Origin of the sequence: Knoellia koreensis (assembly GCF_013041615.1) — a bacterium.
Lineage (GTDB): Bacteria > Actinomycetota > Actinomycetes > Actinomycetales > Dermatophilaceae > Pedococcus > Pedococcus koreensis.
In genome coordinates this window covers 1-56,666 of record NZ_JABEPQ010000003.1, presented here as the reverse complement: position 1 = coordinate 56,666, position 56,666 = coordinate 1, and the positions used below count along the sequence as shown (strand labels likewise).

At 67.5% G+C, this 56,666-nt stretch carries 52 protein-coding genes, 1 tRNA gene and 2 pseudogenes (1 of these 55 running past the window's edge); 42 read left to right on the top strand and 13 right to left on the bottom strand.

Annotated elements, in window-relative coordinates:
- The 7 genes from HJG52_RS13850 to HJG52_RS13820 form a co-directional block, all read left to right on the top strand.
- A protein-coding gene (locus tag HJG52_RS13850) for an ABC transporter ATP-binding protein (protein ID WP_346767748.1) crosses the window boundary here: on the top strand, window positions 1-752 show its 3' portion. The gene continues 10 nt to the left of window position 1, outside the view; 752 of the gene's 762 nt are visible here — the last part of the coding sequence; the start codon falls outside the window, past its left edge; it ends in the stop codon at window positions 750-752.
- Between the two features lie 5 nt (window positions 753-757).
- A complete protein-coding gene (locus tag HJG52_RS13845) occupies window positions 758-1,483 on the top strand; it encodes an ABC transporter ATP-binding protein (protein WP_171244219.1) in 726 nt (241 codons plus the stop codon).
- A gap of 94 nt (window positions 1,484-1,577) precedes the next feature.
- Entirely contained in the window at window positions 1,578-2,819 is a 1,242-nt protein-coding gene (locus tag HJG52_RS13840; protein WP_171244218.1) for an ABC transporter substrate-binding protein, read from the top strand.
- Window positions 2,820-2,829: 10 nt separating this feature from the next.
- Window positions 2,830-3,699, top strand: coding sequence for a branched-chain amino acid ABC transporter permease (locus HJG52_RS13835; RefSeq protein WP_171244546.1), 870 nt, complete (start codon window positions 2,830-2,832; stop codon window positions 3,697-3,699).
- Entirely contained in the window at window positions 3,696-4,724 is a 1,029-nt protein-coding gene (locus HJG52_RS13830) for a branched-chain amino acid ABC transporter permease (protein ID WP_171244217.1), read from the top strand. Before HJG52_RS13835 ends, HJG52_RS13830 begins: the two co-directional genes overlap by 4 nt.
- Window positions 4,725-5,255: 531 nt before the next feature.
- On the top strand, window positions 5,256-7,325 hold the full coding sequence (locus HJG52_RS13825) for an HNH endonuclease signature motif containing protein (RefSeq protein ID WP_171244216.1): 2,070 nt from the start codon (window positions 5,256-5,258) through the stop codon (window positions 7,323-7,325).
- A gap of 93 nt (window positions 7,326-7,418) precedes the next feature.
- The gene (locus HJG52_RS13820) at window positions 7,419-8,060 is read left to right on the top strand and encodes a GNAT family protein (RefSeq protein ID WP_171244215.1); all 642 of its coding nucleotides are present in this window, start codon (window positions 7,419-7,421) and stop codon (window positions 8,058-8,060) included.
- A 19-nt stretch (window positions 8,061-8,079) separates the two neighbouring features.
- On the opposite strand, the gene HJG52_RS13815 is transcribed toward HJG52_RS13820, so the two are convergent.
- Complete coding sequence (locus tag HJG52_RS13815) at window positions 8,080-8,838, bottom strand: TetR/AcrR family transcriptional regulator (protein ID WP_171244214.1); 759 nt, start codon at window positions 8,836-8,838, stop codon at window positions 8,080-8,082.
- Between the two features lie 100 nt (window positions 8,839-8,938).
- Between HJG52_RS13815 and HJG52_RS13810 the strand changes: the two genes are divergently transcribed.
- Together HJG52_RS13810 and HJG52_RS13805 are read left to right on the top strand one after the other, a co-directional pair.
- Entirely contained in the window at window positions 8,939-10,516 is a 1,578-nt protein-coding gene (locus tag HJG52_RS13810; protein WP_171244213.1) for an MFS transporter, read from the top strand.
- 18 nt (window positions 10,517-10,534) lie between these two features.
- Window positions 10,535-11,395, top strand: coding sequence for a MerR family transcriptional regulator (locus HJG52_RS13805; protein ID WP_171244212.1), 861 nt, complete (start codon window positions 10,535-10,537; stop codon window positions 11,393-11,395).
- A gap of 63 nt (window positions 11,396-11,458) precedes the next feature.
- On the opposite strand, the gene HJG52_RS13800 is transcribed toward HJG52_RS13805, so the two are convergent.
- Both HJG52_RS13800 and HJG52_RS13795 read right to left on the bottom strand, forming a co-directional pair.
- Window positions 11,459-11,794, bottom strand: a complete 336-nt coding sequence (locus HJG52_RS13800; protein WP_171244211.1) for a metalloregulator ArsR/SmtB family transcription factor — start codon at window positions 11,792-11,794, stop codon at window positions 11,459-11,461.
- Window positions 11,791-12,207: an SRPBCC domain-containing protein gene (locus HJG52_RS13795; RefSeq protein ID WP_171244210.1), complete on the bottom strand. Its 417-nt coding sequence runs from the start codon at window positions 12,205-12,207 to the stop codon at window positions 11,791-11,793. Before HJG52_RS13795 ends, HJG52_RS13800 begins: the two co-directional genes overlap by 4 nt.
- Window positions 12,208-12,304: 97 nt before the next feature.
- Between HJG52_RS13795 and HJG52_RS13790 the strand changes: the two genes are divergently transcribed.
- From HJG52_RS13790 to HJG52_RS13765, 6 genes are all read left to right on the top strand, one after another.
- Window positions 12,305-13,267: an LCP family protein gene (locus HJG52_RS13790; protein ID WP_171244209.1), complete on the top strand. Its 963-nt coding sequence runs from the start codon at window positions 12,305-12,307 to the stop codon at window positions 13,265-13,267.
- 118 nt (window positions 13,268-13,385) lie between these two features.
- The gene (locus tag HJG52_RS13785; RefSeq protein ID WP_171244208.1) at window positions 13,386-14,270 is read left to right on the top strand and encodes an LPXTG cell wall anchor domain-containing protein; all 885 of its coding nucleotides are present in this window, start codon (window positions 13,386-13,388) and stop codon (window positions 14,268-14,270) included.
- Between the two features lie 101 nt (window positions 14,271-14,371).
- Window positions 14,372-14,989, top strand: a complete 618-nt coding sequence (gene tmk, locus HJG52_RS13780) for a dTMP kinase (RefSeq protein ID WP_171244207.1) — start codon at window positions 14,372-14,374, stop codon at window positions 14,987-14,989.
- On the top strand, window positions 14,986-16,125 hold the full coding sequence (locus HJG52_RS13775) for a DNA polymerase III subunit delta' (RefSeq protein ID WP_171244206.1): 1,140 nt from the start codon (window positions 14,986-14,988) through the stop codon (window positions 16,123-16,125). The genes tmk and HJG52_RS13775 overlap by 4 nt, the downstream gene beginning before the upstream one ends.
- A 21-nt stretch (window positions 16,126-16,146) precedes the next feature.
- Complete coding sequence (locus tag HJG52_RS13770; RefSeq protein WP_171244205.1) at window positions 16,147-17,685, top strand: alpha/beta hydrolase; 1,539 nt, start codon at window positions 16,147-16,149, stop codon at window positions 17,683-17,685.
- Window positions 17,686-17,809: 124 nt separating this feature from the next.
- Window positions 17,810-17,883 (top strand) — tRNA-Thr (locus tag HJG52_RS13765).
- 145 nt (window positions 17,884-18,028) lie between these two features.
- Here the strand turns inward: HJG52_RS13765 and HJG52_RS13760 are convergent.
- The 3 genes from HJG52_RS13760 to HJG52_RS13750 form a co-directional block, all read right to left on the bottom strand.
- Window positions 18,029-19,318, bottom strand: a complete 1,290-nt coding sequence (locus HJG52_RS13760; protein ID WP_171244204.1) for a site-specific integrase — start codon at window positions 19,316-19,318, stop codon at window positions 18,029-18,031.
- Window positions 19,318-19,575: a helix-turn-helix domain-containing protein gene (locus HJG52_RS21345; RefSeq protein WP_171244203.1), complete on the bottom strand. Its 258-nt coding sequence runs from the start codon at window positions 19,573-19,575 to the stop codon at window positions 19,318-19,320. The genes HJG52_RS13760 and HJG52_RS21345 overlap by 1 nt, the downstream gene beginning before the upstream one ends.
- A 708-nt stretch (window positions 19,576-20,283) precedes the next feature.
- Window positions 20,284-20,868: a TetR/AcrR family transcriptional regulator gene (locus HJG52_RS13750; protein ID WP_346767747.1), complete on the bottom strand. Its 585-nt coding sequence runs from the start codon at window positions 20,866-20,868 to the stop codon at window positions 20,284-20,286.
- A 138-nt stretch (window positions 20,869-21,006) separates the two neighbouring features.
- Here HJG52_RS13750 and HJG52_RS13745 point away from each other — a divergent pair, with 138 nt between their 5' ends.
- From HJG52_RS13745 to HJG52_RS21705, 13 genes and pseudogenes are all read left to right on the top strand, one after another.
- Window positions 21,007-21,888 (top strand): CoA transferase, encoded by an 882-nt coding sequence (locus HJG52_RS13745; protein ID WP_346767746.1) that lies wholly within the window; start codon window positions 21,007-21,009, stop codon window positions 21,886-21,888.
- Window positions 21,889-21,914: 26 nt separating this feature from the next.
- Window positions 21,915-22,966, top strand: a pseudogene (locus tag HJG52_RS21905) (AMP-binding protein); the annotation flags it as partial.
- A 21-nt stretch (window positions 22,967-22,987) separates the two neighbouring features.
- A complete protein-coding gene (locus tag HJG52_RS21900; protein WP_430413354.1) occupies window positions 22,988-23,437 on the top strand; it encodes a class I adenylate-forming enzyme family protein in 450 nt (149 codons plus the stop codon).
- A 43-nt stretch (window positions 23,438-23,480) separates the two neighbouring features.
- Complete coding sequence (locus tag HJG52_RS13735; RefSeq protein WP_171244200.1) at window positions 23,481-24,245, top strand: enoyl-CoA hydratase/isomerase family protein; 765 nt, start codon at window positions 23,481-23,483, stop codon at window positions 24,243-24,245.
- A complete protein-coding gene (locus HJG52_RS13730; RefSeq protein ID WP_171244199.1) occupies window positions 24,242-25,417 on the top strand; it encodes a thiolase family protein in 1,176 nt (391 codons plus the stop codon). The genes HJG52_RS13735 and HJG52_RS13730 overlap by 4 nt, the downstream gene beginning before the upstream one ends.
- A gap of 13 nt (window positions 25,418-25,430) precedes the next feature.
- Window positions 25,431-26,174 carry an SDR family NAD(P)-dependent oxidoreductase gene (locus HJG52_RS13725; protein ID WP_171244198.1) on the top strand — a complete coding sequence of 248 codons (744 nt, stop codon included), beginning with the start codon at window positions 25,431-25,433 and terminating at the stop codon, window positions 26,172-26,174.
- Window positions 26,175-26,187: 13 nt separating this feature from the next.
- The gene (locus HJG52_RS13720; RefSeq protein WP_171244197.1) at window positions 26,188-27,882 is read left to right on the top strand and encodes a long-chain-fatty-acid--CoA ligase; all 1,695 of its coding nucleotides are present in this window, start codon (window positions 26,188-26,190) and stop codon (window positions 27,880-27,882) included.
- Complete coding sequence (locus tag HJG52_RS13715; RefSeq protein WP_171244196.1) at window positions 27,875-28,651, top strand: enoyl-CoA hydratase/isomerase family protein; 777 nt, start codon at window positions 27,875-27,877, stop codon at window positions 28,649-28,651. The genes HJG52_RS13720 and HJG52_RS13715 overlap by 8 nt, the downstream gene beginning before the upstream one ends.
- A gap of 11 nt (window positions 28,652-28,662) precedes the next feature.
- Entirely contained in the window at window positions 28,663-29,817 is a 1,155-nt protein-coding gene (locus HJG52_RS13710) for an acyl-CoA dehydrogenase family protein (RefSeq protein WP_171244195.1), read from the top strand.
- The gene (locus tag HJG52_RS13705; RefSeq protein WP_171244194.1) at window positions 29,814-30,302 is read left to right on the top strand and encodes a MaoC/PaaZ C-terminal domain-containing protein; all 489 of its coding nucleotides are present in this window, start codon (window positions 29,814-29,816) and stop codon (window positions 30,300-30,302) included. The genes HJG52_RS13710 and HJG52_RS13705 overlap by 4 nt, the downstream gene beginning before the upstream one ends.
- 172 nt (window positions 30,303-30,474) lie before the next feature.
- Window positions 30,475-30,969 carry a helix-turn-helix domain-containing protein gene (locus HJG52_RS21895; protein WP_430413350.1) on the top strand — a complete coding sequence of 165 codons (495 nt, stop codon included), beginning with the start codon at window positions 30,475-30,477 and terminating at the stop codon, window positions 30,967-30,969.
- A gap of 279 nt (window positions 30,970-31,248) precedes the next feature.
- Window positions 31,249-32,226, top strand: a complete 978-nt coding sequence (locus HJG52_RS13700) for an AAA family ATPase (RefSeq protein WP_171244193.1) — start codon at window positions 31,249-31,251, stop codon at window positions 32,224-32,226.
- A 221-nt stretch (window positions 32,227-32,447) separates the two neighbouring features.
- Window positions 32,448-34,742 carry a S8 family serine peptidase gene (locus HJG52_RS21705; RefSeq protein ID WP_206070830.1) on the top strand — a complete coding sequence of 765 codons (2,295 nt, stop codon included), beginning with the start codon at window positions 32,448-32,450 and terminating at the stop codon, window positions 34,740-34,742.
- Window positions 34,743-34,877: 135 nt separating this feature from the next.
- Here HJG52_RS21705 and HJG52_RS13690 read toward each other — a convergent pair whose 3' ends face one another.
- Together HJG52_RS13690 and mobF are read right to left on the bottom strand one after the other, a co-directional pair.
- Entirely contained in the window at window positions 34,878-35,234 is a 357-nt protein-coding gene (locus HJG52_RS13690) for a sulfate permease (protein WP_171244191.1), read from the bottom strand.
- Between the two features lie 152 nt (window positions 35,235-35,386).
- Window positions 35,387-38,923 (bottom strand): MobF family relaxase, encoded by a 3,537-nt coding sequence (mobF, locus tag HJG52_RS13685; RefSeq protein WP_171244545.1) that lies wholly within the window; start codon window positions 38,921-38,923, stop codon window positions 35,387-35,389.
- A gap of 293 nt (window positions 38,924-39,216) precedes the next feature.
- On the opposite strand from mobF, the pseudogene HJG52_RS20905 reads away from it, so the two are divergent.
- A pseudogene (locus HJG52_RS20905) lies at window positions 39,217-39,597 on the top strand (DNA cytosine methyltransferase); the annotation flags it as partial.
- 46 nt (window positions 39,598-39,643) lie between these two features.
- Window positions 39,644-40,084, top strand: coding sequence for a hypothetical protein (locus HJG52_RS20900; protein ID WP_240978113.1), 441 nt, complete (start codon window positions 39,644-39,646; stop codon window positions 40,082-40,084).
- Between the two features lie 353 nt (window positions 40,085-40,437).
- Here HJG52_RS20900 and HJG52_RS13675 read toward each other — a convergent pair whose 3' ends face one another.
- Window positions 40,438-41,673: an IS256 family transposase gene (locus HJG52_RS13675; RefSeq protein ID WP_046746337.1), complete on the bottom strand. Its 1,236-nt coding sequence runs from the start codon at window positions 41,671-41,673 to the stop codon at window positions 40,438-40,440.
- Window positions 41,674-42,009: 336 nt separating this feature from the next.
- On the opposite strand from HJG52_RS13675, the gene HJG52_RS21700 reads away from it, so the two are divergent.
- Window positions 42,010-42,570, top strand: coding sequence for a DUF6611 family protein (locus HJG52_RS21700; RefSeq protein WP_346767744.1), 561 nt, complete (start codon window positions 42,010-42,012; stop codon window positions 42,568-42,570).
- Window positions 42,571-42,642: 72 nt separating this feature from the next.
- Here HJG52_RS21700 and HJG52_RS13665 read toward each other — a convergent pair whose 3' ends face one another.
- From HJG52_RS13665 to HJG52_RS13655, 3 genes are read right to left on the bottom strand one after another with little or no spacing between them, the layout of a single operon-like run.
- The gene (locus HJG52_RS13665) at window positions 42,643-43,233 is read right to left on the bottom strand and encodes a hypothetical protein (RefSeq protein ID WP_171244189.1); all 591 of its coding nucleotides are present in this window, start codon (window positions 43,231-43,233) and stop codon (window positions 42,643-42,645) included.
- Window positions 43,209-43,724, bottom strand: a complete 516-nt coding sequence (locus HJG52_RS13660; RefSeq protein ID WP_171244188.1) for a hypothetical protein — start codon at window positions 43,722-43,724, stop codon at window positions 43,209-43,211. Before HJG52_RS13660 ends, HJG52_RS13665 begins: the two co-directional genes overlap by 25 nt.
- A 32-nt stretch (window positions 43,725-43,756) precedes the next feature.
- Entirely contained in the window at window positions 43,757-44,248 is a 492-nt protein-coding gene (locus tag HJG52_RS13655; RefSeq protein WP_206070828.1) for a hypothetical protein, read from the bottom strand.
- A gap of 299 nt (window positions 44,249-44,547) precedes the next feature.
- On the opposite strand from HJG52_RS13655, the gene HJG52_RS13650 reads away from it, so the two are divergent.
- From HJG52_RS13650 to HJG52_RS13600, 11 genes are all read left to right on the top strand, one after another.
- Entirely contained in the window at window positions 44,548-44,715 is a 168-nt protein-coding gene (locus tag HJG52_RS13650) for a hypothetical protein (protein WP_157811306.1), read from the top strand.
- Window positions 44,712-44,801, top strand: a complete 90-nt coding sequence (locus HJG52_RS21890) for a potassium-transporting ATPase subunit F (RefSeq protein ID WP_035731468.1) — start codon at window positions 44,712-44,714, stop codon at window positions 44,799-44,801. Before HJG52_RS13650 ends, HJG52_RS21890 begins: the two co-directional genes overlap by 4 nt.
- Window positions 44,801-46,474: a potassium-transporting ATPase subunit KdpA gene (gene kdpA, locus HJG52_RS13640; protein WP_171244187.1), complete on the top strand. Its 1,674-nt coding sequence runs from the start codon at window positions 44,801-44,803 to the stop codon at window positions 46,472-46,474. Before HJG52_RS21890 ends, kdpA begins: the two co-directional genes overlap by 1 nt.
- 3 nt (window positions 46,475-46,477) lie before the next feature.
- Window positions 46,478-48,625, top strand: coding sequence for a potassium-transporting ATPase subunit KdpB (gene kdpB / locus HJG52_RS13635; RefSeq protein ID WP_171244186.1), 2,148 nt, complete (start codon window positions 46,478-46,480; stop codon window positions 48,623-48,625).
- Window positions 48,626-48,647: 22 nt separating this feature from the next.
- The gene (gene kdpC, locus HJG52_RS13630) at window positions 48,648-49,262 is read left to right on the top strand and encodes a potassium-transporting ATPase subunit KdpC (RefSeq protein ID WP_100814275.1); all 615 of its coding nucleotides are present in this window, start codon (window positions 48,648-48,650) and stop codon (window positions 49,260-49,262) included.
- Between the two features lie 2 nt (window positions 49,263-49,264).
- Window positions 49,265-51,760, top strand: coding sequence for an ATP-binding protein (locus tag HJG52_RS13625; protein ID WP_171244185.1), 2,496 nt, complete (start codon window positions 49,265-49,267; stop codon window positions 51,758-51,760).
- Window positions 51,757-52,449, top strand: a complete 693-nt coding sequence (locus tag HJG52_RS13620; RefSeq protein ID WP_100814277.1) for a response regulator — start codon at window positions 51,757-51,759, stop codon at window positions 52,447-52,449. The genes HJG52_RS13625 and HJG52_RS13620 overlap by 4 nt, the downstream gene beginning before the upstream one ends.
- A 22-nt stretch (window positions 52,450-52,471) precedes the next feature.
- Window positions 52,472-52,867 (top strand): hypothetical protein, encoded by a 396-nt coding sequence (locus HJG52_RS13615; protein WP_026937592.1) that lies wholly within the window; start codon window positions 52,472-52,474, stop codon window positions 52,865-52,867.
- A 128-nt stretch (window positions 52,868-52,995) separates the two neighbouring features.
- Window positions 52,996-53,970: an AraC family transcriptional regulator gene (locus HJG52_RS13610; RefSeq protein ID WP_171244184.1), complete on the top strand. Its 975-nt coding sequence runs from the start codon at window positions 52,996-52,998 to the stop codon at window positions 53,968-53,970.
- A 227-nt stretch (window positions 53,971-54,197) separates the two neighbouring features.
- The gene (locus HJG52_RS13605) at window positions 54,198-55,280 is read left to right on the top strand and encodes an ArdC-like ssDNA-binding domain-containing protein (RefSeq protein WP_100814279.1); all 1,083 of its coding nucleotides are present in this window, start codon (window positions 54,198-54,200) and stop codon (window positions 55,278-55,280) included.
- On the top strand, window positions 55,280-56,194 hold the full coding sequence (locus HJG52_RS13600) for a bifunctional DNA primase/polymerase (RefSeq protein WP_171244183.1): 915 nt from the start codon (window positions 55,280-55,282) through the stop codon (window positions 56,192-56,194). Before HJG52_RS13605 ends, HJG52_RS13600 begins: the two co-directional genes overlap by 1 nt.
- A 40-nt stretch (window positions 56,195-56,234) precedes the next feature.
- Here the strand turns inward: HJG52_RS13600 and HJG52_RS13595 are convergent.
- Window positions 56,235-56,666 (bottom strand): integrase core domain-containing protein (locus HJG52_RS13595; protein ID WP_171244182.1); only part of this gene is annotated, 432 nt, incomplete at its 5' end.

The window sequence follows — 56,666 nt, the reverse complement described above, 5'->3', positions numbered from 1 at the left end:
CACGCGTGTCCCCGCTGCTGGAGACCAGCGCCCTCACCAAGGAGTTCCGCGGCTTCCGGGCCGTCAGTGAGGTCGACCTGGCCGTCGAGCAGGGCACGGTCCACGCGCTCGTCGGCCCGAACGGCGCCGGCAAGACCACCCTGTTCAACCTGCTCACCGGGTTTCTCACCCCCACGTCGGGCACGATCCGCTTCGACGGCCGCGACATCACCGGCCAGCAGCCCGAGCAGATCGCCCACCTGGGCGTCGCGCGCTCGTTCCAGATCACCAGCCTGTTCGACCAGATGAGCGTCGTCGACCACGTCGAGCTCGCGCTCGCCTCACCCACCGGACTCGGCTACCGGTTCTGGCGTTCGGCCGGGCAGATGCGTCGCTTCCGTGAGCGCGCGATGGCGCTGCTCGGTGAGGTCGGCCTGGCCGACCGAGCCGGTGCGTATGCCGGGTCGCTCGCCTACGGGCAGAAGCGCGCCCTCGAGCTGGCGCTGGCGTTGGCCCTCGACCCCAAGCTGCTGCTGCTCGACGAGCCCACGGCAGGCATGGGGCTCGAGGACGTCGACCGCACCATCGCCCTCGTCAAGAAGGTGTCCGCCGGACGCACCGTCGTCTTCGTCGACCACAACATGCACGTGGTCGGGTCGCTCGCCGACACCGTCACCGTGCTCCAGTCGGGCAAGGTCCTCGCGCAGGGCACCTACGACCAGGTGCGCACCGACGAGCGGGTCGTCACCGCCTACCTCGGACAGGCGGGATGATCACGATGACCGAGAAGCGCACTGCTGCAACGGGTTCCACGCTGGAGCTGTCCGGGCTGTCGGCCTGGTACGGCGAGGCCCGCGTCCTGTCCGACGTCGACCTGACCGTGGCCCCGGGCGAGGTCGTCACCCTCGTGGGCCGCAACGGCGCGGGCAAGACGACGCTGCTGCGTTCGGTCATGGGCCTGCACCGGCAGGTCCAGGGCAGCGTCTCGTGGGACGGCACCGACCTGGGCAAGGCGTCCCCCGATAAGCGGGCCCGCGCCGGCATCGGCTGGGTGCCCGACGACCGTGGCATCTACTCCACCCTCTCGGTCGCCGAGAACCTCCAGCTGCCACCGGTCACCGGGTCGGATGCGTGGAGTGTCGAGCAGGTCTACGAGCAGTTTCCGGTGCTGCACGAACGCCGGGACTTCCCCGGCACCAAGCTCTCCGGTGGAGAGCAGCAGATGCTGGCCATCGCCCGCGTCCTGCGCATGGGGTCACGGCTGCTGCTGCTCGACGAGCCGTCCGAGGGCCTCGCCCCCGTCATCGTGCAGCGCATCGGCGAGATCATCCGCCAGATCAAGGACCAGGGCGTGTCCGTGCTGCTCGTCGAGCAGAACGTGAAGTTCGCCTCCACCGTCGCCGACCGGCACTACCTCCTCGCCCAGGGGCGGGTGGTCGAGTCCCTCGACAACGACTCGTTCCAGGAACGCACCACCGAGCTGCTGGAGTACCTCGGCATGTAACGGACCAACGCCGACCGGGCGCCGACCGGCCGGCCGCACAGACCCAGCCACGCGGCATACCTGCCAAAGAACGCATCCCCAACCAGGAGTGGACATGCACCGAAACAAGTCCCTGGCCCTCGCGGCCTCTGCCGTCGCAGGCAGTCTCGTGCTCGCAGCGTGCGGGTCCGGCGGGCCCAGCTCCGGCGGCGGCAAGATCAGCGACGACAAGGTCGTCCTCGGCCTGCTCAACGACCAGTCGGGCGTCTACAAGGACCTGTCCGGCCCCAACTCCAAGGTCGCGATCCAGATGGCGGTCGACGACTACAAGGCCAAGTACGGCGACAAGGCCGTCGCCAAGAACATCGAGATCATCACCGCCGACCACCAGAACAAGCCGGACATCGCCAACACCAAGGCGCAGGAGATGTACGACCGCCAGAAGGCCGACATCATCCTCGACGTGCCGACCTCGTCGGCTGCGCTTGCCGTTGCGACACAAGCAAAAGCCAAGAAGAAGCTCTTCATCGACATCGGTGCCGGCACCACCGCTCTGACCGGCGCGCAGTGCAACAAGTACACGTTCCACTGGGCCTACGACACCGGCATGCTCGCGGCCGGCACCGGTGGCGCGCTCGTCGCTGACGGCGGGAAGAACTGGTCGATCGTCTACCCCGACTACGCATTCGGGCAGGACATGACCAAGTCGTTCAGCGCCGCCGTCGAGAAGGCCGGCGGCACGGTGCAGCAGAAGATCGCGACCCCGTTCCCCAACGACAACTTCGCGACGTTCATCACCAAGGCCGGCTCCACCAACCCCGACGTCGTCGGCATCATGGCGGCCGGTGGTGACCTCATCAACTTCGTCAAGCAGTACAACCAGGCCGGGATGGCCGACAAGGCACGGCTGGCCGTCGGCCTGATGTTCATCACCGACATCCACAGCCTCGGCGTCGAGGCGTTCAAGAACACCGTCTTCACCGACGCGTGGTACTGGAACTTCGACGACCAGAACCGCGCGTGGGCCGACAAGTTCAAGGAGAAGACGAACACCCGGCCGTCGTTCGCGCACGCCGGCAACTACTCGGCGGCGTTCAACTACCTCGAGGCCGTGCAGGCTGCCGGCACCGACGATGCGGACGCCGTCGTGAAGCAGCTGGAGGGCAAGAAGATCAACGACGTCTTCCTGCGCAACGGCGAGGTCCGCGCGGCCGACCACAACGTCACCCACGACGTCTACCAGGTCAAGGTCAAGAGCAAGGACCAGGTCAAGGAGGAGTGGGACTACGAAGAGGTCCTCAAGACCGTCCCGGCGAGCGAGGCGTACGCACCGCCGTCGCCTGACTGCAAGATGTGAGGGCTGAGCCCTGACCGCATTCATCCAGTACACGCTCCAGGGGCTGGCGGCCGGCGGGTTCTACGCCCTGGCCGCCCTCGGCCTCGCCGTGATCTTCGGCGTCCTCGGAGTGGTCAACTTCAGTCACGGCGCGTGCTACATGCTCGGCGCCATGATCGCCGCAATCCTGTTGCGGGACACCGGAATGACGTTCTGGGTGGCGCTCGTGGTGGTGCCTCTGGTCATGTTCCTCATCGGGGTGCTGATGGAGCGGTTGCTCGTGCAGTGGCTGCTCAAGCTCGACCCGCTGTACAACTTCCTGCTGACGTTCGGGCTGACGCTGTTCACCGTCGACCTGGTCAAGCGGCAGTATGGCGTGTCGTCGTTGGCCTACCCGGTGCCGGCCGGACTCGGCGGACGGGTGTCCCTCGGGTCGGTGGAGCTGTCCGTCTACCAGATCTTCGCGGCCGCGTTCTCCGTGCTGGTGTGTGTGGTGGTGTGGCTGGTGCTGACCAAGACGCGAGTCGGGATGATCGTCCGCGCCTCGACCGAGGACGCCGAGCGGTCACGGGCGTTGGGCATCAACGTCGCTCGCTGGGTGACACCGGTGTTCGGGTTCGGGATCGCCCTGGCCGGGTTGGCCGGTGTGCTGGCGGCGCCGACCCGGTCGGTCAACGCCGACATGGGGTCGTTCTTCGTCATCATCCTGTTCGCCATCGTCGTGATCGGCGGTCTCGGGTCGATCCTCGGTGCGGTCGTCGCCGGCTTCCTCGTGGGGCTGGTCGAGGCGTACGGGCAGGGTTATGTGGGGCAGTTCAGCCAGGTCCTCATCTTCGTCTTGATGGCGCTGGTGATCCTGTTCCGGCCCGCAGGTTTGTTCGGACGGGAGGAAGCGGCATGAGCGCCCAGCTGGAACAACGGGTCGACGTCGAGCTGCCCACCGAGCCGTCCGCCGTGGGTCGTCGTCCCGTCGTGCGGTGGGCGATGCTGGTCGTCGGGCTCATCGTGACCCTGGCGTTGCCGTGGTTCGTCTATCCCCCTGTCGCCATGGACATCGCCGCATGGGCGCTGTTCGCGATCTCGGTCGACCTGCTGCTGGGGTACACCGGGTTGCTGTCGTTCGGCCACGCCGCCTTCTGGGGGACGTCGGCGTACACGACCGGTCTCATCGCGATCAACTCCGGGCTGCCGTTCCCCGTCGCCATCCTCGGTGGCGCCGTGGTCGCCATGCTGCTCGCGGTGCCCATCGGTTATCTGTCCGTGCGTCGCACCGGCATCTACTTCGCAATGGTGACACTGGCATTCGCGCAGATGATCTACTTCATCGCCAACCAGTGGCGCAGCGTCACCGGTGGCGAGAACGGGCTCCAAGGGATCCCCAAGAACCTCGGTGGTCTCACCGACCTGGTCAACTCCGACTCGTTCTACTTCTACTACGCGGCCCTGCCGATCATCCTCATCGGTGTCTTCATCGCCTGGCGGACGGTGAACTCGCCATTCGGTCGGGTGCTGGTGGCGATCCGGGATAACCCGGCACGTGCTCGGGCGCTTGGCTATGACGTGGAGCGCTACAAGATCATGGCGTTCGTGCTGTCGGCCGGGCTCGCCGGGCTCGCCGGTGGGGTGTTCGCGGTGAGCCACGGGTTCGCGTCGTTGCAGGAGCTCATCTGGACCACGTCGGGCAAGGTCGTGCTCATCACCGTGCTCGGTGGCATCGGCACCCTGTGGGGGCCGGTACTCGGTGCGGCACTGGTCGTCTCGCTCGAGGACCAGCTCGCGTCGTCCGGGTTCAACGGCACCGGAATCATCACCGGCGCCATCTTCGTCGTCATCGTGCTCGCCTTCCGTCACGGCATCTGGGGCACCGCGCGCAACGGCATCAACGCGTGGCTGCGCAAGCGTCGGCAAGGGGCGCGCAGCGACTGAGGTCGGCGTCGACTTGCGCGTGGGTATCGTTGTGCCCCTTGGTATGCCGCGTGGGTGACTCCTGCTCGCGGCATCGGCTGGCCGGGCGTGGATTGCGGCTCACCTGAAGTCTCGGTGCGGTTTCAGGGGCTGGGACGTTGGGCCTGGCTGCCGGTGACTTGGGCGGCGCCGGCGTCTCTCAGCGGTGGTCGTTGGCCGACTGGGCATTGTTCGCGGGGTCGCCTTGGGCCTTGCTCCGGTCTCAGGCGCAGGTATGCCGCGTGGCCGGGTCTCGGCGCGGCGCACCTTGGGGTGTGGTTGGGCTGAAAAGGCGCTGGGAAGGACCGGCAGATCGTGCGCGCTGCTGTTGCTGGTCCGTGCCCCTTCTACTCGTGACGCGGCCGGCTTGGGTGCCGTGGCGTGCGTTCGTCGAAGGGCCTTGCGCGGCCTTCGGCGGCTGCCGGGCTTGTGAACGAATTCTCTTGGAAATACACAGGATTCGGTGTGGACAAGTTCTTGTCGCTGTCGGTGAATCCGAGTACAATCGAACACATGATCGATATCGTGGGGCTGTTGCGGACGGTGAGCGCTGACGCTGCCCGTCTGGCGGATGCCCCACGACGTGAGTCGATCGACGACTTCGTCCAGCTCGTCGGTGACACCCAGCGCCTGGTCAGCATGGTGCAGGCCGTGCAGACGGTGGCGATCGCGAACGTGTCCGCGATCGAGGACGTCGTCGACCCGGGCACCGGTGAGGTCGTCGAGCAGTTCCGCGGGTACGGCCACCACCGCATGGACGCCGCCGCCCTCGTCAGCGACGAGCTGGGCGTGACCGCCCGTGGTGCGGAGACCAGGGTCGGGGTCGCAGCCCAGCTGGCGGGGCGGTACCCGTGCGTGCTCGAAGCGATGGGTCAGGGACGGATCGACCCGTACCGGGCCAGCATCATCGAACACGAACTGGCCGATGCCCCCGACGACGCCGTTGAGGCGGTGCTGGCCAAGATCGAACCCCACCTCGGCAAGGAGACGGGTGGGCGGTTGCGGCAACGCGTGCGCCGCGTCCTGGGACAGGTCGCGGCCGAGTTCCTGCGGCAGAAAGCCGCCCAAGCGCGTAAGGAGCGGTCGCTGCAGCGCTGGCCCGGTGACGGGCCCGGGGTCGACACCTGGGTCGCGTCGTTGCCGGTGGAGCAGTCGCAGAAGGCGTGGTCCGCGATCGACACCCTCGCCCGCGAGTACGTGCGCGCCGGACACAACACGTGCATTGAGCAGGCGCGGGCGGACGCGATGCTCGCGTTCATCGACGGCAACACCCGCGCCGAGTACGTCATCCAAGTCGCCGTGCCCGAGTCCCGGCTCCATGGTGCGCTGGCAAACGTCACCGAACCGTCCGCGAGACAGCCGCAAGACCCGCCCAAGACCCGACAGGCTCGCTTGACCGGTACTTCCGGTGCCCACGCGAACGAGCGAGTCGGACACACGGATGCATCACCAGTTGCGACCGGCGCAGAGGACGCGGCGGTTGTCACGGCCGACCTCGACGCGTGGGTGCGGCAAGTGCTGCGGGACACCGGCATCGGCCAAGCCTGCACCGCAGCCAGGCCACCCACAGTCACAGGGCCCTCAGCCCTCACCGAACCCGACGACCGGACGCCCGGCGCTCGGATACCCGGCGCACAAGCCAATAGAGACAACACCATCGGCTTCGGCAACGACAACCGCAAGGGCAAAGGCAAAGGCCGCAAGAGGAAGAAGCTGCGTGCCGCCGATGCAACCCGCGCAACCACGACAAGAGATGGTCGACCGGTGGCGCTGCCGGCGCTGGCTCCTCGGCGGGTGCGGATCGACATCCTGCCCTGCGACGAGTCGACCGGCGCCTACACCTCCACCCCGGTCAGCAGCTGGACCATCACACCGACCAACACGCACAAGGTCAACGACTCGAGTGACACGAACGATGCCCGGGACACCGAAGCGGTCCTGGCCGATGCGGTGGTGCGGCGGTGCGCGGTGCCGGAACCGGTCGTGATCGGGTACCGACCCACCGAAGCCATGATCCGCACCGTCAAAGCCAGGGACGGGCACTGCCGGTTCCCCGGATGCACCGTCGCCGCCACGTTCTGCGACTTGGACCACATCACCCCCTGGCGTGAAGGCACCACCCTGACCCGGGTGAGCAACCTGATCTGCCTGTGCCGACGACACCACCGCACCAAACAACTCCGCCGCTGGTCCGTACGCATGCTCCCCGGCGCCGTCGTCGAATGGACCGACCCCACCGGCCGCACCCGAACCACCCACCCGGTCAACCACCTGGACCCCGACCCCGAACCCTGGCTCGACCCCACCGGCCGACCCCTCGCTGACGACACCGGCGCTGCAACAGACCGCCCGGTCGAGCTCCCCTCACTGCTCGACGAACACCTCGAGTACCTCACCGACCACCGCGAACGCTTCGGCCCCCAACACCGCAACATCTGCGACGAGTACGGCAAACCCATCGGCCAACTGATCACCCCCGGCAGCCTGTGGACCGTCGACCTCACCGACGAATACGCCACCCACCTCGCCAGCCACCGCCCCACCCGCCACCGGCCCAACGCCGACGACCCACCACCCTTCTAAGTCGCCCGCAGCCCCGCACTGCCACCGCCCACCGGGCTGGAAGTCTCCTCTCGCGGACGCAGATCGTCCGCTATCGGTCGTAGCGTGACCTCCATGAGCGCCAACGACGGGTACGAGATCAGGGCCCTCACCCCGGACACGTGGGAGCTGTTCGAGGGACTGGCTGGACGACACAACGGCATCTTCAGCGGCTGCTGGTGCACGTGGTTCCACCCCGACTGCGCCGAGCGCGGCCAGACCTCCGAAGGCAACCGCGCACTCAAGGAACAGTGGGTCCGCGACGGCATCGCCCACGCAGCACTCGTCATCGACTCGAGCACCGGCACGGACGAGGCCATTGCCTGGGCCGAGTACGGAACCCCCGAAGAGCTCCCCGGCATCCACCACCGAAAGCAGTACGAGGCCGAGGCCGACCTCATCCCCGACTACCGGATCACCTGCATCTTCGTCGACCGCCGATACCGCCGAAACGGCTTGGCCGAGGCCGCGGCCCAAGGCGCCATCGACCTCATCGCGCAGGCCGGTGGCGGAGTCGTCGAGAGCTACCCGCACGAAGTCGACCCCGGCAAGAAGATGTCGGCGTCCTTCCTCTACAACGGCACCCGCCGAATGTACGAACGCCTCGGCTTCGACTACATCCGTCCCAAAGGGCTGAAGAACTGCGTCATGCGCCGCACGGTGAAACCCGCCGCCAAGCGCACAAGCAAGAAGAGCGCGGGCGCAAAGGCCCGCTAACCGCGGGCCCCGCGAGCACTCAGCGCGAGGCAGCCTCGACCTGCACGGCAATGCCATCCAGGATCGTCCGGATGCCGAAGTCGAGCTCGGTGGCGAAGAAGTCGTCGTCGGGCGCTTCGTCGGCAAGGGCCTCCCCGGCGCCGGCGAGCAGCAGCGGGAACTCCTTCGGATCCGCCACCGAGTAGAGGTTCTCCGGGTAGGAGTCCGACCCGGCCAGCGTCTGCCCGCCCTCACCGAGGAACCCCAGCGTCAACGACTGCCGAATGTGCTGCTGGACAAAACCGTCGATCAGCAGCAGTGACGAAAAGCGTTGCTGGGCATCGAGTTTGGTCCCTGTGAAGGAACCCAGCCCCGCCTCCGTCCACCGCGCCGTGTTGGGGGTGGCCGGTGGCTCACCGAGAGGGACGGTGACGGTCCACGGGTGTTCAAGTCGCACCGCCGCGATCGCGCGTGCCCACCGCTCGAGCCGGGTGCGCCAGCTCCCGCGGGTCGTGAGCCCCGGGTCCGGTCGCCCGTATGCCGTGTCGAGCATGACCGCGTACAGCTCGTCCTTGGAGTCGACGTAGCGGTAGAGCGACATCGTGGTCAGCCCCAGCTCCGCGGCCACCGACTTCATCGACACCCCCGCGAGCCCGTCGCGGTCGGCGACCGCGACCGCAGCCGCGCCGATGTCCTGGATCGTCCGCCCCGGCTTGGGGCCACGGCGTCCACCCGTCTCGACGCCCCACATCAGCTGCAGGTAGCGCGGGAGCGGCACGGGAGGCGTGGTCGGGGCCATGTCGAGAACCCTACCCAATAACTGCTTGCCAGATACACATTTACGGTCTACCTTTCCGTGTATCGCATTCACAGTATGCGACATACACAGTGAGGCCACCATGACTGACACCACCATCAGCACCACCAACAGCTCACCTGCTCGAGCGGGTCGCCGACAGTGGATCGCCCTCGCGGTCCTGTGCCTCCCGCTCCTCATCGCGTCGATGGACGTCTCGGTCCTCTTCTTCGCGGTCCCGTTCATCGCCCGCGAGCTCGACCCGTCGGCGACCCAGATGCTCTGGATCTTCGACGTCTACGGCTTCGTGCTCGCCGGCCTGCTCCTCACGATGGGCGCGATCGGCGACCGGATCGGGCGGCGCCGACTCCTCCTGCTCGGAGCGGCGACCTTCTCCGCCGCGTCGCTCGCCGCGGCATACGCCTCCTCGGCCGTCGTGCTCATCGGTGCCCGCGCCCTGCTCGGTATCGGGGGAGCGACCCTCATGCCCTCGACCCTCGCCCTGGTGCGCAACCTCTTCCCGCACGAGGCGGACCGCACCAAGGCGGTTGCCGTCTGGAGTGCGGTCCTGACAGCGGGCGTCGGCCTGGGCCCAGTGCTCGGCGGCGTCCTGCTCGAGCACTTCTGGTGGGGCTCGGTCTTCCTCGTCAACGTGCCCGCCATGGTGCTGCTGCTCGTCCTCGGCCCCGTCCTGCTCCCGGAATCGCGAGCCACCGAGCGGCGCCCGCTCGACCTGCCCAGCGTCGTCCTCTCGCTCGGTGCAGTCCTGCCCTTCATCTATGCCGTGAAGTCCACCGCCGCCGACGGCTGGTCGGCCCGCGCGACCGTCCTCGGGATCGTCGGCATCGTCGTCGGCGCGCTGTTCGTCATCCGTCAGCGCCGCGCAGCACACCCCATGGTCGAGCCGACCCTGTTCCGCGACCGACGCGTCGGCGGGGCGGTGGCCGTGAACATCGCTGGCACCTTCGGCGTCATGGGCAACGCAGTCGTCCTCACCCAGTACCTCCAGAGCGTCCTCGGCATGAGCCCGCTCCGGGCCGCCCTGTGGGGGCTCGTGCCATCGGTTGCAGTCGGCTTGGCGGCGCCCACCGCGGCAGCACTGTCCGGCAAGGTCGGGCGCGCCAAGGTCATGGCGCTCGGATTCGCCCTGGCCGCAGCCGGATTCGCGGTTCTCGCGACCGTCTCGCGCGGCAGCTCCCTGTGGGTGGTCCTGGTCGGCGCGGGTGTCGTCGCCAGCGGCACCGTCGCGATCCTGACCCTGGTGACCGACTACGTCCTGGGCGTCGCGCCGGCGGAGCGCGCCGGCGCGGTGAGCGGCCTGTTCGAGACCACGAGCGAGTTCGGGGGAGCACTCGGCATCGCCATCCTCGGCAGCGTGCTCGCCGCCGGCTACCGCTCGCGGGTCGGTGACCTCCTGCCACCCGGGCTCAACCCGAGCGCAAGCGCCCAGGCCCACGACAGCCTGGCCGGAGCCCTCGTCGCCGCCACCCACCTGCCGGGCACCCTCGGCAACGCGGTCCTCGATGCCGGCCGGACGGCATACCTGTCCGGCATGCGCGTCACCGAGGTCCTCGCCGGCGTCGTCATGCTCGCCATGGCGCTCCTGACCGGCTGGCTCCTGCGCGGTGACGAGGTCGTCCACGATGACACCGCAAAGGAACTTGACCCTCACGCCGCGTGAGCCGTCACAGTGGTTGCCATGACCGCAAAGGCGCAGCAGCTGCTGCTCACCGTGGGACAGGTGGCCGACCAGCTCGACGTCACGGTGCGCACGTTGCACCACTACGACGAGATCGGGCTGGTCGTGCCGAGCGAACGCTCGGCCGCCGGCTACCGGCTCTACACCGAGGACGACCTGACGCGCCTGCAGCACGTCGTGGTCTACCGGCGGCTCGGGTTCGCCCTGGAGGAGATCCGTCTCCTGCTCGACCAGCCCGAGAACGTTGCACAGCACCTGCGCCGCCAACGCGCGGCGGTCATGCACCGGCTGGACGAGATGCGCGAGCTCGTCGACGCCATCGACCGAGCACTGGAGAAGGAGGGGTCAGGCATGAAGCTGACCAAGGAAGAGCAGAAGGAGCTGTTCGGCGAGAGCTACTCCGACGAGTACGCCGCCGAGGCCGAACAGCGTTGGGGCGACACGGATGCGTGGAAGCAGTCGCAGCAGCGCACCAGCCAGTACACCAAGGAGGACTGGGCCGCGGTCAAGGCCGAGACCGACGCGGTGAACGAGGCGTTCGTCGCGGCCAAACGGGCCGGTCTGCCGGCCGACTCGCCCGGGGCGATGGATGCCGCGGAGGCGCACCGTCGCCACATCCACGACCGGTTCTACTCGTTGGACCACGAGTTCCACCGCAACCTCGGCGACATGTACATCGCCGATCCGCGGTTCACGAAGTCCTACGACGACCAGGAGCCGGGGCTGGCGCAGTATGTCCGGGACGCGATCCACGCCAACGCGGACCGTCACGGCGGGGGAGGATCGCAGCGAAGCGAGGACCGGACCGACGATAGTGACGGGCCGCGAAGGAGCAGTCGCGCTGCGGCACAAGGAAACTGACGTCACCAAGGTGACCACGCGGCATACCAAGCCTCGGTATGCCGCGTGGTCACCTTTCGCGCGTCACGCGCCGTCCGCCTTCTCGGCCGCCGCCTTGACCAGCGCCAGCTGGCGTTCCCACTCGGCGCTGCGCGCCTCGAGCCATTGCGCCGACCGGCGCACCGTCTCGGGCCGCACGGCCCACGCGACCCGGCGACCGTCGCGGCGGGCGGTCACGAGCCCGACCTGTTCGAGCAGCCGCAGGTGCTTCTCGACCGCCTGCCGCGTGACACCGAGTGGCTCGGCGAGCGCGGCCGAGCTCGAGCCCTGGCCCCGCGCGAGCAGGTCCAGCAGGTCCTGACGGGTGCGGTCGCCCAGGGCCGCGAAGACCTCGACGACGTCGCCGTCGCGGCGGCTCACGACTCGGCCCGGGCCTTGGCCAGCCCGAGCTCCTGCTCCCAGCCGTGGGAGTTGTTGCGCAGGAAGTCGGCGAGCTTGTCCGCGGGCAGGTCGGCGAAGTCGGACTCGACCACCCGCAGGGTGACGCCGCCGTCATGGGGCTCGAGCCAGAACTCGGTGAGGGTCGCCGGGTCGTCGGATGACGTCGGGTGCCAGCGGTACGCGGCATACCTCGGCTCGTCCTGCTCGACCACCTCGATCTCGAAGGTGCCCGTCTCGTCGTCGTGGACGCGAACGGTGCCGTGGTCGGTGGGTTCGATGCGGTGCGGGCGCAGCTCCTCGCCCTTGTTCACCCACCAGCCCGGCTCGCTGATGATCGCCCACACGGCGGTCGGGGTGGCCTTGATGTCGACGCTGCGTTCGATGTTCTCCATGCAACCAGATGGTTGCAGAGTGCCCGCAAGAATGCAACCTTTCGGTTGCAGTGCGAAGACGCCACCTGCGCTCGCCACCTGCGCCACACTCTCACCCATGCCCCGCCGCCCGCGTGCCCAGCCGCGCGCCCACTCGCGCGCCCGACGCGCCACCCTCACCGCGCTCGGCGTGGTGGCGCTGGTCGTCGTGGCCGGGGCGGTGGACGCAGCGGTCGTGGTCGGGCGCATGCCTCAGGTCGCGGTCCGCACGCCTGGCTCCGACGGCGGGACGACGTGGCTGGTCCTCGGCTCCGACTCCCGCGACCGGCTCTCCACCTCCAGCAAGGACCTGTATGCCGACCGCGCCCAGAGCAAGGGGGAGCGCGCCGACCTGGTCCTGCTGCTGCGCAAGGACGGGCGCGGCCGCACCACCCTCTACTCCGTGCCGCGCGACCTCTATGTCGGCACCGAACGCAACCGCCCCCACCGGCTGGGCCTCGCCCTGCAGGACGGCCCGCAGGCGATGGTCGACTCCCTGTGCCAGGACCTCGGGATCGGGGTCGACCACGTGGTCGTCGCCGACATGGATGCCCTGGTGTCGGCGGTCGATGCGGTCGGCGGCGTCACGATCCGCATCGACCGCCCGCTGCGCGACGGCAGGGCCAGGCTGGACCTGCCGACGCCCGGGGAGCAGCGCCTCGACGGCCGCGAAGCCCTGGCGTGGGTCCGCTCGCGTCACCCCGAGCAGCTGGTCGACGGCCGGTGGGTACCGGACCCAGCGGCCGACCCCTCGCGCAGCGACCACGCCGAGCAGGTGCTCGGACAGGTGGCCGCCGCCCTCGACGACCCCGTGACGATCCAGCGGGTCGCATGGGACGCCGGCCCGAGGGTGCGGCGCGGCGACGACCTCGGCCCAGTGGGACTGGCCCGGTTCGGCCACGCCTTGTCCGACGCGGTCGGCGCCCGCCGCGCCGTCACCGTCCCCGCGCGCTACACGTCCACCGCGGTCCCGTTCGCCTTTCCCACCGACCAGACCCGCGCCACCCTCGAGCCGCTGACCAGCGACTCCTGCCGCGCGTAGTCCCTTCGGGCACAACCGCAGACCTCGTCCACAACCGTCGCGTGATTCGCCCCCGCGGAACCTTTTGTCCCCCTAGTCTTCGGCCTCGAAGGGTCCACCACACACTTGCGAGGTCTCCATGCCGTCATTCCGCCTGCGCCTCGGCGCCGCTGCTGCCGTCGTCGCGCTGGGAGGGATCCTGTTCACCGCGGGAGCTGCCCAGGCAGCCGACGGGGCCACGATCACCGTCGAGTCCGACCCGGCCGACGAGGGCGTGGTCTTCTCCGAGGACCCGCTCATGGCGTCGGGCACCTGCCCGGTCAGGGCCGACTCCTCCGCCACCGTCACGGTGAAGCAGGGCGGCGACGTGGTGGCCACGGACGCCGTTGACGTCGCGGCCGACGGCACCTGGTCGGCGGAGCTCGACATCTCCGACGCCGGGGACGGCGACGCCACCGTGACCGTCGACTGCTTCGCCTACGCCGACCAGCGCCCCACGGGCAGCGCGTCCACGGACATCTACGTCATCACCTTCGACAGCCCGATCATCGACGTGACGGTGTCGCCGTCGAAGGTGCGTCTGGGCGAGCAGCTCACCATCACCGGCCAGTGCCCCGCCGGCACCGAGGTCGCGGTCGTGGCCGCCGGCACCGAGGACGCTGACGAGCCGTTCCTGGCCGAGACCGTCACCCCGGCCGCCGATGGCACCGTCCGCTACACGGGCACCGTGCCGCGCACGGGGGTCGAGCCCGGCAAGGCCGCCGCCTTCGTCCTGTGTGGTGTCGGGAGCCTCGACGTCCTCGACGGCAGCAACACCGACGAGTTCCCGACCGCGTTCGGGTTCGCCGAGTTCACGGTCCTGCCTGCGGCCGTCGCCCCCGGCACCGCCACCGCGCCGCCGGCTTCCACCACGCCCGTCCTGGCCAACACCGGTTCCGACAACGGCCCGATGGCGGCCCTCGCGGCCGGCCTGCTCGTCCTCGGTGCGGCGGCCCACGTCGCCCGCCGCCGCGTCACCCGCTGACGCACGACCACACCAGCGCGGACGGTATGCCGCGTGGCCGGCCCGGCCACGCGGCATACCGCCCGCTGTGGGCTGTCACGGCGCTGGCCTAGGCTCGCGACGTGACCGACGGACTCTTCATCGCCTTCGAGGGCGGCGACGGTGCCGGCAAGTCCACCCAGGTGGGGCTGCTGCGCGACGCGCTCGAGAAGTCGGGCCGCACGGTCCTCCTCACGCGCCAGCCCGGCGGCACCCCGCTCGGCCAGCAGATCCGCGACCTCGTGCTCCACGGCGACCACGTCGCACCGCGCGCCGAGGCGCTGCTCTTCGCCGCCGACAAGGCCCACCACGTCGAGCAGGTGATCGGGCCGGCGCTCGCGGCCGGTGACGTCGTGATCACCGACAGATACACCGACTCCGCCGTCGCCTACCAGGGCGCCGGCCGCGACCTCGGCGCCCGCGAGATCCACGACCTCAACATGTGGGCCGTCGACGACCTCGTGCCCGACCTGACCGTCGTCGTCGACGTGACCGCGGCCGAGGGACGCCGGCGACGCGGTGCGGTCCACGACCGGCTCGAGGCCGAGCAGGACGACTTCCACGAGGCCATCCGCGCCCACTACCTCGCCATGGCGCAGGGCAGCCCGGAGCGCTACCTCGTCGTCGACGGCGCGCTGGCACCCGACCAGATCCACGACCGGGTGGTCGAGCGGCTGCGGGTGATGGGGGTGCTGTCGTGACGGTCTGGCGCGACGTCATCGGGCAGGAGCCCGCGGTCGCGACCCTGCAGCGGGCGGTGACCGTGCCCGGTGCGATGACGCACGCGTGGCTGTTCACCGGGCCGCCCGGGTCGGGCCGTTCGGTGGCGGCGCGGGCGTTCGCGGCGGCCCTCGAGTGCCCGCAGCACGGCTGTGGTGAGTGCCGTGAGTGCCGCACCGCCCTCGACGGCAGCCACGCCGACGTCGACGTCATCGCCACCGAGGGCCTGTCGATCAAGGTCGAGCAGGCGCGTGAGCTCGCGCAGATGTCGGCGCTGCGTCCCTCGGTCGGGCCGTGGCGGGTCATCATCGTCGAGGACGCCGACCGCCTCACCGAGCGCGCGGCCGACGCCCTGCTCAAGGCGATCGAGGAGCCCGTCGCCCGCACCGTCTGGGTGCTGTGCGCCCCGTCGGTCGAGGACGTCGTCATCACCTTGCGCTCGCGCTCGCGCCACGTGCGGCTGCGCACGCCCCCCGCGGAAGCCGTCGCCGAGCTGCTCCACCGGCGCGACGGCATCGAGATGCCGATGGCCATGTATGCCGCGCGGGCGGCACAGAGCCACGTCGGCCTCGCGCGTCGGCTGGCGCGGGACGAGGGGGCGCGGATCCGCCGGCGCGACGTGGTCGGGCTGGCGGGCCGCATCCACGGCGTCGGCGACGCCATCGGTGCCGCCGCCGACCTGGTGTCGATCGCCGACGAGGAGTCGTCGGCCGCGGCCACCGAGCGTGACGCCGCGGAGAAGACCAAGCTGATGGAGGTGCTCGGCGTCGACCCGTCGGCGCGCACCCAGCCACCGCACATCCGCAGCCAGCTCGCCGCGCTCGAGCGCGAGCAGAAGGCGCGCGCGACCCGGCACTCCCGTGACGTGCTCGACCGCTCGCTGGTCGACCTGCTGTCGATCTACCGAGATGCGCTGGTGCTGCACAGCGGGGCCAGCCTCGGCCTGGTCAACCAGGACAACCTGTCGGCGGTACAGGCGCTCGCCCGGTCGATGCGGCCCGAGCAGCTGCTCTCGGCGATGGACGCGATCGGCACCGCCCGCGAGCGGATCGGCCTCAACGTCGCGCCGCTGCTCGCGCTCGAGGCCATGGCGATATCGCTGCGCGTCCCTCACTGAACCGCCCTGTAGCGTCGAGCCATGCGCAAATCGTGGGCGGTGGTGGCGGGCGCGGTGGCGCTGGCCGTGGGGCTGTCGGGGTGCTCGGTGCTCGAGGGCGACCCCAACAAGGCGCCCGAGCCCAGCATCACGATCAAGCGCACACCGCCGCCGGGGTCGGAGGCGCTGGCGAAGTTCTACTCCCAGGAACTGTCGTGGAAGGGCTGCGGGGTCGGTCAGTGTGCCGATCTCACTGTGCCGCTTGACTACTCGAAGCCGGACGGCGAGACGGTCAAGATCTCGGTGCTGCGGATGCGGGCCACCAGGCCGAACGAGCGAGAGGGCTCGATCGTCGTCAACCCGGGTGGTCCGGGCGGGTCCGGTGTGGACTACGCGCGGGCCGCGGACTTCATCGTGGGCAAGCCGGTGCGGCAGCGGTTCGACATCGTCGGGTTCGACCCGCGCGGCGTGGGCCGGTCCGACCCGGTGGATTGCCTGTCGGACGCCGGCATGGACGAGTTCCTCGGCAGCGAGCAGACGCCCGACGACGCCGCGGAGGCGCAGGGCTTCCTCGCCGAGGGCAAGAAGCTCGGCGACGGCTGCGTGCAGCTCAGCGGCGACCTGGCAGCCAACATCTCGACCATCGACGCGGCCAAGGACATGGACATCCTGCGCTCGGCCCTCGGCGACGCGAAGCTCAACTACCTCGGCAAGTCCTACGGCACCTACCTCGGTGCGATCTACGCCGACCTGTTCCCGAAGCTCGTCGGGCGGTTCGTCCTCGACGGTGTGCTGCCGCCGGACACCACGCCCGAGGAGAACGCGCTCGGCCAGGCCGAGGGGTTCGAGCGGGCCACGCGCGCCTGGGCCGCCGACTGCGTCGACGGCGGCAACTGCCCGCTGGGCAACTCGGTCGACGCCGTGATGGCCGGAATGCGGCAGATGTTCAAGGACCTCGACGCCAAGCCGGTGCCGGTGAGCGGTGACGCCCGGGTCAAGGAGCTCACCGAGGCGTGGGCCTCGACCGGTGTGGCCCAGGCGATGTACGACCAGGGGCAGTGGTCGACCCTCACCGACGCCATCGCCAAGGTGAAGCAGGGCGACGGCACCGACCTCATGGGCCTCGCCGACGCCTACGCGTCGCGTGACCCGGACGGCAAGTACACGAGCAACCTGCTCGAGGCGTTCTTCGCGATCTCCTGCCTCGACAACCCCGACTCGCCGGACGCCTCGACCTACGAGGAGCGGGCGAAGGCGTTTGCGCAGAAGGCGCCGACGTGGGGTGCGTTCATGGCGTGGGGTGGTGCGGTGTGTGCGCAGTGGCCGGTGAAGTCGGACGTCAAGCCGCACAAGGTCAGCGCGCCCGGCAGCGGGCCGATCGTCGTCATCGGCACGACCCGCGACCCCGCCACGCCCTACGAGAACTCGGTGCGGCTCGCCGACCAGCTGTCGAACGGGCGGCTGATCAGCTTCGACGGTGACGGGCACACGGCATACGGTCGCTCGAACTCGTGCGTCGACAACGCGGTCAACGACTACTACACCGAGGGCAAGGCGCCACCGAAGAAGCTCGACTGCTGAGTCGCGACCCGTGGGTATGCCGTGGGCGTGCGACGCCTGGAGTCCCGGCGCCGGCGCCGGCCCTGCCCGTTTCGGCAATCCGCGGACCCATCCGTATACTCGTCGTCCGTGCCCTCGGGCACATGCCGCCTTAGCTCAGTCGGCCAGAGCGATTCACTCGTAATGAATAGGTCATCGGTTCGATTCCGATAGGCGGCTCCGACAAACCAGCCCCTGACCAGCACAAACGCTGGCAGGGGCTGGTTCGCGTTTGGGGCCATCTGCGGTTGATGTACATCTTAGGTACGTGAATGGACGCGAAACCCCCGCAGCCAGGCTGCGAGAGTCGTGCAGGAGCGCCTACTCAGGCTTCGTGTGCGATTGGCGGCACCGCGTCGGGAAGGCCGCCGAAGAAGACGTCGAGCGTCGCGCGAACGTCGGGACTGATCGGTCGCTTGCCCACGTAGTGCTGGTAGGTCGTGGAGCCGTCCGAGTGGCCCAACTGATCCCGGGCCGCATCCAGGCTGACCTCGTGCGCGATGAGGGTGCCGACGGTCCGCCGAAGGTCATGTGGGGAGAGTCCCTCGTCCGAGGGCAGCCCGAACTCCTCCGCGCCGAGAGTGGCGTTCCGAAGCCGAGTGCGAATGTTCGAAGGGTTGAGCCAGTTCCCAGTCCGGGACGCGAAGACGGGGTCATCGAGGCTTCGCCACTGGGAGGCCTTGCGCCGTTCCTGCAGCATCTTGGCCACGTGGTCGGGGAGGAGCAGGGTGCGGTCGTCGCCCGACTTGGTGAGGTCTTGGCGGAAGAGCTTCTCCACGTAGCCCTTGCGGGGCTCAACGAGCGTGCCACACACGTGCGCCATCGGGTGATCGCCGCCCAGGTCGATGAGATCGCGCCAACGGACACCCAATGCCTCGCCGTCGCGGCACCCGGTGCCCAGGAGGAAGTCAATGACGTCCATCAGGTCTCGGTTTGGGCCGCGCTTGCCGGGGACCCGCTGCACCTCCGGACGGACGAGGTGACGCAGGTGGATTGCCTGCTCGACGGTCAGGTGGTCCACATCCTTCTTCCGACGTCGCGCGGTGCGCGCCACGGAGGCCATCGGGTTGGCCTCCAGCGCTCCATACCGAACCGCCAGATCGAGCATCCCCTTCAGGACAGCACGCATCTGGCCTGTGGAGCGCCACTTAGGGTCTCCGTGACGGTCCAGATGAGGTTCGAGATGTCCGTAGGGCTCGCCCTTGCCGATGGTCCCCAAAGCAGAGTCGAGCAGAGCGACAGTCACCTCGCAGACCCTCACACCGCCGAGCGCCTTGGTGACGACCTCGACTTCGGTGCGGTAAGCCGCCAACGATTGAGGCTGGAGGGGCTCGCCCGAACGGACCTTTCCGTGAGTCTCGCGGTGACGGAGCCAGAAGTTGCCGAGCTGTCCCAACGTCATGGTGGGCGTAACACCAGCGATTGACGGGTCGGCGCGGTCCTCGAGGGCCCGCTCCAGGGCGCGTTTGGCGGCGCCCTTCGTCTTGGCCTGACGAGATACGATGCGGAGCCGGCCGTCCCGATCACGGGTCTGCGTCCGGGCGCGCCAACCAACGGGTGACGGTGACGTCCAGACCTCGCCGTGCCCACCGATCGGGATGCGGGGCCGCGCCATCAGGAAGCCATCCAGCCCTCACCGGCCTCAGCCTGTTGAGCCAGCCAAGTCCTGACGTCCTCGCTGCGGTACCGAACGTGCCGGCCGATGCGCATGGGGATTGGTCCGCGCCGCTCGCGGCGCCACCACTCCAGCGTCTTCTCCGGCATGCGCAAAACCATAGCTGTCTCTGCCGTGGTCAGGACGCAACCGTCAGGCGGCAACGGTCGGTAGGCAGGGTCCGGGGCCTGCGCCACGATGTTCGGGGTCTCAGCCATGACGTTCCCAGGCTGCTGCTTGGTACAGCACGTCGGCGGTCACGAGCTCGCCCTCCGAACCCTGTGCGTGGTCGATCGGCCGTGCTCGCGGTGGGACAGGCGGTTGCGCCCACCGGTCAAGCGCGCTCTCCGGAAGACCGATGAGTCGGTTGATCGCTGTGGCCGCGAACTCGTGGATGTCTCGCGTGTGTGCGGTCGGTATCACGAGCTGGTCCTTTCGTTGCCGGCGTTGGCTCCTTGGTGCGGTGACGACGTCTGGCGTTGTCGTCTATCCCCATAAGGCGTCAAGCGGTGTCTTCGTGCTCACTCCAAGCGACAACTTCTGCCGGCCCTTGGGGCGGGCAGCCTGGACAGCGGCTGAGCCCCGTGTCCGTGCTTCTCACCCAGGGCCCCCCACGGGCCTTCCGTGAGCGGAGCCCTGATACATGAGCAGGGCCAGACGAAGGGCGCTGATGGTCGGCTGGTACGCCTCAGAATCCGGTCGTGACGGGGACTGGCCAGCCGCTCGACATCCGCGGTGGCAGCCGCCGAGCCGCTGGCCGCCGGCGATGCGGTGTTGTGGATAGCGGCGGCTGGGTGCAGACACGCGCCGAGAAGGTCGAGCCGACCGCAACCCTTACGAAGCCCATGGCGAGTCAACTCGGCCGCGGAGCCGAGCCACAGCCGGGCCACGTCCGCTGGGCACCGGTGATGCTCGTGCGTGATGTCTCAGTGGCTCACGTCCACGACGAGGTGCGGCCTCGTCGACGCGGCCGTGTCATCGGCGAACTCGTCGGCGATGCGGTCGACAAGCGGCTGCAGGAAGAGGCGTCCGAGCTGGCGCACCATGATGGTGACGACCTGCTCGCCGACGGTGTGCTTCGTCGAGGCGACGCCGGCCTCCCGGAGGTCGTGGACCTGCTGGGCGGAGAGGCGGCTGAGCCGACTGACCAAGTCGCCTCGCTCGGCGCTGCCATCGAGGATGGCCCGTCGAAGGTAGTCGACGATCGCCTGGTTTGCCGAGAGCATGGCGGCGACAGCACGGTCGCGTTCGGGGGCGATCTGGTCCGGCGGGTAACTGCCGAGCGGGACGGATGCAATCGTCTCGGCGAACTGCTCGACGATCGCGAACTCCACGGCTTCGCGCAGTGCCTCCTTCGTCCCGTAGTGGTGGACGATGAGCCCGACCGTGACGCCTGCGGCTGCCGCGACCGCGCGTAGCGAGGTGGCGTCGACGCCGTGCGCTGCAAAGAGGTCCAGTGCGGCGTTCCGGATCCGTGCCTTCGCCGTGAGGTCGTCCGCGCGAAGTGACACACCGGGCTGTCGTTGCGCCATGTCCTCCTCGTGCCTCCTCGGTCCGCTGTCTGAGATCGGTCCGATCCTAGCTATTGCACGATCGTACGCCTTACTATACAACTGTACAGAGATTGGTTGATGGCAAAGGAGCTCCACGTGTCGAGGACGACAGACGCGACCGCGCTCGCGGGTGTCAGCGTTGTTTCCCTGGCCGTGAACCTCCCCGGACCCTTGGCGGCCGCCCGCCTTGCCTCGATGGGGGCATCAGTGACCAAGGTCGAGCCGCCGTCGGGGGATCCGCTCCAGACGGTGGCCCCGGGCTGGTATGACGAGCTCGTCGCCGGCCAGGAGGTTGTCACGCTCGACCTCAAGGACCCGGCCGGCCGGACAGCGCTCGAGGACCGGCTCGTGGATGCCGACGTGCTGCTGACGGCTATGCGCCCGTCAGCGTTGGCGCGCCTTGGGCTGGTGGAGAGCATCGAGCGGCATGGTCTCGTCCTGGTCGAGGTCGTCGGCTACGACGGGGAGCGTTCCGACGAGGCAGGCCATGACCTGACCTACCAGGCCGCGCAGGGCACGCTCCTGCCGCCGACCATGCCCCTCGTGCCGCTCGTCGACGTGCTCGGAGCGGAACGGGCGGTGAGCGCGGCACTGGCCGGGTTGCGCCGGAGGGCCTCCGTGAAAACGGACGTGCGCGAGCGGGTTGTGCTCGACGACGTGGCCTTCCACGCATCGGCCGCGGTGCGCCACGGCCTGACGGGTCCCGGTGACGTCCTCGGTGGGGGCCTGCCCACCTACGGCATCTACGCGACAGCCGACGGGCACGTCGCCGTGGGCGCGATCGAGCCGCACTTCGCCGGCCGGCTCGCCGACGCCGTCGGGCGCACGCGTGAGGAGCTGGCCGCCCGCTTCGGCACCGAGTCCAGCGCCCACTGGGAGTCGCTGGGCCGTTCGCTCGACATCCCCCTCGTTGCAGTTCATGACCCCCGTGCCGCCGTCGCTGGCCTCACGCCGGTCCCGTCCCACACCCTCGCCTGATCCCCCGAAATACCCAGGAGCCCACCATGCCCAGCCTCGCCCAGGTCCTCGCCCGAACGGCCAGCCGCGTCCCCAACCGGGTCGCCGTCCAGTTCGGTTCCACCTCGATGACGTACGCCGCGCTCGACGCGCGCGTCAACCAGCTCGCCCGCGAGCTGTCCGATCGCGGCCTGGCCAAGGGCGACCGCCTGCTCCTGCTCTCGGGCAACAGCGACGCCTTCGTCGTCGCGCTCTACGCCGGGCTACGCCTCGGCGCCATCGTCGTACCGGTCAACCCCCGCTCGGCGCCCCCCGAGATCGACCACTTCGTCACCGACTCGCGGGCGAGGCTGCTGCTCTTCGGTCCCGAGCTGGTCGATACCGTCCGGGCCTGGCAGGAGTCGGGGCAGCGCGCAGGCGGCATCCCAACCCTCGCGCTGGGTGCCGCGGAGGGCTTCGAGGACGTGCTCACAGCCGCGGCCGGCCAGTCCGTCGAGCCGATCGACATCGAGGTCGCCGAAGACGACGACGCGGTCATCATCTACACCTCGGGCACGACCGGCAGACCAAGGGCGCACTCTTCGACCAGCACCGCATCTTGTGGGTCGGCATCAACACGGCCCTCGGCCTCGGACTGCACGAGGGGGAGCGGATGTTGCACGTCGCGCCGCTCTATCACTCCGCGAGCCTCAACATGCTCCTCATCGGCGGGGTGATGTACGGCGCCACCCACGTCATCCTGCCCGGCTTCGACCCCGAGACGGTCCTCGAGACCATCGAGCGCGAGCGGACCACCTTCTTCTTCGGGGTCCCGACGATGTACACCTTCCTGCTGCGCACACCGTCGATCGCCACGCGCGACCTGTCGAGCCTGCGTGTCTGCATGTACGGCGCTGCTCCGATGCCGGCGACGACTGCCGAGGCGCTGGTGGCAGCGCTGCCGGGCGCGTCGATCATCCAGGCGTGCGGCCAGACCGAGGGCGGGCCAGGGGGCATCCTCCTGCAGCATGACGAGGTTCTCGCACGCCCCAGCGCGAGCGGACGCAGCGCGATCGCCAACACCGAGGTGCGCATCGTCGACCTCGACGGCAAGGACGCGGCGCCGGGCGGGGTCGGCGAGATGATCATGCGCGGCGAGACGATGATGAAGGGCTACTGGGGCCAGCCCGAAGCGACCGCGCAGACCGTCCGAGACGGCTGGGTGCACACTGGTGACCTCGCCAGCATCGACGAGAACGGCTACATCACGCTCGTCGACCGGCTCAAGGACATGATCATCACCGGTGGCCGTAACGTCTACTCGGCCGAGGTCGAGAGCGCGCTGGCCGGTCACCCAGCGGTCGGGGACATTGCCATCATCGGGCGCCCGGACGAGGAGTACGGCGAGAGGGTCGTGGCAGTCGTCACGCCGCGGGATGCGGCTGCGCCCACGCTTGAGGAGTTGCGCGAGTACGGCGAGCGACACCTGACGAGCTACAAGTTGCCGCGCGAGCTCATCATCGACGAGATTCCCCGCAACCCGTCGGGCAAGATCCTCAAGCACCGGATCCGGGCGAAGCTCAATGCCTGACACTCCGAATGAGCGCGGTAGCGGATCCACCGCCAGTGCGTCCATGATTCCGCAGACCCTGCGCCTCACCGTCCATGGACCGGTCGCCACGGTCGAGTTGACCAGGCCAGAACGCCGCAACGCGCTGAACCCTCGCCTGGCGCAGGACCTGCTCGCAGCCCTTGCCCACGTCGCGCAGGACCAGGACGTCCGTGTCATCGTGCTCACCGGCGCGGGCGGGAGCTTCTGTGCCGGAGCCGACCTGACCGACCTCGACCCCGACCGGCTCGGGGAGGCCATGGTCGAGTTCAACAAGATCATCCCTGCCCTGCGCGACCTGCCCCAGCCGGTCATCGCGAAGGTTCGCGGCGCCGCCGTCGGCGCGGGCTGCAACCTGGCGCTCGCCTGCGACTTCGTCATCGCCGACCAGACCGCGCGGTTCACCCAGATCTTTCCCCGCCTCGGCCTGTCCATCGACCTCGGCGGCAGCTGGGTCCTGCCACGGCTCGTCGGGCTGCGGCAGGCGCGAGAACTGGCGCTGCTCGGCGACGACCTCGACGGGCCCGCCGCCGCGCAGGTCGGACTCATCACCCGCTGCGTGCCGGCGGACGAGCTCGATGATGCGGTCACCGCCCTGGCCCGCCGCCTGGCCGGCTTCTCCCGCGCTGCACAAGCCCGCACGAAGCACCTGCTCGACCTGACGTGCACCGCGGCCCTCACCGAAGCGCTCGCCCGCGAAGCCGAAGCACAGGTCGCCAACGCCTCCACCCCCGAGTTCCACCAAGCCCTGAACGACTTCCGCACCCGCCACCAAGGAGCCCAGCCATGATCCGTGAAGCAGTCATCGTCGACGCCGTCCGCACACCGGTCGGCAAGCGCGGCGGCCAGCTGCGCCACTGGCACCCCGTCGACCTGCTCGCGCACACCCTGTCCCACCTGACCGAGCGCACCGGCCTCGACACGAACCGCCTCTCCGACGTCATCGTCGGCTGCGCCCTCCAGCGCGGCGAGCAGAGCGGCAACTTGGCCCGCAACGCGCTGCTCGGTGCTGGGCTGCCCGTTTCGCTGCCCGGAACGACGCTCGACCGACAGTGCGGCTCCGGTCAGCAGGCGGTCCATTTCGCCGCCCAGGCGATCAAGTCCGGCGAGTACGACTTCGCCATCGGCGCCGGCGTCGAGTCCATGAGCCGGGTCGATCTCGGCCCGCTGTTCGTCCCGGGCGGCGGCCAGGGCGACTGGTACGGCGAGCGGGCCCTGGCCCGCTTCGACGGCAACCTGCCCGCCCAAGGGCCATCGGTCGAGCTCGTCGCCGCCAAGTGGGGATTCACCCGTGAGCAGCTCGACGCGTTCAGCGTCCAGAGCCACCGCCGCGCCGCCGCAGCCACCGACGCCGGGCACTTCACCTCCGCGCTCGTGCCCGTCGACGGCACGGACAAGGACGGCTTGGTCGCGCCGATGACCCGGGACGAGGGCATCCGGGCCGACGTCGACCCCGCCCGCGTCGCGGCCCTCCAGCCGGTCTTCTCCCCGGACGGCGTCATCACGGCCGGCAACGCTTCGCAGATGAGCGACGGCGCGGCCGCCCTCCTCGTCGCCGAGCGCGGCGCCGCCGAGGCGGCCGGGCTGCGGCCCCGGGCCAGGATCGTATCCATGGCCGTCGCCGCGGACGACCCGGTGCTCCAGTTCACCGCCATCGTCCCGGCCAGCCAGAAGGCCTTGGACCAGGCCGGCCTGACCGTCGGCGACATCGACCTCGTCGAGGTCAACGAGGCCTTCTCGCCGGTCCCGCTGCTGTGGCGCGAGGAGTTCGGCTACCCGCAGGACCAGCTCAACGTCAACGGCGGCTCCATCGCCATCGGCCACCCGCTCGGCTCGACCGGCGCGCGGCTGCTGACCCAGCTCGTGAACGAGCTCGAGCGCCGCGAGGGCCGGTACGGCCTGCTCACCATCTGCGAGGGCGGCGGCATGGCCAACGCCACCATCATCGAACGCATCTCCTGAAGGAGCAACGACCATGCAGATCAGCAACCGCACCTTCCTCGTGACCGGAGGCGCATCCGGTCTGGGTGGCGCGACCACCGCCGCCCTGCTCGAGCGCGGCGCGCACGTCGTCGTCGCCGACCGCGCCGGGACAGTGCCAGGCGGCGCCGTCTTCGTCGAGACCGATGTCACCGATGCGGGCGCGGTGGCCCACGCGGTCGAGGTCGCCACCCAGCAACCGGGACCGCTGTCCGGGGTGGTCAACTGCGCCGGCATCGGCGTGGCCCAGAAGGTGCTCGGCAAGTCCGGGCCGCACGCCCTGGAGGACTTCATGAAGGTCCTCGAGGTGAACCTCGCCGGTACCTTCAACGTGATCCGGCTCGCCGCCGCCGCGATGAGTGACGCCGAGCCGGGCCAGAGCGGCGAGCGTGGCGTCATCATCAACACCGCATCGGCCGCCGCCTTCGACGGCCAGATCGGCCAGGCCGCCTACTCGGCCTCCAAGGGTGGGGTCGTCGCGATGACTCTCCCCATCGCCCGCGAGCTCGCCCGGTACGGGATCCGCGTGGCGACCATCGCGCCGGGTCTGTTCCTCACCCCGATGATGGGCGAGCTGCCCGAAGCGGCCCGGGAGTCCCTCGGTCAGCAGGTGCCGTTCCCACCGCGGCTGGGCGACCCGGCCGAGTACGCCGCCCTCGTCATCCACGTCATCGAGAACCAGATGGTCAACGGCGAGGTGATCCGCCTCGACGGAGCCCTGCGCATGGCCGCCCGCTGAAGGAGAGAGTCCCATGACAACGACTTCGACGAACACCCCGATCGTCACCGGCTACCCCTCGACGATGGGTGACGACGTCCAGCTCAACACAACCACGCTCATCCGGCACGCGGCGCGCACGCACCCCGAGCGTGAGATCGTCTACCGCCTCCCCGACGGCGGCTGGGACCGCTACACGTATGGCGCCGCCTACGAGCGCGTGACCCGTGGCGCCAACGCCCTGCGCGGGCTCGGCGTCGAACCCGGGGACCGTGTCGGCGTCCTCGACTGGAACAGCCGCCGTCACTACGAGCTCTACTGGGCCATCCCGGGCCTTGCCGCCGTGATGGTCCAGCTCAACCTGCGCCTCGGCCCGGAGGACCTGTCCTTCGTCATCGACGACAGCGGCACGTCGGTCATCTGCGTCGACGAGACGCTGCTGCCGGTCGCCGAGGCCGTGGCCCCCCTGCTGCCCGGAGTTCGCGCCTGGGTCGTCATGACCGACAAGCCGCTCTCAGAGATCGAGACCAGCCTGCCCAACGTGCACCACTACGAGAACCTCGTCGCCGCGGCGAGCCCGCACATCGTCTGGCCGGAGATCGAGGAGCGCTCCGCGTACGGCGCGTGCTACACGACCGGCACGACCGGGCGGCCCAAGGGCGTCTACTACTCGCACCGGGCGATCTACCTGCACTCGTACGCCATCGCCACGAACATCGGCATGGTCCTGGACGACTGCACCATGCTCATCACCCCGATGTTCCACGGCCAAGCCTGGGGCCTGCCCCAGGCAGCGACGCTGATGGCCAACAAGATCGTCCTTCCCGGCCGCTACATGGCCGAGGACACCAAGCCGCTGACCGACGCAATCATCGCCGAAGGCGTCACCGTCACCAACGGCGCACCCGCGATCTTCCTACCGATGCTCCACTACATCGAGACCCTCGACGAGAAACCCGACCTGTCCCGGCTACGGATGATGTCCGGAGCCACCGAGCCGCCGCTGACGATGATGCGCGGCTTCCACGACCTGACCGGCGCGGAGATCGTCCACGCCTACGGCGCGACCGAGACCACGCCGCTGGTGACGATGAACCGGTACAAGCCGAGCGTGCGCGAACGCCTGAGCGAGGACGAGCTCTTCCAGCTCAAGCGCAAGCAGGGCCTACCGGTCACCGGCGTCGACATCCGGCTCATCGATGGCATCGGCAACGACGTCCCATTCGATGGCGTCACCCAGGGCGAGATCTGCATGCGTGGCCCGTGGATCACCACGACCTACCACAACATGGCCGAGGACGACCGAGCCGGCCGGTTTCACGACGGCTACTGGCGCAGCGGCGACGTCGGCACGATCGACGCGGATGGCTACCTGAAGGTGACCGACCGGGTCAAGGACGTCATCAAGAGCGGCGGCGAATGGATCTCCTCGATCGACATGGAGAACCTGCTCCTGGCCCACCCGGCCATCGCCGAGGCCGCGGTCGTCGGGCTGAGCCACCCCAAGTGGCAGGAGCGGCCCTTCGTCCTCATCGTCCCCAGACCCGGGCAGGCGATCACCCTCGAGCAGGTGCGCAGCCACCTGGCCAGCGCGTTCGCCAACTGGCAGCTGCCCGACGCGATCGAGATCGTCTCCGAGATTCCCCGCACGAGCGTCGGCAAGTTCGACAAGAAGCGCATCCGCGCGGCCTACGCCGGCGCCTACGGAGGGGAGCAGGCCAATGCCTGAGCAACTCGTGTCCGCCGAAGCCCACGGCACCACCCTGGTCCTCACCCTCAACCGGCCCGCCGCCCTCAACGCGCTGAGCCGGGCGCTCGTCGACCAGCTCGCGGACCGCCTCGCGGAGACCGCCGCCGACGACGCCGTGCGCGCCGTCGTCCTGACCGGGTCGGACAAGGCCTTCTGCGCCGGCGCCGACATCGGCGAGATCCCCCGCATGGTCGGCGCCTCCCCGCTCGACGCCCTCCCCTTCGATCGCCTCTTCGAGACCATGGCCTCCCTGCCCGTCCCGACGATCGCCGCGGTCCGCGGCCTCGCCTTCGGCGGCGGCTGCGAGCTCGTGCTGGCCTGCGACACCGCCGTCGCGGGGCGCTCGGCCCGCTTCGCCGTACCCGAGGTCAAGCTCGGGGTGATCCCGGGCGCCGGCGGCACCCAGCGGCTGGTCCACGCCATCGGCAAGGCCAAGGCCATGCGGATGCTTCTCACCGGGGCACCCGTCGATGCCGAATGGGCCTATGCGGCAGGCCTCGTCGCGGACCTCGTCGAGGACGGTCAGGTACTCGACCGCGCCCTCGAGCTCGCCGCGCAGATCGCAACGAACGCCCCACGGGCCGTGGCGTATGCCGCTGACTCGGCTCGCCGGGTCACTGACCTGCCGCTTCAGCAAGGGCTCGCCCACGAGCGCCGCAACTTCCTCCTCGCGCTCGGCACGTCCGACGCCCACGAGGGCGTGGCCGCCTTCACCGACCGACGTACGCCGGCCTTCTCCGGCAGATAGGGACGACTCAGATGATCCTGGACGACTACCGGTCACCTTGGTTGACCGAGGACCTTGACGACCTGCGGCAGCTCGCGCGCACCTTCCTCGACAAGGAGGCCGTGCCGAACCAGGCTCGGTGGGCCGAGCAGCACATGGTCGACCGCGACTTCTGGCGCGCGGCTGGGCAGGCCGGACTGCTGTGCATCAGCATTCCCGAGGAGTACGGCGGTGGCGGAGGCACCTTCGCGCACGAAGCGGTCATCGCCACCGAGCAGGCGCGCGTCGCCGACGATGCCTGGGCCAACAGCGTGCACAGCACCATCGTCGCGCACTACATCGCGGCATTTGGCACCGAGGAGCAGAAGCAGCGCTGGTTGCCCGGCGCGGCGTCGGGTGACCTGGTGTTCGCGATCGCGATGACCGAACCGGGCACGGGCTCGGACCTGCAGCGGGTCCGCACGCGCGCTGTCCGCGATGGCGACGACTACGTCATCAACGGCTCCAAGACCTTCATCTCCAACGGAACCCACTGCGATGTCATCGTCATCGTGGCCCGCACCAGCGATGACCCGGGCGGCAAGGGCCTGTCCCTGATCGTCGCCGAAGCGGCTGAACTGCCCGGCTTCGAACGCGGCCGGGTGCTCAAGAAGATCGGCATGCACGGCCAGGACACCCGTGAGCTCTCGTTCGTCGACATGCGTGTCCCCGCCGCCAACCTCCTCGGGGGCGTCGAGGGCCGCGGCTTCCAGCAGCTCATGGAGCAGCTGCCGCAGGAGCGGCTCATCATCGCCGTCACCGCGGCAGCCACCGCCGAGGCCGCCGTTCGGCACGCGATCGCCTACGCCAAGGAGCGAGAGGCCTTCGGGGAGAACCTCCTGTCCTTCCAGAACACCCGATTCGTCCTCGCCGAATGCGCCGCCGACGCCCTCGCCGCACGCACCCTCGTCGACAGCTGCATCACCCGGCACATCGACGGGCATCTCGACGCCGCCGGGGCCTCGCTCGCCAAATTCTGGTGCACCGACATCCAGAACAAGGTCGTCGACCGCTGCCTGCAGATCTTCGGGGGCTACGGCTACATGATGGAATACCCGATCGCGCGGATGTTCGCCGCCGCCCGCGTCCAGAAAATCTACGGAGGAACGAACGAGATCATGAAGGAACTGGTGGCCCGAGCCCTATGACCCGCCCCCACGTCCAACAAGCCGCACCGCTGCTCCTGCCCGCCGAAGACATGCCCGTCGGGCAGGAGATCGAATGCGGCTCCTACCAGGTCACGGAGGACGAGATCGTCGAGTTCGCCTCGGCCTGGGACCCGCAGTACTTTCACGTCGACCCCGACCTCGCCGCGCACAGCGACTTCGGCGGACTGATCGCCAGCGGCCTGCACACGGCCTCGATCTTCCAAAGGCTCGCAGCGACCGGTATGTACCAGCGGTACGACGTCGTGGCCGGCAAGGAGATCCACGGCATGCGCTTCCTACGCCCCGTTCGCGCCGGTGACGTGCTCACTTGCACCGTCACCATCCAGTCCAGGGAGCTGGCGGGGGCCGGGCGATGCCTCGTGACCATCGCCGGCGGACTGCGCAACCAGCACGGCCGCCCGGTGCTAGAGCTCCACGTCGACTCGCTGGTCAGGTCGCGAGATGCGAGTTCAAGGAGCGAGTAGGTCCGCGAACACGAGCACGCGTTCGCTTGGCGAGCTCGCGCCTTCCTGCGGCGCGTTTGTGTGCTGTGCTGTGATTGGCCGCTGGACGCGTGTGGCCCATTTGTGGCATATCACTCCGCGTTGATTTTCGAGGCTCCGAGGTCGTGCCACAGGGTGGGAATGGAGCGCCCACATGCGCAAACGTGTGGTGGACCTTCCCAAGCGATTCTCAAACAAGCGCCCGGCGCTGAAATCCTTGATCCACCGTGTTCTGAGGGGAGCTGAGGGGCACGAATCTCGTAGCCGAACCTCAAAACGACGCGATGCCCGGGGCCCGGTCGCGAAAAATCCGGCAAAGTCTCAAACACGACTGACCGCTGGGCGGCGGGCCGAACTCGTCGCCGACTACGAGGCTGGGATACCCGTTCGCTCGATAGCCGCAAAGTACGGAGTTCATCGCGGCACGATCCCGAAGTTCGTGCTTGGGTCTGGTGGCGCTCTGCGGACTCCTGGTCTCAGTGGGGCTGACCGTGTCCGCGCAGCTGCTCTTTATGCGGATGGGCTCACCCTGAAAGAGGTCGCCGAGAGGCTTGGTGTTGATGACAAGACGGTTCGCAATGCTGTGGTCCAGGAAGGTGGCATTCTGCGTCCGCAAGGTCGCCGGCCGGCTCACGCGAACACGAAGTAGAACGGCAGGTGTAGCGCGAGGGTTGCGTGTAGCGACTCAAGCCATGGCAGGGATGGATGTGAGGGCGAAACCGAGCGTGAGGGTTGCCTCCAGTTGGTCGGCTCGGAACGGTCTGGAACGAACAATGCAGGACCGAGCCTGAAGATCACCGCGCTCGCAGCAACGACCGTCCAGGGCGATAGATACCCGTCGACGGCGCGGCACACGGACGGTCACCAATGGCTACTCGGTACGATAGAGGAGGGATGTCGACTGAACGAACGCAGAGGAGAGTGAGGCATGGCACGTGGAGACCTGCTCTTGGCTCTCGTTCAGTCGGGCGCCGGAGGTGATGACCTCGCCTTCCGGCGTGCGGCCGAGGCTATCATCGCTGAGGAAGAGAACAAGAAGCACAATGTGCTTGCTTCGCAACTGACGGACGCGTTGCGCACGCGGCGGTCCACCCCGGCTGCCAACGTCACCTCGCTCGCGCGGAATGACGCTGTTCGTGGGCTGTTCTACGAGCAGGAGCCCGAGCGGCGACTGTCGGAGTTGGTTCTTCCCATCGAGGCCCGCCAAGCAGTCAGTCAGCTCATTGAAGAGCATCACCGCCGTGATCTCCTGCGCAGTCACGGTGTCGAGCCTCGTCATCGCCTCCTGTTCGTCGGGCCGCCCGGCGGCGGTAAGACCTCACTCGCTGAGGCGGTCGCGACTGAGTTAGCCGTTCCCTTGTTGAGCGTTCGCTATGAAGGTCTGATCGGCAGTTTCCTCGGTGAGACCGCGTCCCGCATGGAGGCGTTGTTCGACGCGGTTAGGGTCAGGCCGTGCGTGCTCTTCTTCGATGAGTTCGACGTTGTCGCCAAAGAACGTGGCGACACTCACGAGACCGGTGAGATCAAGCGGGTCGTGAGTTCATTGCTGCTGCAAGTGGACAGGCTTCCGAGTCACGTCATCGTCATTGCAGCCACCAATCATGCCGAGCTTCTGGATCGTGCGGTCTGGCGGCGCATGCAACTTCGACTCGACCTGCCGAACCCCACACGAGCTGGAAAAATCGAGTGGCTGCAAGCATGGTCGGCTCGGAGCGGAGTGCCCCTGGGGCTCTCTCCGCGGACGATTGCCGACCGTCTCGGCCGGGTCAGCTTTGCTGAGCTCGAAGAGTTTGCCCTGGACGTTCAGAGGCGCTCTATCCTCTCGGGGCCGGAGCCCGACGCGACGACGGTCGTGCAGCAGTTACTCAAGCAGTGGTCCAGTCGCGCCCACGTTAGCGAGGAGTAGTGCCTCCGGAGGATCGGGCCTCAACGGAGCGGCCCGTCATTCTGGGACGAGTTACCTCGCCGCGCACGATTCCAGGGCGGCGTGGTGGGGGTGGACGAGCTCGGTTCACCGATCCGGAGGAACGTTCGCGGCGGATCGATGCACGTTTTGATGAGGCGATAGCCGCGATCGGCGATCAGGTTCAGATTTCGAATTCGATCCATGCTGCTGACCCTCAGCTCGTGCTTGTTTTCGAAGCACTCGATGAGCAGATCGATTTGTCCGCTGTAGCCACCAACCTTGGTATCGAAATCCTCATCGAGGCTGAGAGCGCGATCGCGCCCACCGATGAGTTCGAGCTCGTTAGCGAGGAACCACGGAACCCGTACATCGGGTCCTGCCTGCATGCCGTGTGCGCGAACCAGACGGCGTTCGACAATCTGCTTTCGCTCTGGCGTATGTGGAGAGTTACGGAAGGTCTTCCTTACGGATACTCGAAACTTCGGGACCTCTTCGCCCACTTGAAGGACCTCCGACCGTGGGGGCCGCAAGATCGTCTGCGGGCCATCGACTGGGACGAGTACTTCGCCGGGCACATTGATGACCGCCCACAGAGCATCGAGATCGAGTTGTGGTATCGCCGGAGCGATCAGAAGAGGCGACAGAGTCAGCAGGAGGTAATCGCTCTGGTCGAACAGGCCGGTGGTCGTGTCACTGCATCGGCGATCATTGACCAGATCGGCTATCACGGACTCAAGTGCACCGTGCCGAATCAGGTACTGCGCGATCTGGCGTCTGGGAACCACGATGCGGTTCGTGTCGTCCGTTCCGCGAACGTCATGTATCTACGCGTGTCAGGACAAGCCCTCCCCGTCGTTAGCCCGCCCACCGAAACACAAGGACAGATCGATAGTGACCTGCCCACGGGCGATCCGGTTCTCTGCATGCTTGATGGAGTCCCTGCCGCGAACCACCCGCTGCTGCGTGGACGCGTGGAGGTTTACGATCCCGACGACCTGCTCGAAAAGGCAACCGTGGATGAACTCCGGCACGGCACCTGGATGTCGTCAGTGGCCGTCTGGGGAGACCGCGGCCTCGACGAGGCCCCCGCGGCACGACCGGTACTCGTCCGCCCGATCCTGACCCCTGCCGACGATACTGAGAACAGAATCGAAGAGCTCCCGGCCGAGGAACTCGTGCCGGATCTCATGTGGCGCGCGTTCCGGGAACTGTTCGACGGGACAGACGCGCAGCCAGCAGCGGGCGAGACGATCGCGATCGTCAACATCTCGGTGGGTGACCCGGCCTCACCGTTCGAAACCATCCTGTCGTCTTGGGCACGCATCATCGACTGGCTCAGCTATCAATACGGCGTGCTCATCATCGTCTCAGCGGGCAATCACCAGAGCCTCGTTCTCAGCCCGGCGTCCTCTACCGAGATCGCTGGTCTCCAAGGCGATGACCGACGACGGGCGACCCTCGATGCGATCGCCCGTCAGCAGCATAAGCGACGACTCCTTGCCCCCGCTGAATCGGTGAACGCGATCAGCGTCGGCGCGATTCATGGCGACGCATCGACAGTCGATCCGCAGGGATATGCCGTCGATCCCACTGATGGGCTTCCGGCCATCAGCCCCATATCTCCGACTGGCAGTGGATACCGTCGAAGCGTTAAACCAGACCTCGCAGCCAACGGTGGCCGCGTGTTCTTCAGGGACGGCATCACCGCGCAGGAAACGATCTCATTCGCTGGTATCTCGGCGCTCGGACCAGGTATCCGGGTTGCAACCCCGAGCCAGTTCCAAGAAACACACATCTCCGGCACGAGCCCGGCCGCGGCACTCGTCGCCAGAAGAGCAGCGCGCCTCCACGACGTGGTCTCCGACATCACCGCCGGGTTGCCCATCACCACAAGACAACGAGCGTCTGCGATCAAAGCACTTCTGGTGCACGGAGCAGCATCCCCGGACCACTCGGAACACGATCCGATCCCTGGTGAAAACGCCTTCGGGAACGGCGCGGCGACACGCGACTACGCGGACGGCTGCGCCTCGAACGAGGCAGTCGTGCTCTTCATCGGGTCGATCGGCGCGAACGAGGAACAGGAACTGCTCTTCCCACTGCCCGATGGCCTCAACGTACGCGAGACCAAACGTATCGAAGCGACCCTCGCTTGGCTCACTCCTGTCAACTGGCGGCATCGGCAATACCGAAAAGCTGCGTTGTCTTTCGTCAAGCCTGAGGGCGCCATTCCGAGGCTCGGAACACCAACTGGACTCAGCTCAGACGCCACTACGCGTGGAGCGACAACCCTGCAACGTCAGTCGTGGGAGTTGCAGAGCACTTTCGCATCCGGGCAAGGATCAAACATGAAGGTGCGGGTCAAATGCTACGAGCAGGCCGGCGGACTACTCGGCGAGAGAGTTGACTTCGCCGTCGCGCTCTCCCTCTGGGTCGCACCTGCACTCAACGTCGACGTTTATAGCCAGGTGCGAGCTCAGGTCCGTTCCAGAGTCACGGTCCAGCCCGAAGGATAAGCATGGCTGCTGCGCAGGCCACTTTGCGTGGAGATTCACCAGATATCGCGCATCGCCGCCGCCCATTGCGGTGCATGAATCTCTGCGGAACTCCCTGATGATGTGAACGGGGCCGCGCTTGACCTGAACGGTCGTTCAAGCAGCCTGCTTGGCGAGCTCGGTCGCAGATCGCCGTTGCGCGTGGAGGGCAACGGCCTCACTCGCGCGGATTCGAATGAGCAGGAACACGCTGACAGGTCCCATGATGATGAACTTCATCGTGTTCCACAGGCAGAGGAGGACGAGGAGGTTGAGCCATCCGGGTCCGCCGTCTGCGATGAGGGTGGTGAGTGTGCTCGCGGCGAGGAGGTAGGGCACGGCGAGGAGCATCGCGGGTACGCCCCATTTGAGTCCTCGGCGGGTGCGGATGGCGTCGAGGAGGATGTTGGTGGGCATGTAGCGGCGCAGGAATGCGCGGGTGTGGACGCTGAGAGTCCAGAGCTGGCGGATCATGACGGGGTTTCCTCTCACATGCACGACAGAGTGTCGGAGGCGGTGCGTGTGTGAGTGGCCTTGCGGCCTGCCCCGAGGAGCGTCATATCAAGGAGAAATCCGCCTCACTTTCAAGGGTACGACGCACCGGCGACATTCGGAAGGCCACCCGGTCACAGGCCCCGGCTCGCACCCTCACGCCGTGCTGTCCGTGAAAGATCATCGCTGCCCTCGACGCTGGCGAAGTCGCGGAGCCTCGCAAGCGCGGCTTTCACTCGTGCCGCGTCGATCTTCTGCGCATCGCTATCGGGTGCCGGACCGAGCGGAGTGCGCGTGGTGATGCCGTAACGGTCGCGATACGCGGCGACGGTTCGCGCTTGCCGTTTCCACGCTGCCGCGGCTCTCGTCTCTGCCGGTGCGCCTCCGAGCGCGAGCACCCATTCCTGCCGCCCGGCGATCGCCTGGTCGAGGACGGCTTCGGCACGTTGCTGGATCAGCTCTCGCCGCTCCGTGAGGGCCTTCCGCATCTCGGCGGACATGGGTCCGGTTGCTTCGGGAATGAGGCCGGCGATCAGACGGGCTGCCTTGCGCGTGCGCCCAGAACCAGCCGGCCTCTCGGTGGCGCGGGCGAGGCGGTGGTGAATGACGGAGGCGATGTCGTCGGCGTCGCCGAATCCGCGCGCCGCGACCAGGCGCGGCATGAGGCCGTCGATGTTGTGGCGGTTCGCTTCTGCCCGGCGGAGTTCGGCGGTGAGGGCTCCGAATGCGTCGGAGTGGATGGTGTCTTCTGCTTCCTCTGGGGTGAGGCCGGATTCGCGGATGAGGGTGGCGAAGCGGTCGTGTTGTGCGGCTTGCGCGATCGTCTCGTACTCGGCCGCGAGTTGACTCACCGACCCCCAGGCTTCTTGTTCGGCGGTGATGGTCTCGTGCGCGGAGAGCTCGGCGCCGACGTGCTGCAGGACTCCGTAGAGGACGCTCCGCGCGGTCGCATCCGGATCATCCGCCGGGTGTGCGGTGGTGTGGTTGCCGTCGGGGTGATCGGTCGCGACGTAGACGAGGTTCGACTGCCTGCCGCGGGTCATCGCAACGTACAGGTTCTCCCTCGTCGTAGACGGATCAACAAGAACATGAGAGGTGTCCGTGGTGATGCCCTGTGCCCTATGCGCCGTCACTGCGTATCCCAGATCAACGTGATCGGAGACATAGTCGGCCGGGAGGATGACCGTGCCGCGTCTGTTCGCGCGACGGGCAGCGAGTGATCCGTCATCACGGACGTCAGTGACAGTCCAGCGGTCCCCGTTGCGTACCCAGCCCCGCGGGGTGTGGAGGCGGCGGTCGTTCTTCCTGGTGATGATCGTGTCCCCGACCCCTGCTCGGGCGTCGCCTTGGAGGGCGACTTCGCGGCGAGCGTTCACGGTGCCGTCGAGGATGAGATCGGCGCGGGCGCGCTGGTTCAGAGCATGGACGGACTCGGTCGAGTCCGTAATCAACACCGTCGAAACCCCGGCGAGGGTGTCGGTGCGCCAGGCGGTGTAGGCGGCGTCGATCATGCCCTCGGTATCGCCACCAGTGATGCGGCCGTGGGCGGCGTAGGTGTCGATTGCCTCGGTGTGGCCGTGGCGAAGGTCGAGGGAGGCGGTCTTCTCCCAGTCATTGACGAAGCGGTGCACGTCGACCAACTCGGGGGCGTCGCTTCTGTCGTGGACGAGGAGGGAGAACGCGCCGCCTGCGGTGACGGATTGCAGTTGCGCCCAGTCACCCACCAACAGCACCTTCGCACCCGCCTCCGCCGCGTGTTCGGTGATCCGGTCGAGTGAGAGGGTGCCTGCGAGAGAGGCTTCGTCCACGATCACGAGCTGACCTTTGCGGAACGATGCGCCTGCGTTTTGGTGGTCTTGCCACCACTTCGCGGTGTTCTCCGTCCGAATACCGAGATCATCGGCGAGGACTTGCGCTGCGACAGCGGACGGCGCGAGCCCGATGACGCTGCCGCGCCCGTGATCCCGCTCCCACGCCGTGCGTAACGCGCGCATCGCCGTCGTCTTGCCCGCCCCGGCCGGGCCGACCAACACATCGACCGGCCGCCCAGAGATCGCGACCCCGGTGAGGGCGGCTGTTTGGTCGTCGGAGAGGAGCCGGCCGTCGCGGTCCGGGCGACGGGTGACCTTCTCGATCACCTCAACCGGCACGGTGGGTGCGGTCATGGTGCGGGCGCGCTCGAGGAGCCGGTCTTCCGCCGCGAGGATGTCCGGCGAGGAGTAGACCGTCGATGCGACGGGTCGGAATCTGCTGCTGTCGTCAGCCCGACGGAACACGGCAGGGCTGGACGCGAGTTCGGGCGGGGTGAGCTGGATCGAAGCGTGCTCGGCGGCATCGACCACCATCCCGACGACAGCTTCACGATCCTGCATGGTGGCGAACCGGTACGGCATGGTCTGTCGTGCGGCTTCGGCGGTGAGGTTCCAGCGCCGCCAGGTCGACCGCTTCTCACCGACCGCCTCCACCACGCTGCGCCCGAGTGAAGCGATCACATCCAACGGCACATCGTCAGCGCGTAACAGCATCGGAGTGTCGTTGGCGGTGACGGTGCGGGCCCAGCGGGTGGCGTCTTCACCGAGAAGGTGCGACGCACGATCCCGCCACTCACTCGTGAGGTCCGCGAGAGAACGGACCTGCTTCTCCGGCCTGGTCGCCAACGTCGCCTGCGCCCGCAACTTGATGACCGTCGCCAGCGACGGCTGCCGACCGTGACGCGCAACGTACTCGGCGATCAGCCGGTTCTTCTCCTCGTCAATCTGCCTGGACCTCGATGAGAACTCCGCCACCAGTCGCTCAGGCACCGTGGTCATCGCCCACGCAGGGTTGCGGTCACGCCCCATGTCGCGCGCCTCCCACTCGACGCCGAAGGCGCGGGTGAGGTGGTCAGCGAACACGGCCTCGTGAAGTTCAGAGAGGGCGACGGTCGCGGCGTGGAGGGGGCGGCCGTCGAGGGAGCGCCATTTGCCGTCGTGGACGGTCTGCACCTTGTTCGAGATCACCACATGCGTGTGCAGATGCGGGTCACCCGCCCGTGAGTCGTAATGATCGAACGCGGTCGCGATCACCCCAGACACATCGGCTTGTGCAACCGCCCCATTGCGTCCTACCGCGCCGACGCGGGTTGCAGCAACCTCGCGCTCGATGAACGCAACCATCTCCGCAACCGCCGCCTGATGCGCTTCCGCAATCAGCGATTGCGTCCCCGCGTCCGACACCGCCCACAGCACCGACGCGGACTTCGGAATCGAGAACGTGAAATCGAACCCAGCAACTGCCTTCCGCACCCCACGAGCATTCTCCTCAGCCGCGATTGCAGCGACCGCTTCCGCACGCTCGGTCACATGAAGGTCAGCGTCGAGCCTCGACGTGCGGTGTTCGATGCGCTCGGTCACCGTCGGGTACTTCCGATACGGACTGCCGAGCGCCTGATCGGTCACCGGGTCGCGGCCCTGCCCGATCAGACGTTGAAGCTGCAGCTCGGAAACCTCGTCACCGACGGTGATCGTTCCGCCGCCGAGTGCGGTGACGGCTGATCCGAGCCATCGGCCCGGTGGTGTTCCTTCCTCCGTGTAGTACCTCGTCAACGGTGTGGAGAGCACCCGATCACCGTCGCCGGTAGCAACGGAGCGCAGGAGGTACTGGTAGCCGTCGCCTGCGGACATCACTCGCATCGAAACCGTCACCAGGAACCGCCTCTCCTCACCCCGAAGGTGAGCTCCATAGCCCGCGGGCGCGGTGACTTCTGAGGGCTCTTTCGGGAGGCGGCGAACCTCGCTTGCAAGACGCGTGACAACCCGTTGGAGCGAACCGCGGAGGTCGGCAGCGCTGCGCGTCGACAGCGGCCGGTGCGGAGTGGGAGGCGTCGGCTGAGCGGCGGCGGGTGGGGGTGGCTGGTGCACCTGGCTGGTGACCAACTCGGAGTGGCAGCACGACTCCGGGGATCACCGTTCTAGGAGGTTCGCCCGTGGCCGACCAGACCCTCACCGACCCGGCCACGCCGCTGCGTGTTGGGTCGCTGTTCTCCGGCTATGGCGGACTCGACCTCGCCGTCGAGGAAGCCTTCGGAGCACGCACGATCTGGTTCTCCGAAATCAACGAACCCGTCGCCCGCGTCTTCGCCCACCACTGGCCCGACGCCCCGAACCTCGGCGACATCACCACCATGGACTGGAACACCGTGCCACCGGTGGACATCCTCTGCGGTGGGTTCCCTTGCCAAGACGTGTCCACCGTCGGGAAGATGGCCGGCCTGAAACCTGGCACCCGCTCCGGGCTTTGGGCACACATGGCTGCTGCGATCGACGTGCTGCAACCCGAGTGGGTCGTGATCGAGAACGTCCGCGGGCTACTGTCTGCACCCGCAATCCGCACGAACCTCGAAGGAGACGACAATGAGCAACGCAACCCCGAACATGCATCCACCACCGATGCAACCCCTCGCGATATGGAACCCGACCCGTGGCATCTGGGAGAAACCGGAACTCGACCTCTTCGGGCAGCAGGAGCAGTTCTCGGAGACCTGGCCGACCTCCGGTATGACGCGCAATGGATTGGTCTACCCGCATCCCTCATTGGTGCACCTCATCCAAGATTCCGTGTTTTCATCCTCGCCCGCCGCGCTCTTCCGCACCCCACTCGCTTCCGATGCCTCCCGTGGAGGGGAGAGCTTGGAACAGGTCAAGGCACGCCGGGGCACGATCGCGCTGAGTCATCAGATCATCGACCTCGCCCTCCACGGACCGAACGGGTACCCGCAACCAGAGGAGCCGGACACCCTGTGGACGCTAATCGGGCAGCTCTTCAACGATGGGGACGATACGCCGAAGCAGTGATCCGATGGGAGCAGATTGTGGGCCGTCCAGCGCCAGCCCCCGCACTCCTTAGCGATGCTTCTGGACCGCGTCCGACACCGGCGTTCGTGGAATGGCTTATGGGTCTCCCGACGGGCTGGGTCACCGATGAAAGGCACGGCCTTACATTGAACCAGCAGCTCACAGCGCTGGGGAATGGAGTGCTTCCACGGCAGGCGACGACCGCTCTCCACACATGCCTTCTTGCGCACCATAACCGACCTTAGGTAACGCCAACCTGTCGGCTCGGTTCGAGCTCCTCGACGGACTGGCGCTGGCCGCGTCCGTTTGAGTGGTGGTCTTTCGCTTCGTTGCGATGATCAGCTGTCGTTAGTTTAGGCGGCGGTGATCTCGGGGAGTATCACCGCCTCGTCGATGGTGGGGGTGGTCGCGGTGAGCTCGGTCATGGAGGCTTCGGAGAAGTAGCGGCGGTCGGCGGCTTCCCATTCGTCGTGTTGCTCGACGAGGACGGAGCCGGCCAGGCGGAGCAGGGCGGCGTTGTTCGGGAACACGCCAACGACGTCGGTGCGGCGCTTGATCTCCCGATTGAGGCGTTCCAGCGGGTTCGTGGACCAGATCTGTCGCCAATGCCGGGCGGGGAACGCTTTGAACGCGAGGATGTCGTCACGGGCGTCGGTGAGCATCACGGCGGTCTTGGGGTGGACGCGCTCGATCATGCGCACGACTTCGTCGAACTGGGCATCGATGTGCTCGGCGTCGGGTTGGGCGAAGATCGTGCGGATCACGCTGGCGACCATCTCCTGCCGGCCCTTCGGGAGGGCGGTCAGGACGTTGCGCATGAAGTGGACGCGGCAGCGCTGCCAGGCGGCGCCCTGCAACACGGTCGCTGCGGCCTTCTTCAGTCCGGCGTGGGCGTCGGAGATCACCAGCTTCACCCCGCCCAGACCTCGTGTCTTCAACGAGCGCAGGAACTGCTTCCAGAACTCCTCGGTCTCGCTGTCTCCGACATCGAAGCCCAGCACGACCCGCCGCCCGTCAGCGGCGACGCCGATCGCGACGACGACCGCCTGGGACACGACACGGTGGTCGATGCGGACCTTGCAGTAGGTCGCGTCGAGGAACACGTAGGGGTAGGCGATGTCAGACAGCGAGCGGTCGCGGAACGATGCGACCTCGGCGTCGAGCCCTTGGCAGATGCGGGACACCTCGGACTTCGAGATGCCAGTGTCAGCGCCGAGCGCTTTGACGAGGTCATCGACCTTCCGGGTTGAGACGCCGTGGAGGTAGGCCTCCATCACGACCGCGAACAAGGCTTGGTCGACCCGGCGGCGCCGCTCCAGCAGCGACGGGAAGAACGACCCCTGCCGCAACTTCGGGATCCGCAACTCCAGATCCCCAGCCGTGGTCGACAGCACCCGCGGCCGGGAACCGTTGCGGGTAGTCGTGCGCTCGCTCGTGCGCTCGTAGGGGGCGGCGCCGATGAATGCGGCTGTCTCCGCGTCGATCAGCTCCTGGTAGAGCCGCTCGGTCGCGGCTCGGATGCGGTCGGTGGTGCCGGTGAGCTTCAGTTCCCCGAGCAGCTCGAGGAGGGCAGACTGGTCAAGAGCCATCGTGCGGTGTCGTCTTTCTGTGTGAGTTCTTGGTCGTTCTCACTGACCATCGCACGATGGCTCACCCCGTCGCGGTCACGACGCCGCGGGCCCGAAAGACCACCACCCCGCGGGACTCCAGGCTGGCGCTCATCGATACCGCACTCGCACTCGATACAGTCTGGGAAGTGGGTCCTTCGACCACCGCCTATTGACGTCGATTGCTCTGCACTGAAGAGTCAGCACCGCATGAGGTCATGAGGATCGCGTCAGGAAAGACCTCGGATCAGCGGCTCTGTCGCATGGATCTCGTTATGCGTGCTCCCGGAGCTGCGCCGATCTCGCGATTATCGGATCATGCCCCTTGTTCGTTCTGGCGCCAGCGACTCGACGTTGGGTGGCGGATCCAAGCTGCCCCGTCCTGTGCGCTGGGGCCACCTTTCTCATTTTGTCTCGCGTCATGGGGTGGGAACCTCCCGCTTGGTCGTGTACTCGCCTGTGTCTTCTGACCGTGAACGGTTCCGGGCGTGGCTATCGGGCGCATTCGCTCCGGTAGGGCTGGGCGCTGGGGTGGTGGGTTGGTTGCTGTGTGTTGCGGCGGGACTGTCGCCCGAGGGGGCTGCGCTCGGGTTCGCGATCGTCGGTACTTCGATCGGGGTGTTCTTGTGGTGGAGGGCCCGCCCCCTTCGCGGTCGGGTAGCCACAGCATGGTCGAGCCGTTCTGTTCTGCGGCCTAGCCGGGATGATGATGAACGTGAGGAGATGATCATGGAGTTGTCGTTGCTGATGCAGCAGGCAACGGATGATCTTCGTCACGGGCGGATTCCTCGATCGGTCTATGAACGAGTGTGGATGGCGGTGTACGAGGAAACGTATGCCCTGGCTGCTGGCGATCAGCCAAGCAAATCGCAGCGATGAACTTTTCACCCCAGGGATGAACCACTGTCCCATTTGCATTGAGACGAAGCGGGTTTCGGTTCGGGTGAGCGATTAGAGGAGCGCTTCTGCCGCTGCGGCGGCGAGTGGCCTGTCGGCGATCTCATCCCATGTGGTTGCGTAGGACCCCTCGATCGGGGTGGTCCTGATTCTGTCGGTCACGCGTTCCGTGAGGGCCACCGGGCTGGTGTGGACGGAGGTCACGATCCCGGTGATGCAGACATCTCGGCCGTGGCGCATTTCGATTTCGGCATGGTGCGCGCCCACGGTCCCGGACAGGAGCCTAACCGCCGTATCAGGTGCGCCCTGACCGGAGTCGGGGTGGACGATGTAGATGATGTGGCGGACGAGGGGGTGCCTGCGCAGGTGGGTGTTGACGGTGTCGTGCGCGTTCCGCAGTCGGTACTTCACCGCCTTGCGGGAGCGGTCTGTGTCAGGAATGTGGATGCCGATGACGATCGCGCGGGCTCGATGACGCTCCAGCGCGTCCCGTGCCTCTGAGTCGTGCACGACGAGCTGCCCGAGGCAGTCGAGCGGGTCGCCACACAGCAGTACGGGCACCGGTGACGGAGCGCGCTTATCGAGGGAGGTGTGGCCGGTGGCGGGGCGGATGGAGTTCATTACTTCAGGCACCTGCCCTGCCATTGCTCGTCATTGTCTTCTCCTGTAGCGGGGCGGGTGGGGTGGGACATGACCTGTCCCAACGCGATCGTCCCGGCCACGGTGAGGGCGAGGAGGTCGCCGGGGGCCGCAGTCTCGGGGAGCCAGGCGCGGATCGTGGTCTGCTGGCCTGGGGCGTGCACGAGGACCGTTTTGCGGTGTCGTGCGTTCGGGTGCTGCAGGAGCAGGGTGTCGAGGACTCGGCCGTCGAGGGCGCGGAGATCACAGTCGATGGTGACCTCCATCGGGTGCCGCCATCCGGAACGTGGCGTGCAGGACAAAACCGTAGCGACCACGACGGTGCGGTACTCCTCACCCGCCTGACGTGCTCCGCTGGGCGCGATCAGCACGCACGGGGTGCCGCGTTCAGCCGCGAGACTCGTGAGCGACTGCTGACCAACGGTGATGTCATTGTCGGTGAACGTGGTTCCTGCCGGCCAAGTCGGGGTGTCCTGGTATAGCTCGGCGAGCGCCATCGCTCGGGATGAGATCAGGGTGTGCATGACGCTCATGAGGCACTCGCGAGTTCAAGGATGCGCGGGGCGGGGGCGGCGACGGTTTTCACCGGTAGTTGCGGGCGTACGTCGCAGAGAGCGACAGCGCCGGCGCAGGGAACGGCGAGCAGGTCGCCCTGGTGGAGATCCCCGGGGAGGGTGACGATCGGGTACGGCCAGGGAGCGGCACCGGATTCACCGGGGATGAGCTCGATGGTGGTGTTCTTCGCGATCGACGTGCGTCCGATGAGCCGGCACTGGTCCCAGCGAGGGGTGACACGGTCGAACGCGCAGTCGGTGAGCGCAACCTGCTTGCCCGCTTCGGTGTCGATGCGGAGGGTGATCCGGAAAACCAGCACGGTCACGTCGTTTCCGATGCCGTGGGCGCGCGCGCGTGCCGGCTTGGGGTGCGGGAGGTCTCCGGTGAGCAGCGCCGGGGTACCGGTGATCTCCACCAGCCTCGTCAAGGACACCCCGCCCACCACGACGTCCGAGATCGTGGGCACGGTGTGCTCCGGCCAATGTCGAGGTTCGAGGGGGTCGGGGATGCTGCGTCTGAGGGTGGGCAGGATCGCGGTGAGAGTCATGCCTCAAGTCCTACGCGGGCATCGACCGGTACGGAATGGTCCCTCACAGAACTCATGCGCCCACACCGGCAGACCCTAACAAGACCGGCCGGATTCGCCCGCGACCCGCCTCGGAGGCGTCGGGGTGGGGCACCGGGGTGTCGTGTTAGCGGGATGTCAGAGTTGCGCGGATCCTCGTATGGGTTCCGTTAGGACGCCTGTTTCACAGGGTGCGGCGCGTGTTTGATCGGGAGTTGCGCCCGCGTTTTCGGGTCGTGCGGCTAGTGGTCCTGCTGTCGCTTGTTCTCCGAATGGAGCTTGTTGTGCTTGACATCGTCTACGTGCTCGGCGTGATCGCCTTGTTCGTCGTCGTCGGGCTGCTGGGGAAGGCGGTGGAGAAGCTGTGATCGTCTTTGAACTTCTCGCCGCCGGCCTCGGGGTCGCGGCGATCGTGTATCTCGTGTTCGCTCTCGTGAAACCGGAGCGCTTCTGATGACCTGGGTGTACGCGCTCCTCGCGCTCGCGACCGTCGCCATCATTCTTGGCGTCCTCTACCGTCCGCTCGGTGACTACATGGCGTGGGTGTACACGTCCCGCAAAGACTGGAAAGTCGAACGCGGCATCTACAAGGTCATCGGCGTCGACTCGAAGACCGAACAGACCTGGCAGGCCTACCTGCGCAGCGTGCTCGCGTTCTCCGCGATCGGCCTCCTCATCGTCTACGGCCTGCAGCGCCTCCAACAGTGGCTGCCGTACTCCCTGGGGCTTCCCGCCCCCAGTGAACATCTGTCGTTCAACACGGCGGCCTCCTTCGTGGGAAACACGAACTGGCAGTCCTATTCGCCGGAGCTCACCGTCGGGTACACGGTCCAGTTCGCCGGTCTCGCGGTGCAGAACTTCGTCTCCGGCGCCGTGGGTATCGCGGTCGCGATCGCGCTGGTGCGTGGTTTCGCGTACCGCCGCTCGGGCACGATCGGGAACTTCTGGGTCGATCTGATCCGCGGCACCCTGCGCATCCTGCTGCCGATCGCGGTGATCGGTGCGATCGTGCTGATGATCGGCGGGGTGATCCAGAACTTCAACGGATTCACCACTGTCACCACCCTCACCGGTGCCACGCAGACCATCCCCGGCGGGCCGGTCGCATCGCAGGAAGTGATCAAGCTGCTGGGCACCAACGGTGGCGGGTTCTTCAACGCGAACTCCTCTCACCCGTTCGAGAACCCCACCGCGTGGACGAACGTGTTCCAGGTGCTGCTGATGCTCGTCATCCCGTTCTCCCTGCCCCGCACCTTCGGCCGCATCGTCGGCGACAACCGTCAGGGCTACGCGATCCTCTCCGTCATGGCGATCCTGTACGTCGCATCGTTCTCGATCCTCACCGCGCTCGAGTCCGCAGGCATGGGCACCGCCCCGGAGCTTGCGGGCGGGGCGATGGAAGGTAAGGAGCAGCGGTTCGGAATCCTCGGGTCCACCCTGTTCGCGACGACCAGCACCGGCACCTCAACGGGTGCAGTGAACTCGATGCACGACTCGTACACCGCACTGGGTGGCATGATGCCGATGCTGAACATGATGCTCGGCGAGGTCACCCCCGGTGGTGTCGGCTCCGGCATCTACGCGATCCTGATCCTCGCGGTCATCGCCGTGTTCATCTCGGGTCTGCTGATCGGACGCACACCGGAGTACCTGGGCAAGAAGATCGGACCGCGCGAGATCAAACTCGCTGCGCTCTACATCCTCGTCATGCCCACCCTGGTACTGGCCGGAACTGCTATGAGCTTCGCGATCCCCGGCATCCGGGAAGACGTGGAGAACACGTCGATCTGGAACCCCGGCATCCACGGCATGTCCGAGGTGCTGTACGCGTTCACCTCCGCAGCCAACAACAACGGATCCGCGTTCGCGGGCCTGACCGCGAACACCCCGTGGCTGAACACCGCACTGGGTGTGGTGATCCTGCTGGGCCGGTTCGTGCCGATCGTGTTCGTCCTCGCCCTGGCCGGCTCCCTCGCCGCGCAGGACAAGGTCCCGACCACGTCCGGCACCCTGCCCACGCACCGTCCGATGTTCATCGGGCTGCTCACCGTGGTCACCATCCTGGTGACCGCACTGACCTTCTTCCCCGTTCTCGCGCTAGGACCTCTAGCGGAAGGGCTGATGTAAACCATGTCCACCATCACTGAACCCCGCCCCAAGCCGGCGGAGGCCCCCACCCGGAAGGGCGGGTTCACCTGGGAACAGGTCCGGGCAGCCCTGCCCGGCGCGTTCCGGAAACTCAACCCCAAAGAGCAGTGGCGCAACCCCGTCATGTTCCTCGTCTGGGTCGGCGCCGCCCTCACCACGGTCCTCGCGATCAGCGAGCCGTTCATCGGCGGGCCGGCCGATTCTGGCGGCACGGTCGTGCCGTGGCAGTTCACATGGGCGATCGCGGTGTGGCTGTGGCTGACCGTGCTGTTCGCGAACCTCGCCGAATCCGTCGCCGAAGGCCGCGGCAAGGCGCAGGCCGAAACGCTCCGAAAGACCCGCACCAGCACGATGGCCAACCGGGTCGCCTCCTACGACCCGGCCACCGATGCGGCCGCTGAGCGGGCTGCGACCACGCAGATCTCCTCCTCGGACCTCGCCCTGGGAGATGTGGTGGTCGTGACCGCGGGTGAGCTGATCCCCGGCGACGGCGACATCGTGTGGGGTATCGCGTCGGTGGACGAGTCGGCCATCACCGGCGAGTCCGCACCCGTGGTCCGTGAGTCCGGCGGTGACCGGTCCGCGGTGACCGGCGGCACCCGGGTGCTCTCGGACCGGATCGTGGTGCGCATCACCTCCAAGCCGGGTGAGACGTTCGTGGACCGGATGATCGCCCTCGTCGAGGGTGCGAGCCGGCAGAAGACCCCGAACGAGATCGCGCTGAACATCCTGCTCGCGTCGCTGTCGATCATCTTCGTCGTCGTCGCGCTGACGCTCAACCCGATCGCGTCCTATGCGGCCGCCCCGGTCAGTGTCACGGTGCTGGTCGCGCTGCTGGTGTGCCTCATCCCGACCACGATTGGTGCCCTGTTGTCGGCGATCGGCATCGCGGGCATGGACCGGCTCGTGCAACGCAACGTGCTGGCGATGTCCGGGCGTGCGGTCGAAGCCGCCGGAGATGTCACGACGCTGCTGCTCGACAAGACCGGCACCATCACCTACGGCAACCGGCGCGCCTCCGAGTTCGTGCGCCTCGGCGGGGTGCGCGAACAGGACCTCGTGCGCGCGGCGGCGCTGTCTTCGCTGGCAGACCCGACCCCGGAGGGTGTGTCGATCGTCGAGCTCGCCGAGCAAGAGCATGGGGAGTTCGACCGGAACACGACCGGGGAGATCGTGCCGTTCACGGCGCAGACCCGCATGTCGGGCCTGGACCTGCCTGATGGCACCCAGATCCGCAAGGGTGCCGGTTCGGCCGTCATCGCCTGGCTCGAAGAAGGCGGGAAGCGGCTGCCGTCGTCCCTGCTCGCCGAGCTGGACGAGTACGTCGAACGCATCTCCCAGTCCGGCGGCACCCCGCTGGTCGTCGCGACCAAGGACACCGCCGGGGAAGGGACCCTCCTGGGCGTCGTGCATCTGAAGGATGTCGTGAAGGAGGGGCTGCCGGCGAAGTTCGCCGAGATGCGGTCGATGGGTATCCGGACCGTCATGATCACGGGCGACAACCCCCTCACCGCGGCCGCGATCGCGAAAGAGGCGGGTGTCGATGACTTCCTCGCCGAAGCCACCCCCGAGGACAAGCTCGCCTACATCCGCAAGGAGCAGGAGGGCGGCAACCTCGTCGCGATGACCGGTGACGGCACCAACGACGCCCCTGCGCTCGCGCAGGCAGACGTCGGTGTCGCGATGAACTCCGGCACCTCGGCTGCGAAAGAGGCCGGGAACATGGTCGACCTCGACAGTGACCCGTCCAAGCTCATCGACGTGGTGCGGATCGGGAAGCAGCTGCTGATCACCCGTGGGGCGCTGACGACGTTCTCCATCGCCAACGACATCGCGAAGTACTTCGCGATCATCCCGGCGATGTTCATGGGCGTGTTCCCGCAGCTCGCCGCCCTCAACATCATGGGGCTGCATTCGCCGGCCTCGGCGGTGCTGTCGGCGATCATCTTCAACGCTATCGTGATCGTCTTCCTCATCCCGCTGGCGCTGCGTGGGGTGAAGTACCGGCCCGGGAACGCGTCCAGCATCCTCGGCCGAAACCTCGCCGTCTACGGCCTCGGCGGCGTGATCGCCCCCTTCATCGGGATCTGGGTGATCGACCTCGTCGTCCGCCTCATCCCCGGCTTCTGAGCCTTCTGAGAAAGAGATCATCATGAATACACAAGCTCGCGGAGTCGGGCGCACCATCTGGGTCGCCACCCGCGCCATGGCCCTCCTCACCCTCGCGTTGGGGGTCGGGTACACCCTCCTCATCACCGGCATCGGACAGCTCGCTCTCCCCGCCCAGGCGAACGGGTCGATCGTCACCAACCAGGACGGCGACCCGGTCGGGTCGGCGCTGATCGGTCAGTCGTTCACGGACGAGGACGGGAACCCGCTGCCGGAGTACTTCCAGCCGCGCCCGTCTGCCGCTGGTGACGGGTACGACGGGGGCGCCTCGTCCGGGTCGAACTACGGCCCCGAGAACGAGGACCTCATCGCCGCGATCACGGAGCGCAAGGCTCAGGTGGCGGAGTTCAACGGGGTCACCGAGGACGAGGTGCCCGTCGACGCGGTCACCGCCTCCTCCTCGGGGCTTGACCCGCACATCAGCCCCGAGTACGCGGCGATCCAGATCGACCGCATTGCCGACGCCCGCGGCATCCCCGCAGAGCAGCTGCGGGAGTTGGTCGCAGCGCACACCCAGGGGCCGGACGCCGGCTACCTGGGAGAATCGAGGGTGAACGTTCTGGAACTGAACATCGCCGTGGACGAGTTGGAGGGCTGACCATGCCGAAACGGGGGCAGCTTCGGGTGCTGCTCGGGGCTGCCCCCGGGGTCGGCAAAACCTTCACCATGCTCGAAGACGGTCGCCGCCTGCTCGCAGACGGGAAAGACGTCGTCGTCGGGATCGTGGAAACCCACGGCCGTGCCGCCACCGCGGCCATGACCGAAGGGCTCCCCAGTGTGCCTCGCACCCGCGTGGAACACCGGGGCGTCACGCTCGAGGAGATGGACCTGGACGCGGTGCTTGACCGCAAGCCCGCCGTCGCGCTGGTCGACGAGCTCGCCCACACCAACGCACCCGGGTCGAAGAACGACAAACGCTGGCAGGACGTGGAGGAGCTGCTCGCGGCGGGGGTCGATGTGATCTCCACCCTCAACATTCAGCACATCGAGTCCCTCAACGATGTCGTCGAGCAGATCACCGGCGTCCCGCAGCGCGAGACCGTTCCGGACAGTTTCCTGCGCGGCGCCGAACAGATCGAGGTCGTCGACCTCGCCCCCCAAGCCCTCCGGGACCGACTCAGCGGCGGGTTCGTGTACCCCGCTGAACGCGTCGACGCCGCCCTGTCGAACTACTTCCGGCTCGGGAACCTCACCGCGCTGCGCGAACTCGCCCTCATCTGGCTGGCCGACGAAGTCGACCAAGCGCTGAAGGGGTACCGCAAAGACCACGGCATCGACAGCACCTGGGAGGCCCGCGAACGCGTCGTCGTCGCCCTCACCGGCGGCCCCGAAGGCGAAACACTCCTGCGCCGCGGCGCACGCATCGCCGCCCGCTCCGCCGGCGGCGAACTCATCGCCGTGCACATCACCAGCCAAGACGGGCTCCGCACCGGCAACCCCGCCACCCTGGCCGAGCAGCGGGCACTCGTGGAGAAACTCAACGGCACCTACCACCAGGTCATCGGCGAAGACATCCCCACCGCGCTGGTGGAGTTCGCCCGCTCCGTCAACGCCACCCAGCTCGTCCTCGGCGCCAGCCGACGCGGCCGCATCACCTCCGCGTTCACCGGCCCCGGCATCGGTGCGACCGTGGTCCGCGAATCCGGCGACATCGACGTGCACATGGTCAACCACGCCGCCGCCGGGAAACGCTTCACCCTGCCCCCGCTCACCGGGGCACTCACCCGCAAACGCCGCATCCTCGGGTTCGTCGTCGCCCTCCTCGGCGGGCCCGCGCTCACCGCACTGTTGACCCTGTTCCGCAGCGAAGACTCCATCACCACCGACGTCCTCGCGTATCAGCTCCTCGTCGTCATCGTCGCCCTGGTCGGAGGAATCTGGCCGGCCCTGTTCGCCGCGGTGCTGTCCGGGATCACCCTGGATTTTCTGTTCATCGAACCGCTCTACACGATCCACATCCACCAGCCCCACCACCTCCTCTCTCTCATCCTGTATGTGGTGATCGCGAGTCTGGTGAGCTTCATCGTCGACCGTGCCGCCCGCTACACCCGCGCCGCCCGCAGATCCGCCGCCGAATCCGAACTCATCCAGACCATCGCCGGCAGCGTCCTGCGCGCAGACAACGCGATCCAAGCGCTCATCGACCGCACCCGCGAAGCCTTCCAACTTCCCGGCGTCCGCCTCATGCGCGGCGAAGACGTGCTCGCCCGGTCGGGGGAACCGCTGCCCGACAATCACCACACCAGCATTCGCGTCACCGACGACACCACTCTGGAACTGCACGGCCCCGACCTCGCTGCGGCGGAACAACGCCTCCTCGCGGTCGTCACCGCCCAACTCACCGCCGCACTCGAACACCAGCACCTTACCCAGACGGCGCAGCAGATCGAACCGATCGCGGCATCGGATCGGGTACGCGGCGCCCTTCTCTCCGCTCTCAGCCATGATCTGCGCCGCCCCCTTGCAGCCGCAGCCGCGGCGGTCGGAGGGTTGAAGGCGGCAGGCCCCGACCTGGCGCTGACAGACAAGAAGGAACTCCTCGACACCGCCGATGAGAGCCTCGCAGCCCTCGCGGCTCTCGTCACCGACCTCCTCGACGTCAGCCGCCTACAAGCAGGGGTCCTGACGATCGCCGACATCCCCACCGACCCGGCAGAAACCATCGCCCCCGCCCTCGACGAACTCCACCTCGGCCCGACCGACGTCACCCTCAACCTCGCCCACGGCGACGCGCTCGCCCACGCCGACCCCGTACTCCTGCAACGAGTCCTGGTGAACCTCCTCGCCAACGCCCACCGCTACACCCCGGCCGGCACACCGATCCATGTCAGCACCAGCACCTTCGGTGACCGGCTCGAGATCCGCATCATCGACCGCGGCCCCGGCATACCGCCCGAGAAACTGGACGACATCTTCCTGCCCTTCCAACGCCTCGGCGACACCGACAACACCACCGGCCTCGGTCTCGGCCTGGCCCTCTCCCGCGGGTTCATCGAAGCAATGCACGGCACCCTCACGCCCGAGGACACCCCCGGTGGCGGGCTCACCATGGTCATCTCCCTCAACACCACCAGCACCAGCCAGGAGCAATCATGAGAATCCTGATCGCCGACGACGACCCGCAGATCCTCCGCGCCCTGCGCATCACCCTCACCGCCAAGGGCTACCAGATCTTCACCGCAGCAGACGGTGCCGAAGCTATCGCCGCCGCGATCGACCACCACCCCGACATCTTCCTCATCGACCTCGGCATGCCTAAACTCGACGGCATCGAAGTCATCCACGGCATCCGCGGCTGGTCGCAGGCACCCATCCTCGTCGTCTCCGGACGTGCCGGCGCCGCTGACAAAGTCGAAGCGCTCGACGCTGGCGCGGACGACTACATCACCAAGCCCTTCGCCGTCGAAGAACTCCTCGCCCGTATCCGCGCCCTTACCCGCAGAGTCCCCCCAGAAGACGCCACCCCCGTCGTCCACCTCGGTGCGGTAACCATCGACCTCGCCGCGCACAGCGTCACCCGTGACACTCCCGACGGGCAAAAGCAGATACGCCTTACCCCCACGGAATGGCAGTTCATCGACATCCTCATCCGCAACGCCGGGAAGCTCGTTACTCGCCAAACAATCCTCACCACCATCTGGGGCACCGAACACGCCGAAGACACTGGCTACCTCCGCCTCTATGTCTCCCAACTGCGACGCAAGCTCGAAGAAGACCCCACCAGTCCGGTGCATCTCCTGACCGAGCCGGGTATGGGCTACCGTCTCGACGGCATGACCACCTGACCTTCGGGATCCCGACGCGACCTTGAGTATCCTCGACACCATCGGCATCATCGGTGAGCTGCTGTCCTGGATCGGTGCGATCATCGGCGTCCCTTTCGCCATCGCCGCCCTCATCATCCGCGCCATCGACGGGCCCCGCCTCACCACGAACGTCACCATCGTCGAGGACCTCGACCAGAGACCGATCGCGATGTGGAGCGTGCAGGACCGCACCTACACGCGCCCCCTGACAGCACGCGACGAGATCCGTGACCGCGAATCGACAAGCGTCACAGGTTTCGTATCAGAACGCGATCCAGAGAGACTTGAACTTCATAAGCGCTCCCACGCTGAGCGCTTATGCTGGACTCTCGCGATCACCATGCTCAGCACCGCAGTAGTAGGGTTCCTTGCGTCACTTCTCCCGATGTTCTGGTGACAGACCCGACTCAACCTTCGATTCTGTGAGTCCAGTGCGAGGTCAGCGTTAGGGTTCTCGGCCCGCATCGTATGGGTACCGTTAGGGGTGCTCGATTCTCGGCGGCGACTAGCCTTCGATTAGCGAGTATGACGGTCGATGGTCGACAGGACGTATTCACGAGGCCCAACGGTGTGTCGTTGGCGCCGGTGGCCACGTTTTCGCCACTCCTCGCCCGAACCCAGGTCGCACACGCGCCGGTTGACCCGATCGCTTTTGACTGTCTCAAGTTCATCGTCGTTCGCGCGGGCAGAGCTCGACTGTTCAGTGAGTTTGGCGTGCACTTCGTCAGCATGGGTGACGTTGTGATTCTGGCAGCGAACACCCTCTGTGGCGCTGAGCCCGAGGGGTGGATTTCGACCACGACGCTCTACCTTGACCGAGACTATGTCATCGATCAAGTGTTCTGGCAGTACGCGTCCCGGTTCCATGAGCGGCTCGACGCCAGTCAGTTCCTTGACGCCCATTACGCAGAACCCACCCAGGTGGTCCGTATCGGTAGGCAGAGGGCGGGACTGATGATGCCATGGCTCGATGAGTTGGTTGCATTGAGCGTAGACGGCCTTCCTCCTGATCGGTTCTATCGAGCGCAATCGCTCGTCTCCGCCGTGTTCGACATTCTGGTTCCGTTCATTGTGGTTGCCAATGAAGGGACAGCTGGCGCGCGGCGAAGTGCATCGACGCCCACCGTGCCACGTCATCGTCAATTCCGTCCGGTACGTCCAGAGGTTCTTGAGGTCGCGCAGGTCTTGCGTGCGGAGCTGGATCGGCACTGGACTGTGACTGAGCTCGCAGCCCGAGCGCACTTGTCCGTGTCTCAGTTGCGGCGGGTGTTCGTCGAGGCCTTTGGTAAGTCGCCGATCTCCTACTTGACGATGCTTCGTGCCGAGCGCATGGCTCACCTACTGCGTGTGGATAACGCGCCCATCTCTGAGATCGCGGCCCAGGTGGGCTGGGGGGACCCTGACTTTGCTGCACTTCAGTTCCGCCGGAGTGTCGGCGTTTCCCCCAGCGAGTACCGCAGAATCAGCGAGGTTGTCCCGGCGCCCTTCAACCCTGAGTGAACGCGCGTCTTGCCGGGTGAAACGCTCATCTTTTTGCGCACGGATCACCAGGACTCTCCCGAATGAGCTAGACCGAGTTTGACCACGTCGGGTTCAGTGATGCACCTGGCGGTCGCTCACTTTCTGTCCGTCGTCCGTCTCGATTGCGTTTCCTGAGTCCCTTCGCGCACCTTCTGGTCGCAGAGGTCACCCGCCGTGTTGCGGGTACCTGCGGAAGGAGGACGACGATGGCGACCAGCGAAGAGGCGCGGGCTGCGCGGGATGCGAAGCTCGATGCCCTCCATGAACAGCTCACCGGCGCGGTCGAGTCGTTGGTGTCGGGTGAGGACTGGAAGCAGGCGCTAGAGTTCGCGGCCCGGTTCCGTGCCCGTTCGTTCAATAACACGCTGCTGATCTTCGTGCAGCATCAGGCAGCGTTCGAGGCAGGCCGAGTGCCGGAGCCAGTGCCGTCGTATGTGGCGGGGTTCAAACAGTGGCAGGCGCTCGGCCGGCAGGTCGAGAAGGGCCAGTCGGGGTACATGATCCTCGCCCCGGTGACGGGCAGATTCGCGTCGTTCACGCCGAAGGTGGTGGAGTCGTGGCGCCGGCTCGGCCGGTTCGAGAAACCAAAACCGGGTGAGGCGGTGCGCTCCCGCATGGTCGGTGTCCGCCCCGCCTACGTCTGGGATGTCTCCCAAACCGCCGGTGACCCGATCCCCGGGCCGCCGTCACCTCGGCTGCTGGAAGGTGAAGCCCCCGACGGGCTCTGGGATGGCATCGCGCGTCTGGTGGAGGCGGAGGGGTTCACGGTGTTGCGGGTGCCGCATGAGGGCATGATCCACGGTGCGAACGGCCTCACCGATTTCGGTGCGCGGACGGTGGCGGTGCGGGAGAACATGCCCGAGGCGGCACAGGTGAAGACCCTGGTGCACGAGCTCGCCCACGTCCTTCTGCACGGCCCGGACAATCCGGATGCGACGGGGCATCGCGGGATTGGTGAGGTGGAGGCGGATTCGGTGGCGTTGATGGTCGCCGCAGCGCACGGCATGGACACCAGCGACTACACGGTCCCGTATGTGTCGGGGTGGGCGGCGACGGTGCCGGAGAAGTCCCCGGTCGAAGTCGTCCAAGCCACCGGCGAACGAGTCCGCAAAACCTCAGCCAGCATTCTCGATCAGCTCCCCACCGTGCAAATCGGCGACGGTGACCCGCCCGGCCTCACCCGCGACGCCCCAGCACGGAAGCAACCCGCGCCGACGGCGGATGCCGTGGGCGATCCGCTCACTGAGGAGCCGCGCCGCGCGGTGGCGGCATCGGTGAGGAGCCTGTGATGGGCGCGATCGATCTGTTCGCCGAAGTCGGCGGGCTGCCGCTTTCGGAGGCGGCGGCGCGGTTTGCTGCGGCCGGGGTGCCGGTGTTCCCGTGTGTGCCGGGTGAGAAGCGCCCTTTGGTGCTCCGCGGCTTCCATGACGCGTCCGCTGATCCAGGGCAGGTTGCGGGATGGTGGTCGAGGTGGCCGTCCGCGAACATCGGCATCCCCACCGGTGCCATGTCCGGGGTGGAGGTCGTCGATGTCGACGTGCATCCGACCGGCACCGGATTCCCTGCCTTCCGCGAAGCGCACCGTCAAGGCCATGCGGTGGGGTGGGCGGCGCTCGTGCGCACCCCCTCCGGTGGGCTCCACGCCTACTACCCGGCGCACGCGGATCGTGTGCAGTCGTCGTGGCAGGCAGCGCGGGCGCATGTCGATTTCCGGGCTGAGGGCGGCTACATCATCGCGCCGCCGTCGAAGGTGCTGCGCCCTGGTGGGGTGCGGGCACCGTACCGGCTCATCGTCGCATCAGGCGATACTCCGGTGCCGGTGGATGCGGCGCGGCTGCGCGAGTTCCTGGACCCGCGCACCCCGATCCCTCTCGACCGTGCGCGCGCCAGCTCTCATCGGTTTGAGCGGCGTGGGTCGGATGTGAAGGTGCTCGCGGGTTGGGTGGCGGGGCGTGGTGAGGGTGAGCGGAACCGGGGCTTGTTCTGGGCCGCGTGCCGACTCGCAGAATCCGGCACCCCACCCGACGCGACCCTCGACGCGCTGGGGCCTGCGGCGGAGCATGCGGGGCTGGGGGTGCGGGAGATCATGGCGACGATCCGCTCCGCCTACCGCACCACCCAGCCCGCACCGCACACGTCCGTGGAGCCGGTGGCGGATGAGCGGCGTGTGGTGCGCGGATCACCGGGGCGGGTGATCTCATGAAGACCACCGAGGTGAAGCGGCACGGGTTCGCCGCCGCTTGTTAAACGAACTGCTCCTCGAGGTTGAGTGCAGCGTGGTGGGCGTTCTCGAACGCGATTGGGCTCTGCCAGCCGATCGCCGAGTGAAGCCTTCTGTTGTTGTACCACTCGACCCATCCGGCGGTTGCGTACTCGACGTCCACGAGGCTCTTGTAGGCCCCGTCGTGGAAGATCGTGGTGCGGATGCACTCGGTCTTGTACAGCCCGTTGCCGGACTCCATCAGGGCGTTGTCGTACGCGTCGCCGACCGAGCCGATCGAGGCGGCGATCTGCTCCAGGTCGAGCCGTTCGGTCAGCCGGATCGAGGTGTACTGGCTGCCGGCGTCGGAGTGGTGGATCAGCTCACCCGCCACGACCGGGTGCCCGTCGCGTTCGCGCTGCCACAGCGCCATCCGCAGCGGGATCATCACCAGGTCGGTCTGCTTGCTCATCGA

Excerpts from the sequence above, each read along its gene's own strand:
- HJG52_RS13845 (WP_171244219.1), top strand. The coding sequence starts at position 758 with ATGACCGAGAAGCGCACTGCTGCAACGGGTTCCACGCTGGAGCTGTCC.
- HJG52_RS13840 (WP_171244218.1), top strand. The coding sequence starts at position 1,578 with ATGCACCGAAACAAGTCCCTGGCCCTCGCGGCCTCTGCCGTCGCAGGC.
- HJG52_RS13830 (WP_171244217.1), top strand. The coding sequence starts at position 3,696 with ATGAGCGCCCAGCTGGAACAACGGGTCGACGTCGAGCTGCCCACCGAG.
- HJG52_RS13825 (WP_171244216.1), top strand. The coding sequence starts at position 5,256 with ATGATCGATATCGTGGGGCTGTTGCGGACGGTGAGCGCTGACGCTGCC.
- HJG52_RS13820 (WP_171244215.1), top strand. The coding sequence starts at position 7,419 with ATGAGCGCCAACGACGGGTACGAGATCAGGGCCCTCACCCCGGACACG.
- HJG52_RS13815 (WP_171244214.1), bottom strand. The coding sequence starts at position 8,838 with ATGGCCCCGACCACGCCTCCCGTGCCGCTCCCGCGCTACCTGCAGCTG.
- HJG52_RS13810 (WP_171244213.1), top strand. The coding sequence starts at position 8,939 with ATGACTGACACCACCATCAGCACCACCAACAGCTCACCTGCTCGAGCG.
- HJG52_RS13805 (WP_171244212.1), top strand. The coding sequence starts at position 10,535 with ATGACCGCAAAGGCGCAGCAGCTGCTGCTCACCGTGGGACAGGTGGCC.
- HJG52_RS13795 (WP_171244210.1), bottom strand. The coding sequence starts at position 12,207 with ATGGAGAACATCGAACGCAGCGTCGACATCAAGGCCACCCCGACCGCC.
- HJG52_RS13790 (WP_171244209.1), top strand. The coding sequence starts at position 12,305 with ATGCCCCGCCGCCCGCGTGCCCAGCCGCGCGCCCACTCGCGCGCCCGA.
- HJG52_RS13785 (WP_171244208.1), top strand. The coding sequence starts at position 13,386 with ATGCCGTCATTCCGCCTGCGCCTCGGCGCCGCTGCTGCCGTCGTCGCG.
- HJG52_RS13770 (WP_171244205.1), top strand. The coding sequence starts at position 16,147 with ATGCGCAAATCGTGGGCGGTGGTGGCGGGCGCGGTGGCGCTGGCCGTG.
- HJG52_RS13760 (WP_171244204.1), bottom strand. The coding sequence starts at position 19,318 with ATGGCGCGGCCCCGCATCCCGATCGGTGGGCACGGCGAGGTCTGGACG.
- HJG52_RS21345 (WP_171244203.1), bottom strand. The coding sequence starts at position 19,575 with ATGGCTGAGACCCCGAACATCGTGGCGCAGGCCCCGGACCCTGCCTAC.
- HJG52_RS21900 (WP_430413354.1), top strand. The coding sequence starts at position 22,988 with ATGATCATGCGCGGCGAGACGATGATGAAGGGCTACTGGGGCCAGCCC.
- HJG52_RS13735 (WP_171244200.1), top strand. The coding sequence starts at position 23,481 with ATGATTCCGCAGACCCTGCGCCTCACCGTCCATGGACCGGTCGCCACG.
- HJG52_RS13730 (WP_171244199.1), top strand. The coding sequence starts at position 24,242 with ATGATCCGTGAAGCAGTCATCGTCGACGCCGTCCGCACACCGGTCGGC.
- HJG52_RS13725 (WP_171244198.1), top strand. The coding sequence starts at position 25,431 with ATGCAGATCAGCAACCGCACCTTCCTCGTGACCGGAGGCGCATCCGGT.
- HJG52_RS13720 (WP_171244197.1), top strand. The coding sequence starts at position 26,188 with ATGACAACGACTTCGACGAACACCCCGATCGTCACCGGCTACCCCTCG.
- HJG52_RS13715 (WP_171244196.1), top strand. The coding sequence starts at position 27,875 with ATGCCTGAGCAACTCGTGTCCGCCGAAGCCCACGGCACCACCCTGGTC.
- HJG52_RS13710 (WP_171244195.1), top strand. The coding sequence starts at position 28,663 with ATGATCCTGGACGACTACCGGTCACCTTGGTTGACCGAGGACCTTGAC.
- HJG52_RS13705 (WP_171244194.1), top strand. The coding sequence starts at position 29,814 with ATGACCCGCCCCCACGTCCAACAAGCCGCACCGCTGCTCCTGCCCGCC.
- HJG52_RS21895 (WP_430413350.1), top strand. The coding sequence starts at position 30,475 with ATGCGCAAACGTGTGGTGGACCTTCCCAAGCGATTCTCAAACAAGCGC.
- HJG52_RS13700 (WP_171244193.1), top strand. The coding sequence starts at position 31,249 with ATGGCACGTGGAGACCTGCTCTTGGCTCTCGTTCAGTCGGGCGCCGGA.
- HJG52_RS13690 (WP_171244191.1), bottom strand. The coding sequence starts at position 35,234 with ATGATCCGCCAGCTCTGGACTCTCAGCGTCCACACCCGCGCATTCCTG.
- mobF (WP_171244545.1), bottom strand. The coding sequence starts at position 38,923 with ATGCGAGTGATGTCCGCAGGCGACGGCTACCAGTACCTCCTGCGCTCC.
- HJG52_RS20900 (WP_240978113.1), top strand. The coding sequence starts at position 39,644 with ATGAGCAACGCAACCCCGAACATGCATCCACCACCGATGCAACCCCTC.
- HJG52_RS13675 (WP_046746337.1), bottom strand. The coding sequence starts at position 41,673 with ATGGCTCTTGACCAGTCTGCCCTCCTCGAGCTGCTCGGGGAACTGAAG.
- HJG52_RS21700 (WP_346767744.1), top strand. The coding sequence starts at position 42,010 with ATGCCCCTTGTTCGTTCTGGCGCCAGCGACTCGACGTTGGGTGGCGGA.
- HJG52_RS13665 (WP_171244189.1), bottom strand. The coding sequence starts at position 43,233 with ATGGCAGGGCAGGTGCCTGAAGTAATGAACTCCATCCGCCCCGCCACC.
- HJG52_RS13660 (WP_171244188.1), bottom strand. The coding sequence starts at position 43,724 with ATGGCGCTCGCCGAGCTATACCAGGACACCCCGACTTGGCCGGCAGGA.
- kdpA (WP_171244187.1), top strand. The coding sequence starts at position 44,801 with ATGACCTGGGTGTACGCGCTCCTCGCGCTCGCGACCGTCGCCATCATT.
- kdpB (WP_171244186.1), top strand. The coding sequence starts at position 46,478 with ATGTCCACCATCACTGAACCCCGCCCCAAGCCGGCGGAGGCCCCCACC.
- kdpC (WP_100814275.1), top strand. The coding sequence starts at position 48,648 with ATGAATACACAAGCTCGCGGAGTCGGGCGCACCATCTGGGTCGCCACC.
- HJG52_RS13625 (WP_171244185.1), top strand. The coding sequence starts at position 49,265 with ATGCCGAAACGGGGGCAGCTTCGGGTGCTGCTCGGGGCTGCCCCCGGG.
- HJG52_RS13620 (WP_100814277.1), top strand. The coding sequence starts at position 51,757 with ATGAGAATCCTGATCGCCGACGACGACCCGCAGATCCTCCGCGCCCTG.
- HJG52_RS13610 (WP_171244184.1), top strand. The coding sequence starts at position 52,996 with ATGACGGTCGATGGTCGACAGGACGTATTCACGAGGCCCAACGGTGTG.
- HJG52_RS13605 (WP_100814279.1), top strand. The coding sequence starts at position 54,198 with ATGGCGACCAGCGAAGAGGCGCGGGCTGCGCGGGATGCGAAGCTCGAT.
- HJG52_RS13600 (WP_171244183.1), top strand. The coding sequence starts at position 55,280 with ATGGGCGCGATCGATCTGTTCGCCGAAGTCGGCGGGCTGCCGCTTTCG.